At 70.4% G+C, this 54,718-nt stretch carries 56 protein-coding genes (2 of these 56 running past the window's edge); 30 read left to right on the plus strand and 26 right to left on the minus strand.

The genetic code is table 11. The features are described 5' to 3' along the window. The 3 genes in view from treZ to glgA are tightly spaced (at most 2 nt apart) and all read right to left on the minus strand, a layout consistent with a single transcriptional unit that may run on beyond the window. A protein-coding gene (gene treZ, locus PG878_RS03850; RefSeq protein ID WP_209032103.1) for a malto-oligosyltrehalose trehalohydrolase crosses the window boundary here: on the minus strand, positions 1-918 show its 5' portion. 870 nt of this gene lie to the left of the window's left edge; 918 of the gene's 1,788 nt are visible here — the first part of the coding sequence; its start codon is at positions 916-918; the stop codon falls past the left edge of the window. Positions 919-920: 2 nt separating this feature from the next. Then, a complete protein-coding gene (locus PG878_RS03855) occupies positions 921-3,167 on the minus strand; it encodes a 1,4-alpha-glucan branching enzyme (protein ID WP_209032102.1) in 2,247 nt (748 codons plus the stop codon). After that, a complete protein-coding gene (gene glgA, locus PG878_RS03860; protein ID WP_209032101.1) occupies positions 3,164-4,792 on the minus strand; it encodes a glycogen synthase GlgA in 1,629 nt (542 codons plus the stop codon). The genes PG878_RS03855 and glgA overlap by 4 nt, the downstream gene beginning before the upstream one ends. Before the next feature lie 378 nt (positions 4,793-5,170). On the opposite strand from glgA, the gene PG878_RS03865 reads away from it, so the two are divergent. Beyond that, a complete protein-coding gene (locus PG878_RS03865) occupies positions 5,171-5,416 on the plus strand; it encodes a hypothetical protein (RefSeq protein ID WP_244663725.1) in 246 nt (81 codons plus the stop codon). A 61-nt stretch (positions 5,417-5,477) separates the two neighbouring features. Here PG878_RS03865 and PG878_RS03870 read toward each other — a convergent pair whose 3' ends face one another. After that, positions 5,478-5,852, minus strand: a complete 375-nt coding sequence (locus tag PG878_RS03870; RefSeq protein ID WP_209032100.1) for a response regulator — start codon at positions 5,850-5,852, stop codon at positions 5,478-5,480. A 114-nt stretch (positions 5,853-5,966) separates the two neighbouring features. On the opposite strand from PG878_RS03870, the gene PG878_RS03875 reads away from it, so the two are divergent. Then, positions 5,967-7,280 carry a two-component system sensor histidine kinase NtrB gene (locus tag PG878_RS03875; RefSeq protein WP_209032099.1) on the plus strand — a complete coding sequence of 438 codons (1,314 nt, stop codon included), beginning with the start codon at positions 5,967-5,969 and terminating at the stop codon, positions 7,278-7,280. A 5-nt stretch (positions 7,281-7,285) separates the two neighbouring features. Here the strand turns inward: PG878_RS03875 and PG878_RS03880 are convergent, their stop codons facing one another. Next, positions 7,286-7,906, minus strand: a complete 621-nt coding sequence (locus tag PG878_RS03880; RefSeq protein WP_244663724.1) for a cysteine hydrolase family protein — start codon at positions 7,904-7,906, stop codon at positions 7,286-7,288. Positions 7,907-8,214: 308 nt separating this feature from the next. Here PG878_RS03880 and mdoH point away from each other — a divergent pair, with 308 nt between their 5' ends. The 4 genes from mdoH to hemC all read left to right on the plus strand — a co-directional run bounded on the left by mdoH (position 8,215) and on the right by hemC (position 12,686). Beyond that, the gene (gene mdoH, locus PG878_RS03885) at positions 8,215-10,164 is read left to right on the plus strand and encodes a glucans biosynthesis glucosyltransferase MdoH (RefSeq protein WP_209032097.1); all 1,950 of its coding nucleotides are present in this window, start codon (positions 8,215-8,217) and stop codon (positions 10,162-10,164) included. Between the two features lie 39 nt (positions 10,165-10,203). Further along, positions 10,204-10,869: an alpha/beta hydrolase gene (locus PG878_RS03890; protein WP_209032096.1), complete on the plus strand. Its 666-nt coding sequence runs from the start codon at positions 10,204-10,206 to the stop codon at positions 10,867-10,869. Between the two features lie 103 nt (positions 10,870-10,972). Continuing rightward, the gene (locus tag PG878_RS03895) at positions 10,973-11,704 is read left to right on the plus strand and encodes a LytR/AlgR family response regulator transcription factor (protein ID WP_209032095.1); all 732 of its coding nucleotides are present in this window, start codon (positions 10,973-10,975) and stop codon (positions 11,702-11,704) included. Positions 11,705-11,762: 58 nt separating this feature from the next. After that, positions 11,763-12,686: a hydroxymethylbilane synthase gene (hemC, locus tag PG878_RS03900; protein ID WP_209032094.1), complete on the plus strand. Its 924-nt coding sequence runs from the start codon at positions 11,763-11,765 to the stop codon at positions 12,684-12,686. 368 nt (positions 12,687-13,054) lie between these two features. Here hemC and PG878_RS03905 read toward each other — a convergent pair whose 3' ends face one another. Continuing rightward, positions 13,055-13,849, minus strand: a complete 795-nt coding sequence (locus PG878_RS03905; protein ID WP_010341068.1) for a DUF481 domain-containing protein — start codon at positions 13,847-13,849, stop codon at positions 13,055-13,057. Between the two features lie 179 nt (positions 13,850-14,028). Here PG878_RS03905 and PG878_RS03910 point away from each other — a divergent pair, with 179 nt between their 5' ends. Continuing rightward, complete coding sequence (locus tag PG878_RS03910) at positions 14,029-15,000, plus strand: helix-turn-helix transcriptional regulator (RefSeq protein ID WP_010341069.1); 972 nt, start codon at positions 14,029-14,031, stop codon at positions 14,998-15,000. 190 nt (positions 15,001-15,190) lie between these two features. On the opposite strand, the gene PG878_RS03915 is transcribed toward PG878_RS03910, so the two are convergent. Continuing rightward, positions 15,191-15,607, minus strand: a complete 417-nt coding sequence (locus PG878_RS03915; RefSeq protein WP_209032093.1) for a winged helix-turn-helix transcriptional regulator — start codon at positions 15,605-15,607, stop codon at positions 15,191-15,193. A 244-nt stretch (positions 15,608-15,851) separates the two neighbouring features. Then, positions 15,852-16,439 carry a lipocalin family protein gene (locus PG878_RS03920; RefSeq protein ID WP_019801578.1) on the minus strand — a complete coding sequence of 196 codons (588 nt, stop codon included), beginning with the start codon at positions 16,437-16,439 and terminating at the stop codon, positions 15,852-15,854. 125 nt (positions 16,440-16,564) lie between these two features. Between PG878_RS03920 and PG878_RS03925 the strand changes: the two genes are divergently transcribed. The 4 genes from PG878_RS03925 to PG878_RS03940 all read left to right on the plus strand — a co-directional run bounded on the left by PG878_RS03925 (position 16,565) and on the right by PG878_RS03940 (position 20,062). Then, the gene (locus tag PG878_RS03925) at positions 16,565-16,864 is read left to right on the plus strand and encodes a hypothetical protein (protein WP_209032092.1); all 300 of its coding nucleotides are present in this window, start codon (positions 16,565-16,567) and stop codon (positions 16,862-16,864) included. 245 nt (positions 16,865-17,109) lie between these two features. Continuing rightward, a complete protein-coding gene (locus tag PG878_RS03930) occupies positions 17,110-17,457 on the plus strand; it encodes a TfoX/Sxy family protein (protein ID WP_209032091.1) in 348 nt (115 codons plus the stop codon). 10 nt (positions 17,458-17,467) lie between these two features. Then, complete coding sequence (locus PG878_RS03935) at positions 17,468-17,803, plus strand: VOC family protein (RefSeq protein WP_209032090.1); 336 nt, start codon at positions 17,468-17,470, stop codon at positions 17,801-17,803. A gap of 153 nt (positions 17,804-17,956) precedes the next feature. Beyond that, positions 17,957-20,062 carry a prolyl oligopeptidase family serine peptidase gene (locus PG878_RS03940; RefSeq protein ID WP_209032089.1) on the plus strand — a complete coding sequence of 702 codons (2,106 nt, stop codon included), beginning with the start codon at positions 17,957-17,959 and terminating at the stop codon, positions 20,060-20,062. A gap of 154 nt (positions 20,063-20,216) precedes the next feature. On the opposite strand, the gene PG878_RS03945 is transcribed toward PG878_RS03940, so the two are convergent. Together PG878_RS03945 and PG878_RS03950 are read right to left on the minus strand one after the other, a co-directional pair. Beyond that, a complete protein-coding gene (locus PG878_RS03945) occupies positions 20,217-20,699 on the minus strand; it encodes a GNAT family N-acetyltransferase (RefSeq protein ID WP_209032088.1) in 483 nt (160 codons plus the stop codon). A 30-nt stretch (positions 20,700-20,729) separates the two neighbouring features. After that, positions 20,730-21,941, minus strand: a complete 1,212-nt coding sequence (locus PG878_RS03950; RefSeq protein ID WP_209032087.1) for a pyridoxal phosphate-dependent aminotransferase — start codon at positions 21,939-21,941, stop codon at positions 20,730-20,732. Between the two features lie 257 nt (positions 21,942-22,198). On the opposite strand from PG878_RS03950, the gene PG878_RS03955 reads away from it, so the two are divergent. The 10 genes from PG878_RS03955 to PG878_RS04000 all read left to right on the plus strand — a co-directional run bounded on the left by PG878_RS03955 (position 22,199) and on the right by PG878_RS04000 (position 31,950). Continuing rightward, entirely contained in the window at positions 22,199-24,289 is a 2,091-nt protein-coding gene (locus PG878_RS03955; protein ID WP_209032086.1) for a S9 family peptidase, read from the plus strand. Between the two features lie 459 nt (positions 24,290-24,748). Continuing rightward, a complete protein-coding gene (locus tag PG878_RS03960) occupies positions 24,749-25,129 on the plus strand; it encodes a YbaN family protein (RefSeq protein WP_209032085.1) in 381 nt (126 codons plus the stop codon). A 61-nt stretch (positions 25,130-25,190) separates the two neighbouring features. Next, positions 25,191-25,442, plus strand: a complete 252-nt coding sequence (gene lptM, locus PG878_RS03965; protein ID WP_010341226.1) for an LPS translocon maturation chaperone LptM — start codon at positions 25,191-25,193, stop codon at positions 25,440-25,442. Beyond that, complete coding sequence (gene dapF / locus PG878_RS03970; RefSeq protein WP_209032084.1) at positions 25,435-26,292, plus strand: diaminopimelate epimerase; 858 nt, start codon at positions 25,435-25,437, stop codon at positions 26,290-26,292. Before lptM ends, dapF begins: the two co-directional genes overlap by 8 nt. Further along, positions 26,289-26,954 carry a DUF484 family protein gene (locus PG878_RS03975; RefSeq protein ID WP_209032083.1) on the plus strand — a complete coding sequence of 222 codons (666 nt, stop codon included), beginning with the start codon at positions 26,289-26,291 and terminating at the stop codon, positions 26,952-26,954. Before dapF ends, PG878_RS03975 begins: the two co-directional genes overlap by 4 nt. Positions 26,955-27,189: 235 nt before the next feature. Next, positions 27,190-28,062: a tyrosine recombinase XerC gene (gene xerC, locus PG878_RS03980; RefSeq protein WP_209032082.1), complete on the plus strand. Its 873-nt coding sequence runs from the start codon at positions 27,190-27,192 to the stop codon at positions 28,060-28,062. Between the two features lie 106 nt (positions 28,063-28,168). After that, on the plus strand, positions 28,169-28,399 hold the full coding sequence (locus PG878_RS03985) for a DUF3079 domain-containing protein (protein ID WP_209032081.1): 231 nt from the start codon (positions 28,169-28,171) through the stop codon (positions 28,397-28,399). A gap of 48 nt (positions 28,400-28,447) precedes the next feature. After that, complete coding sequence (gene hslV, locus PG878_RS03990) at positions 28,448-28,999, plus strand: ATP-dependent protease subunit HslV (RefSeq protein WP_048491055.1); 552 nt, start codon at positions 28,448-28,450, stop codon at positions 28,997-28,999. Between the two features lie 99 nt (positions 29,000-29,098). Then, positions 29,099-30,466 carry an ATP-dependent protease ATPase subunit HslU gene (gene hslU, locus PG878_RS03995; RefSeq protein WP_209032080.1) on the plus strand — a complete coding sequence of 456 codons (1,368 nt, stop codon included), beginning with the start codon at positions 29,099-29,101 and terminating at the stop codon, positions 30,464-30,466. Between the two features lie 404 nt (positions 30,467-30,870). Continuing rightward, the gene (locus PG878_RS04000; protein WP_209032079.1) at positions 30,871-31,950 is read left to right on the plus strand and encodes an NAD(P) transhydrogenase subunit alpha; all 1,080 of its coding nucleotides are present in this window, start codon (positions 30,871-30,873) and stop codon (positions 31,948-31,950) included. Between the two features lie 228 nt (positions 31,951-32,178). On the opposite strand, the gene PG878_RS04005 is transcribed toward PG878_RS04000, so the two are convergent. Genes PG878_RS04005 through PG878_RS04015 form a run of 3 tightly spaced genes read right to left on the minus strand, consistent with a single transcriptional unit; the run spans position 32,179 to position 33,661 of the window. Continuing rightward, entirely contained in the window at positions 32,179-32,676 is a 498-nt protein-coding gene (locus PG878_RS04005) for a DUF3106 domain-containing protein (protein ID WP_209032078.1), read from the minus strand. Between the two features lie 5 nt (positions 32,677-32,681). After that, positions 32,682-33,089: a hypothetical protein gene (locus PG878_RS04010; protein WP_209032077.1), complete on the minus strand. Its 408-nt coding sequence runs from the start codon at positions 33,087-33,089 to the stop codon at positions 32,682-32,684. After that, the gene (locus PG878_RS04015; protein ID WP_010341237.1) at positions 33,086-33,661 is read right to left on the minus strand and encodes an RNA polymerase sigma factor; all 576 of its coding nucleotides are present in this window, start codon (positions 33,659-33,661) and stop codon (positions 33,086-33,088) included. Before PG878_RS04015 ends, PG878_RS04010 begins: the two co-directional genes overlap by 4 nt. Before the next feature lie 165 nt (positions 33,662-33,826). Here PG878_RS04015 and PG878_RS04020 point away from each other — a divergent pair, with 165 nt between their 5' ends. Continuing rightward, the gene (locus PG878_RS04020; RefSeq protein WP_017909519.1) at positions 33,827-34,138 is read left to right on the plus strand and encodes an NAD(P) transhydrogenase subunit alpha part 2; all 312 of its coding nucleotides are present in this window, start codon (positions 33,827-33,829) and stop codon (positions 34,136-34,138) included. 131 nt (positions 34,139-34,269) lie between these two features. After that, positions 34,270-35,712, plus strand: coding sequence for an NAD(P)(+) transhydrogenase (Re/Si-specific) subunit beta (locus PG878_RS04025; protein WP_425611773.1), 1,443 nt, complete (start codon positions 34,270-34,272; stop codon positions 35,710-35,712). A gap of 232 nt (positions 35,713-35,944) precedes the next feature. Here PG878_RS04025 and PG878_RS04030 read toward each other — a convergent pair whose 3' ends face one another. Then, positions 35,945-36,364, minus strand: a complete 420-nt coding sequence (locus PG878_RS04030; RefSeq protein WP_209032076.1) for a hypothetical protein — start codon at positions 36,362-36,364, stop codon at positions 35,945-35,947. Positions 36,365-36,469: 105 nt separating this feature from the next. Here PG878_RS04030 and sufT point away from each other — a divergent pair, with 105 nt between their 5' ends. The 3 genes from sufT (at position 36,470) to PG878_RS04045 (ending at position 40,576) form a co-directional block, all read left to right on the plus strand. Beyond that, entirely contained in the window at positions 36,470-37,021 is a 552-nt protein-coding gene (gene sufT / locus PG878_RS04035) for a putative Fe-S cluster assembly protein SufT (RefSeq protein ID WP_209032075.1), read from the plus strand. A gap of 109 nt (positions 37,022-37,130) precedes the next feature. Beyond that, positions 37,131-38,231 (plus strand): branched-chain amino acid aminotransferase, encoded by a 1,101-nt coding sequence (locus tag PG878_RS04040; protein WP_209032074.1) that lies wholly within the window; start codon positions 37,131-37,133, stop codon positions 38,229-38,231. A gap of 572 nt (positions 38,232-38,803) precedes the next feature. After that, positions 38,804-40,576, plus strand: coding sequence for a S8 family peptidase (locus PG878_RS04045; protein WP_209032323.1), 1,773 nt, complete (start codon positions 38,804-38,806; stop codon positions 40,574-40,576). 303 nt (positions 40,577-40,879) lie between these two features. Here PG878_RS04045 and ybaK read toward each other — a convergent pair whose 3' ends face one another. The 4 genes from ybaK to wrbA all read right to left on the minus strand — a co-directional run bounded on the left by ybaK (position 40,880) and on the right by wrbA (position 42,878). After that, positions 40,880-41,353 (minus strand): Cys-tRNA(Pro) deacylase, encoded by a 474-nt coding sequence (ybaK, locus tag PG878_RS04050; protein WP_209032073.1) that lies wholly within the window; start codon positions 41,351-41,353, stop codon positions 40,880-40,882. A 10-nt stretch (positions 41,354-41,363) separates the two neighbouring features. Then, positions 41,364-41,849, minus strand: coding sequence for an asparaginase domain-containing protein (locus tag PG878_RS04055; RefSeq protein WP_017909075.1), 486 nt, complete (start codon positions 41,847-41,849; stop codon positions 41,364-41,366). Between the two features lie 79 nt (positions 41,850-41,928). Continuing rightward, positions 41,929-42,285 (minus strand): DUF2069 domain-containing protein, encoded by a 357-nt coding sequence (locus tag PG878_RS04060; RefSeq protein ID WP_209032072.1) that lies wholly within the window; start codon positions 42,283-42,285, stop codon positions 41,929-41,931. Beyond that, positions 42,282-42,878, minus strand: a complete 597-nt coding sequence (wrbA, locus tag PG878_RS04065) for an NAD(P)H:quinone oxidoreductase (protein WP_209032071.1) — start codon at positions 42,876-42,878, stop codon at positions 42,282-42,284. Before wrbA ends, PG878_RS04060 begins: the two co-directional genes overlap by 4 nt. A gap of 76 nt (positions 42,879-42,954) precedes the next feature. On the opposite strand from wrbA, the gene PG878_RS04070 reads away from it, so the two are divergent. Next, positions 42,955-44,229, plus strand: a complete 1,275-nt coding sequence (locus tag PG878_RS04070) for a YihY family inner membrane protein (RefSeq protein WP_209032070.1) — start codon at positions 42,955-42,957, stop codon at positions 44,227-44,229. Beyond that, a complete protein-coding gene (locus tag PG878_RS04075; RefSeq protein WP_425510489.1) occupies positions 44,226-44,867 on the plus strand; it encodes a TlpA family protein disulfide reductase in 642 nt (213 codons plus the stop codon). Before PG878_RS04070 ends, PG878_RS04075 begins: the two co-directional genes overlap by 4 nt. A gap of 465 nt (positions 44,868-45,332) precedes the next feature. Here the strand turns inward: PG878_RS04075 and ppk2 are convergent, their stop codons facing one another. From ppk2 to hemA, 8 genes are all read right to left on the minus strand, one after another. Beyond that, complete coding sequence (gene ppk2 / locus PG878_RS04080) at positions 45,333-46,121, minus strand: polyphosphate kinase 2 (RefSeq protein ID WP_209032069.1); 789 nt, start codon at positions 46,119-46,121, stop codon at positions 45,333-45,335. Further along, positions 46,118-46,462, minus strand: coding sequence for a helix-turn-helix domain-containing protein (locus PG878_RS04085; RefSeq protein ID WP_209032068.1), 345 nt, complete (start codon positions 46,460-46,462; stop codon positions 46,118-46,120). Before PG878_RS04085 ends, ppk2 begins: the two co-directional genes overlap by 4 nt. A 13-nt stretch (positions 46,463-46,475) precedes the next feature. Continuing rightward, the gene (gene moaB / locus PG878_RS04090; protein WP_209032067.1) at positions 46,476-46,994 is read right to left on the minus strand and encodes a molybdenum cofactor biosynthesis protein B; all 519 of its coding nucleotides are present in this window, start codon (positions 46,992-46,994) and stop codon (positions 46,476-46,478) included. A 216-nt stretch (positions 46,995-47,210) separates the two neighbouring features. Continuing rightward, positions 47,211-47,837 (minus strand): hypothetical protein, encoded by a 627-nt coding sequence (locus tag PG878_RS04095; protein ID WP_244672697.1) that lies wholly within the window; start codon positions 47,835-47,837, stop codon positions 47,211-47,213. Positions 47,838-48,150: 313 nt separating this feature from the next. After that, a complete protein-coding gene (locus PG878_RS04100) occupies positions 48,151-49,863 on the minus strand; it encodes an O-linked N-acetylglucosamine transferase, SPINDLY family protein (RefSeq protein WP_209032066.1) in 1,713 nt (570 codons plus the stop codon). Positions 49,864-49,903: 40 nt separating this feature from the next. Continuing rightward, positions 49,904-50,356: a GNAT family N-acetyltransferase gene (locus tag PG878_RS04105; RefSeq protein WP_209032065.1), complete on the minus strand. Its 453-nt coding sequence runs from the start codon at positions 50,354-50,356 to the stop codon at positions 49,904-49,906. Continuing rightward, positions 50,353-51,438, minus strand: coding sequence for a peptide chain release factor 1 (gene prfA / locus PG878_RS04110; RefSeq protein ID WP_010341257.1), 1,086 nt, complete (start codon positions 51,436-51,438; stop codon positions 50,353-50,355). The genes PG878_RS04105 and prfA overlap by 4 nt, the downstream gene beginning before the upstream one ends. Beyond that, positions 51,416-52,699, minus strand: coding sequence for a glutamyl-tRNA reductase (gene hemA, locus PG878_RS04115; RefSeq protein WP_209032064.1), 1,284 nt, complete (start codon positions 52,697-52,699; stop codon positions 51,416-51,418). The genes prfA and hemA overlap by 23 nt, the downstream gene beginning before the upstream one ends. 66 nt (positions 52,700-52,765) lie before the next feature. Here hemA and PG878_RS04120 point away from each other — a divergent pair, with 66 nt between their 5' ends. Then, the gene (locus tag PG878_RS04120) at positions 52,766-54,436 is read left to right on the plus strand and encodes a tetratricopeptide repeat protein (protein WP_209032063.1); all 1,671 of its coding nucleotides are present in this window, start codon (positions 52,766-52,768) and stop codon (positions 54,434-54,436) included. Continuing rightward, on the plus strand, positions 54,433-54,718 hold the start of the coding sequence (gene lolB, locus PG878_RS04125) for a lipoprotein insertase outer membrane protein LolB (RefSeq protein ID WP_209032062.1). It continues 368 nt past the right edge of the window; the window shows 286 of its 654 coding nt (coding positions 1-286); the start codon lies at positions 54,433-54,435; its stop codon lies beyond the right edge, outside the window. Before PG878_RS04120 ends, lolB begins: the two co-directional genes overlap by 4 nt.

Below are 54,718 nucleotides of genomic sequence, written 5' to 3' on the forward strand. Positions count from 1 at the left end.
CTGATTGGCCTCGTTCTCCAGCACCAGATGCACGTGGCGCCCGTCGGCGACGCTGGCCATGATCGCCTCGCGCAGGGTGTCGAGGAAGGCGTTGGGCACGATCGCGTGCACCGCATCCAGGCGCAGGCCGTCGAAGCGGTACTCGTGCAGCCACATCAGCGCGTTGTCGATGAAGTAGCGCTGCACCGGCGGCAGGCGGAAGTCGATCGCCGCGCCCCAGGGCGTGGGCGCGTCCTCGCGGAAGAAGGTCGAGGCGTATTGGCCCAGGTAATTGCCGTCCGGGCCGAAGTGGTTGTAGACCACGTCCAGGAACACGCTCAGGCCAAGCCCGTGGGCCTCGTCGATCAGGGCCTTGAGTTCGTCGGGATGGCCGTAGGCCGAGGCCGGCGCGTACGGCAGCACGCCGTCGTAGCCCCAGTTGTGGCGGCCGGGGAACTCGGCCAGCGGCATCAGTTCGATCGCGGTGACGCCGAGCGCGGCCAGCGTCGGCAACTGCGCGCGCAGCCCGGCGTAGCCACCGCAGGTGCCCACGTGCAGTTCGTAGAACACGGTCTCGGCCCAGGGCCGGCCGCGCCAGTCGCCGTGGCGCCAGGCATGGCCGTCGGTGGCCAGCACCGCGCTGGGGCCATGGACCCCGTCGGGCTGCCAGCGCGAGGCCGGATCCGGCACCGGCGTGCCGCCGTCGATGGCGTAGCGGTAGCGGGTACCGGGTGCGCACGGGAGGGTGGCGGTGAAGTAACCGTCGCCGATCGCCTGCAGCGGCTGCCGCCGATCGTCGCCGAACACCAGCTCCGCGCGCTCGGCGTCCGGCGCCCACAGCGCGAAGGCGACCTCGCCGTTGGCGCCCGGCCAGGCGCCGGGGCGCAGCGCCGCGCGTGGTGCGGCGGAGGAATCGGTCGAGACAGCGGTCGTGGCCATGGTCAAAGGTCCGGTTGCAGCCAAAGGGTGGACAGCGGCGGCAGGGTCAGCGCCAACGCCTGCGCATGCCCGTGCATCGGCTGCGGCAGGGTCGACAGCACGCCGCCGTTGCCCTGGTTGGAGCCGCCGTAGTGGCCGCTGTCGCTGTTGAGAAGCTCCCGCCAGCGTCCGCTACGCGGCACCCCCACGCGGTAGTCGTGGTGGACGTTCGGCGTGAAGTTGCTGACCGCCAGCAACGGCGGCGCGTCGCCGTCGCGGTCGTGGCGGACGAAAGCGAACACGCTGTTGCGGTGGTCGTCAGCGATGCTCCATTCGAAGCCGTCGCTGCTGCGGTCGCTGCGGTACAGCGCGGGCAATGCGCGCAACTGCCGGTTGAGGTCGGCGACCAGCCGCGCCACGCCGCGGTGCTCGGGCTGTTGCGACTGCGCCCAGTCCAGCGGCCGGTCGTGGTCCCAGTCCTGCCATTGCCCGAACTCGCAGCCCATAAACAGCAACTTGCGCCCGGGATGCGCCCACATGAAGGCCAGGTAGGCGCGCAGGTTGGCGAAGCGCTGCCAGGCGTCGCCGGGCATGCGCGCCAGCAGCGAACCCTTGCCGCGCGCCACCTCGTCGTGCGACAGCGGCAGCACGAAATGCTCGGAGAACGCGTACACCAGGCCGAAGGTCATCTCGCTGTGGTGGTGCTGCCGGTGCAGCGGATCGCGCTGCAGGTAGCGCAGGGTGTCGTGCGCCCAGCCCATGTTCCACTTGTGGCTGAAGCCCAGCCCGCCCTGCCGGGTGGGCGCGGTGGCGCCCGGCCAGGCGGTGGATTCCTCGGCGATGGTGCGCACGCCGGGGAAGCGCTGCGCGATCTCGTCGTTGAGCCGGCGCAGGAAGGCGATCGCCTCCAGGTTCTCGCGGCCGCCGTGTGCGTTGGGGATCCATTCGCCGGCGTTGCGGCCGTAGTCGCGGTACAGCATCGCCGCCACCGCATCCACGCGCAGGCCGTCGACGTGGAAGCGCGCGATCCACTCCAGCGCGCTGCCGATCAGGTAGGCCACCACTTCCGGGCGACCGTAGTTGTAGACCAGCGTGTTCCACTCGCGGTGCACGCCTTCGCGCGGGTCGGCATGTTCGTACAGGGCGCTGCCGTCGAAGCGGTGCAGGCCGTGCGCATCGTCGGGGAAGTGCGCGCCGACCCAGTCCAGCAGCACGCCGATGCCGGCCTGGTGGCAGGCATCGACGAAACGCGCGAAGCCCTCGGCGTCGCCATGGCGCGCGGTGGGCGCGTACAGGCTCAGCGGCTGGTAGCCCCAGGAGCCGCCGAACGGATACTCGGCGATCGGCAGCAGTTCGATGTGGGTGAAGCCGAGCCCGCGCACGTAGGGAATCAGTTCCGCGGCCAGCGCGTCCCAGTGCAGCGGCTGGCCGTCGCGGTCGTGGCGCCAGGAGCCGGCGTGCAGTTCGTAGATGCTCAGCGGCTGCGCGCTGCCGGCCTGGGCCTCGCGTTGCGCCAGCCAGGCCGCATCGCCCCAGACGTGGCTGTCGGCGTACGGCACCACCGAGGCGGTGGACGGCGCCAGCGCGCTGCTGCGCGCCACCGGGTCGGCCTTGCGCGGCAGCACGCTGCCGTCGGCGGCCTGCAGTTCGTATTGATAGTGTTCGCCGCCGTGCAGCCCGGGTACGAACAGTTCCCAGACCCCGGCCTGCGGATGCAGGCGCAGCGGATGCCGGCGCGCGTCCCAGCCGTTGAAGTCGCCGACCAGTGCGACCCGTCTGGCCTGCGGCGCCCACACCGCGAAGCGCACGCCCTCGACCTCGCCGACGCGGGCATGATGGGCGCCGAGTGCGGTACGCAGCGCGGCGCCGTCGCCGGCGGCCAGGTCCTGCAGCCAGGCCGGATCGAGCAGCGGCCCGAAGGCATAGGGGTCGTCGCACTCCTGCACCGCGTCCGGCCACACGATGCGCAGCCGGTAGGGCATCGGCTGCTTCAGTTCGCCCTCGAACAGGCCGTCGGCCTGCGGGTGGGCACGCATGCGCGCGATCAGCTTGCCCTGCGCATCGAGCAGGCCCAGCGCCTCGGCGCCGTGCGCCAGCACGCGCACCCGGACCGTGCCGTCGGCCTGTGGATGCGGCCCCAGCCAGGCAAAGGCATCGCCCGCCTCGCCGCGGGCCAGCGCCTGCAGCGCAAGGCCGTCGCCGTCGTCGTCTGTTTCCGACACCGGGTCCCGGCCAGTGGCCGGGTCCACGGCGTGTTCCCGATCGCTCATGCGCTCGCCAATGCGCTCGCGCTGGCCGCGGCGGTGGTCGTCTGCAGCGGCACCCCGCCGGTTGCCGGCCGCGCGCCGGCGGTGCGCTCGTACAAGGCCATGTACTTGCGCCCGGCCAGTTCCCAGCCGCTGGGCCGCAGCATCGCCGCGCGGCGCATCGCCTGCAGCAGGCCCGGCAGGCGGAAGGTGCGGAACACCCGCTGCAGGCAGCGGCGCAGGCCGTCGGCCGAGGCTTCCTCGAACAGGAAGCCGGTGACGCCGTCGTCCACGGTGTCGATCAGGCCGCCGGTGGCGTGGGCGATCGGCAGGCTGCCGAAGCGCTGCGCGTACATCTGGCTGAGCCCGCACGGCTCGAAGCGCGAGGGCATCAGCAGGAAGTCGGAGCCGGCGAACATGCGCCGCGCCAGCCGCTCCTCGAAGCCGATGTGCGCGCCGACGTGGCCGGGGTAGCGCCGTGCCAGCGCCGCCACCGCCTGCTCGATCTGCGGCTCGCCGCCGCCGATGATCACGATCTGGCCGCCGGCGGCGACGATCTGCGGCGCCACCTCGCAGATCAGGTCCAGGCCCTTCTGGTGCACCAGCCGCGAGACCACGGCGAACAGCGGGCCGTCGCTGTCGAGCAAGCCGAACGCCTGGCGCACCTGCGCCGCGTTCTCGCGTTTGCCCTGGATCTGGCCGACACCGAAGTGGGCCGGCAGGTGCGCGTCGGTGCGCGGGTCCCAGCTGGCGTCGATGCCGTTGACGATGCCGCTCAGGCGGCCGCTGGCGGCGCGCCGCGCCAGCAGCGCGTCCAGGCCGCAGCCCTGCGCCGGGCCGGTGATCTGCGCGGCATAGCTGACGCTGACCGTGTTGACGTGGTCGGCGTGGACGATGCCCGCGCGCAGGAACGACATCTGCCCGTAGAACTCCAGGTCCTGCAGGCCCTCGGCGGGGATGCCCAGGGCACCGGCCATGGCGTACGGGAACAGGCCCTGGTAGGCCAGGTTGTGGATGGTCAGCAGGCACGGCGTGCGGCCGCCGGACCAGCGCACGTAGGCGGCGGCCAGCGCGCACGGCCAGTCGTTGAGGTGCAGCAGCTCCGGCGTCCAGTCCAGCCCGGCCTGGCCGCCGGCGATCTGCGCGGCGGCGTGGGACAGGGTGGCGAAGCGCAGCGCGTTGTCTTCCCAGTCGCGGCCTTCGCTGGACACGTAGGGCGAACCCTGGCGCTCGAACAGTTGCGGGCACAGCAGCACGTAGACGCACAGGCCGTCCGGGCGCTCGGCCCGGCCCAGCGCGCAATCCGGCAGTCCCGCGTGCGCGGCGATGCGACCGACGATCTCCAGCGGGCCGGTGGTGCGCAGGACCGCCGGATACCCGGGAATCAGCACGCGGATATCGCAGCTGCCGCGCAGCGCGCGCGGCAGGGCCGCGGCGACGTCGCCCAGGCCGCCGGCCTTCACGAAGTCCGCCATTTCGGAGGTCACGAACAGGCTGGTACGGCGCGGCGCCGGGTTCAGCTTGACGGTCACCTCGGCATGGCGGACGAAGCGGCCGCGCGCATCGCGGTAGCGGCGGCGCGGCGCGTGCAGCACCGGATGGGTATCGCGTTGTCTATCGGTCAGGTCGGCGGGAGTGGGGGGCGACATGGCGGTTCCGTCTGGGAAGGGGGAGGACGGGGCACACGGAAAGCGACTGCCGCCGCGCGTCCTGGCGGGCGCGCGACGTGAAGCAAGCAAAGAGGTACAGCAGCGTCGAAACGGGACAGCGATGTTGCAATGCGATAATGCAGGAGCAAAGTACGAATGACGCGATAAAAGAGGCGTGAAGCGCGCGCTTGTCTACAGCGAAATGCCGCGCGCGGCGCATAGTCGACTGCGCCGAACGCCAGATGCCGCAAGCATTGGATCGCGTCATCGGCGCCTATGAATCGTTTAGCTTCCAGTGATGCCTGCGTGCCGCGCTTCGGTGCGGCCGGGGTGACCTCCGTTGTGCGAGCTTCATGCGATCTATGGTGCAGTGTGCTCATGACAGTCCTGAAACCGCAGATGCGCCGCGAGCTGGACGGCTTCGTCCTCGACGGGTTGCTGCGTCCGCGCGCCGACGGCGTGCTCGAGCCGCAGATCCGGATCACCGGTGACGATGGGGTGGTGCGTGGCCGGCACGCGTTCGACGGGGTGTACTTCCGCGATGCGCACGCCGGCGCCTACTTCGTCTCCGAGCGACTGGCGGCGATCCGTTCGGCACGGTACGGAAAGCTGGTCTTCGCCTGATCCGCGCGCCATCTTCGCGCCGCGTGCGATCGCCGCGGCGACGCACATTGGCGCGCTGCGCTCAGTGTTCGGTCTGCAGCCGGTCCAACGCCGCCAGCAAGTCGGTGCGGCGATACGGCTTGGGCAGGAAGCCGGTCCGCGGCGGCAGCGTCCCGGGATCGGGCGTATGCATGCCGGAGGTCAGCAGGGCGGGGATGGCGATGCCGCGGCGGCGCAACTGGCGCACCATGCTCAGGCCGTCGCAGCGGGGCATCTGCACGTCGCTGAAGATCAGCGCCACGTCGGGATGCCGTGCCAGCACGTCCAGCGCGTCCTGCGCGGTCGCCGCCGACAGGACCCGGTAGCCGTCGGCGGCGAGCATGGCGGCGGCCAACTCCCGGATCGTCTGGTCGTCCTCCACCAGAAGAATGGTGGTGGAGGCGGAGGTGACGCGCATAATCCTGTTATCGCTTTATAAACAATCCACGTCAGCTTCACGATTACCCGGTGAAGCGCTGGTGACGCCCGGGCAATCCCGATATTCTCGTCCTTATTCACTGCGAGACGCGGCTTGACCACTCACGCGCACTATCGGCAGATCGTCGAGCTCTCGCACGACTGCATCAAGGAAGTCGGGCGCGACGGCATCGTGCGCTCGATCAATCCGCATGGCCTGGTGTTGCTGGGCGTCTCCGACCCCGCCGATATCGTCGGCCACCCCTGGGCCGAACTGTGGCCCGAGGACATGCGCTCGCTGACCCAGGGCGCCTTCGCCGCGGCGCTGGGCAACGAACAGCGTGAATTCTGGGCCGAGCGCCCGTCGCTGGATGGACGGCGGCGCTGGTGGCACGTGATGGTCAGTCCGCTGGCCAACGCTTCGGCGCGGGTCGAGAGCGTGCTGGTGATCAGCCGCGACGTGACCCAGCAGTACCAGATCGAACAGGCCCTGCGCGCGCTGGGCGATCTGGCGCCGGTCGATGCCGAGGAGGTGCCGCTGGAACCGGCCGATGCCGCCGCGCTGGGTCGCCACTGGCAGGCCGAGCAGTCGCAGTTGCGCGGGCAACTGGACATCGCCCTGGCCGCGCAGCGCGTGGCCGAGCGCGCCATGACCCAGGCGCAGAAGGGCGAGGCGGTCGGGCAGATGCTGGCCGGCGTGGTGCACGACTTCAACAACATGCTGCATACCGCGATGACCTCGGTGAGCATGGTGGCCGACCACCCGCAGCGCCTGCAGCCGGACCAGCGCCGCCTGCTCGGCATCGCCAGCGAAGCGCTGCAGCATGGCGCGGGCATGACCCGGCGCTTGCTCGGTTTCGCCCGCGCGCACCCGGTCAAGCCGGCCTGGCTGGACCTGTATGCGCTGGTGACGCAGATGCAGCCGCTGCTGGCGCAGGCGCTGGGGGGGGAGATGCGCCTGCAATTGCTCGCATGCACCGAGGTGGCGACGACCTATGCCGACCGCAATGCGGTCGAGCAGGCGGTCATGAACCTGGCCCTGAACGCGCGCGACGCCAGCCGCCCCGGCGACGTGGTGACGATCCGCTGCGGCGCGCTGGAGGTGCCGCCCTCGCGCGCAGCGGCGATGCGCCAGCCCGGCCGCTACGTGACCCTGGCGGTCGGCGACCAGGGCGAAGGCATGTCCGAGGAGGTCAAGTCGCGCCTGTTCGAGGCGTACTTCACCACCAAGCCCGAGGGCAAGGGCACCGGCCTGGGGTTGGCGCAGGTCTACGGCCTGGTGCGCCAGGCGGGCGGTTTCGTCGACGTCGAGTCGGAACTGGGCCGCGGCACCACCATCACCCTGGCGTTTCCGTTCGTGGCGCAGCCGCCCGGCGACGAGGGCGAGGACCAGGGCGCGCCAGAGGCGCCGCCGCCGACCGCCGGCTAACCCCATCACCCTGCGGTGCCCGCCGGAAGGCGGTCGCTGATGCGCACCGCGAAGGCCTCGCGCAGCACCTGCAACGCCCGCTGCTGGCGCCCGGCATCCAGCGCCGCGCAACACGAGGGCGGCACCTGCACCTGGAAATCGCGCATGCGCGCATCGATCGCGGTGGCCAGCACGCAGGCGTCGGTGGCGATGCCGGTGACCAGCAGGCGCGTGGTCTGCAGTCGCGCCAGCAGCAAGGCCAGGGCCGAGCCGAGAAAGGCGGAGTGCTTGGGCTTGAGCACGTAGTAGTCCTGCGGCTGCGGTGCCAGGCAGGCGGCGATGCGGGCGCCGCGTTGCTTCGGATCGGCGCACAGTGTCCACAGGCCCTCGAAATCGGTCCGCCAGTCGGCGAAGTTGTCGTTGGCGAACAGCACCGGCCAGCCGTGGCGATGGAAGCGTTCCCGGACCTGGGCGATGCGCTCGGCCACCGGCAGCGCCGCAGCGGCCAGGCGTGCGCCGTCGGGGAAGTCGAAGCGGCTGATCATGTCCACGATCAGCAGCGCCGGCGCTCCGGGCGGCGCCGCTGCCTGTGCGTGCCGATCCTGTCGTCGCTGGGTGCCTGTGCGTCGCCGGGCGGGCTGGCGCATGCGTCGATCCTCCATTGCCGGGCTGGCTTCATGGTCGGCGCGGCAGGTGAAACGCGGGTGAGCGCGGATGAAGGCGGCATCGCTGAACGGATCGGCCGGCGCCACCGCGGCGGCGCCCATGGTCGCCTTCGCGAAAGCTTACTATTTAAGGTTTACATTGACGGGCGTCTTTGTCCGTCGACAGGAGAGCACGTGGTATCAACTGGCGTACATAACCAGGCGCGCGTGGTCGCGACGGCATCCGCCGTGCCGGCCGTCCGCGGCACTTCCCGATGGCGCTGCGGCGCCGGACGCGATCGGCGGATCGCATGAGCGCGGTCGCCCCCACACCGGCCGTGCACGTCGATGCGCCCCTGGATGCCGGCCAGGCGGTTCTGCCGCCCGAAGCGCCGCTGGACATGCCGCTGCAGTCGCTGCAGGAAGGCAAGCTACGCAACAAGCGCCTGCCCAGCACCCCGACGGGGATCGGCTGGCGGCGTTTCTATGTGTTCGGCACCACCGCGGCGATGACCGCCTACGCCAGTTGGCTGATCGCCAAGGTCCTGCTGATCGGCGGCGTGAGCGTGCTCGAAGCCTGCCTGATGGTGCTGTTCATCCCGTTGTTCGCCTGGATCGCGCTGTCCTTCGTCAGTGCGCTGGCCGGTTTCTTCACCCTGGTGTTCGGCAAGGGCCGCAAGCTCGGCATCGATCCGGACGCGCCGCTGCCGCAGGTGCGCAATCGCACCGCGTTGCTGATGCCTACCTACAACGAGGATCCGCACCGGCTGATGGCCGGCCTGCAGGCGATCTACGAGTCGGTGGAGGCCACCGGCCAGATCGAGCGCTTCGACTTCTTCATCCTCAGCGACACCACGCGCCCGGCGATCGGCGCGGAGGAAGAAAAGGTGTACGCCGAACTGGTGGAGCGCGTCGGCGGCCATGGCCGCTTGTTCTACCGGCGCCGCGCCAGCAATGCCGGGCGCAAGGCCGGCAACATCGCCGACTGGGTGCGCCGCTTCGGCGGCGCCTACCCGCAGATGCTGATCCTGGACGCCGACAGCCTGATGACCGGCGACAGCATCGTGCGCCTGGCCGCCGGCATGGAGGCCAACCCCGATGTCGGCCTGATCCAGACCCTGCCGGAAGTGGTCAACGGCAATACCCTGTTCGCGCGCATGCAGCAGTTCGGCGGCCGCGTCTACGGCCCGGTGATCGCCTTCGGCGTGGCCTGGTGGCACGGGTCGGAAAGCAACTACTGGGGCCACAACGCGATGATCCGCACCGAGGCCTTCGCCGCGCAGGCCGGCCTGCCGTCGCTGCCCGGGCGCAAGCCATTCTGCGGCCACGTGCTCAGCCACGATTTCGTCGAGGCGGCGCTGATGCGCCGCGGCGGCTGGGCCATGCACATGGTGCCGTACCTGCAGGGCAGCTACGAGGAAGGCCCGCCGACCCTGACCGACCTGCTGGTGCGCGACCGCCGCTGGTGCCAGGGCAACCTGCAGCACTCCAAGGTGGTGCGTGCGCGCGGCCTGCACTGGGTCAGCCGCATGCACATGCTGATCGGCATCGGCCATTACTTCACCGCGCCGATGTGGGGCATGCTGATGCTGATCGGCATCGCCATCCCGCTGCAGAACGGCGGTTTCGACCTGGTCGCCTCGGTGATCTCGCCGTTCTCGCCGGCGCGCTACTGGCACCAGCAGGATTCCACGCGGGTGGCCTGGGTGTTCGCGGTGACCATGTTCGTGCTGCTGGCGCCCAAGGTGATGGGCTACTTCGCCATGCTGCTCAAGCCGGGCGAACGCCGTGGCTGCGGTGGCGGGGTGCGCGCCTTCGTCAGCATGCTGCTGGAAACCCTGCTGGCCGCGCTGATGGCGCCGGTGGTGATGTACGTGCAGTCGCGCGGTGTCGCCGAGGTGCTGGCCGGCAAGGATTCCGGCTGGGACGCGCAGCAGCGCGACGACGGCCGCATCGCGTGGTCGGCGCTGTTGCGCAGCTACGGCGGTCTCAGCGCGTTCGGCCTGCTGATGGGAGCCATGGCCTACGCGGTGTCCCCGTCGCTGGCGGCGTGGATGGCGCCGGTGGTGATCGGCATGGCGCTGGCGGTGCCGGTGGTGGCGATCAGTTCCTCGCGCGCCGCCGGCCTGTGGCTGCGCAAGCTGCGCATCCTCGCCATCCCCGAAGAGTCGCAGCCGCCGGCGGTGCTGCTGCGCGCCGCGGAACTGCGCCGCGAAGCCGCCGCACGCCGCGCCGAGGCCGAGGCGCAGGCCCAGGGCTGAGGCCGGCATACTATCCGGCCTCATTCATCGGGAACCGACATGCTGGAGACAGTGGAACACGAGACCGGCGCCGCGCCGGCCTGGACCGTCCTGTGGCTGCACGGCCTGGGCGCCGACGGCAACGACTTCGCGCCGCTGGTGCCGGAGCTGGTGCGGCCGCACTGGCCGGCGCTGCGTTTCGTGTTCCCGCACGCGCCGGTGCGACCGGTGACGGTCAACAACGGCGTGCGCATGCGCGCCTGGTACGACATCGTCAGCATGGACTTCTCCAACCGCGCCGACAGCGTCGGCGTCGCCGAATCGGTGGCCCAGGTCGAGGAGTTGATTGCGCGCGAGGACGCGCGCGGCGTGCCGGCCGAACGCCTGCTGCTCGCCGGCTTTTCCCAGGGCGGCGCGATCACCCTGGCCGCCGGCCTGCGCCGCGAGCGGCCGCTGGCCGGCCTGATCGGCCTGTCCACCTATCTGCCGGAGCTGGAAAGCGTGGCCCGCTGGCACGCCCCGGCGGCCCTGCGGCAGCCGCTGTTCATGGCCCATGGCCAGGGCGATCCGGTGATCCCGCAGACGTACGCCGAGCGCACCGCGCAGACCCTGCAGGCGTTGGGCATGCCGGTGCAGTGGCGGCGCTACCCGATGGCGCACCAGGTCTGCGCCGAGGAAATCGCCGACCTGGGCGACTGGATGGACGCCTGCCTCACCGGCAACTGAGGACGCCAGCCGCGTGGCGGCGCGGTGCGATACCCGTGGCGGGCGCCCTGAACCGGGGCTAGTATCGGCCGCAGCGCACGCCAGTCGAGTGAGGGAGACCTGGGTGAAGGTGCTGATCGCCGACGACGAACCCCTGGCGCGCGAACGCCTGCGCACGCTGCTGGCCGCGCATGCCGGCGTGGAAGTGGTGGCCGAAGCCGACAACGGCATGGACGCGCTGCACGCCTGCGCCGCCGCGCGGCCGGACCTGGTGCTGCTGGACATCGCCATGCCCGGGCTCGACGGCCTGGAGGCCGCACGCCACCTGGCCACCTTCGAGCCACGCCCGGCGGTGGTGTTCTGCACCGCCTACGACGCGCATGCGCTGTCGGCGTTCGAGGCGGCGGCGATCGACTACCTGATGAAGCCGGTGCGCGCCGAGCGCCTGGCCGCGGCCCTGCAGCGCGCCCGCACCTTCATGGCCGGGCGCGGCAGCGACGACACTGCCGCGCCTGCCCCGCAGCGCCGCAGCCACCTGTGTGCGCGCCTGCGCGGCAGCCTGCGGCTGATCCCGGTCGACGACATCCACTACCTGCAGGCCGAGGAAAAGTACGTGGTGGTGCACCACGCCCGCGGCGAGGACCTGATCGAGGAATCGCTGCGCGCGCTGGAGGAGGAGTTCGCCGAGCGCTTCGTGCGCATCCACCGCAACTGCCTGGTCGCGCGCCACGAACTGGTGGAACTGCGCCGGCTCGGCGAGGGCCAGGTGCAGGCGGTGCTGCGCCATGGCAAGCAGCCGCTGGAGGTCAGCCGGCGCTGCGTGGCGCAGCTGCGCAAGGAGATCCACCAGCGCTGATGCCGCCCGCGCCGCGCGCGTGCAGCGGCCGACGGCGGCTTTCCGCGATAATGCGCGCATGAAGATCCTGCGCATCGCTACCCGCAAGAGTCCGCTCGCCCTGTGGCAGAGCGAGCATGTCGCCGCCTGCCTGCGCCGCGCGCACCCGCACCTGGACGTGGTGCTGGTGCCGATGAGCACCCGCGGCGACGAAGTCCTGGACCGCTCGCTGGCGGCGATCGGCGGCAAGGGCCTGTTCCTGAAGGAGCTGGAGCTGGCGATGCTGCGTGGCGAGGCCGATTGCGCGGTGCATTCGCTCAAGGACGTGCCGATGGAGCTGGACCAGCCGTTCGTGCTGCCGGCGATCCTGCCGCGCGCCGATCCGGCCGATGCGCTGATCTCCAACCTCTACGCCTCGCTGGACGCGCTGCCGCTCGGCGCGCGCGTCGGCACCTCCTCGCTGCGGCGCCAGGCGCAACTGCGCGCGCGGCGCCCGGACCTGGAACTGCTGGACCTGCGCGGCAACGTCAACACGCGCCTGGCCAAGCTCGACAACGGCGGCTACGACGGCATCGTGCTGGCCTGCGCCGGCCTGCAGCGGCTGGGCCTGGAGGGGCGCATCACCCAGCGCCTGCAGGCGCCGGACTGGCTGCCGGCCCCGGCGCAGGGCGCGATCGCGGTGGAATGCCGCGAGGACGCCGGCGCCGCGCTGGCGCTGTTCGCCGCGCTCGACGACGCGCCGACCCGCCGCTGCGTGGAGGCGGAGCGGGCGATGAACCGCGCCCTGCATGGCAGCTGTCACGTGCCGGTGGCGGCCTTTGCGCAATGGCGCGGCGAGGATTTGCTGCTGCAGGGCCTGGTCGGCGGTGTCGCCGACGGGCGCTTGGTGCGTGCGGAGCTGCAGCGCAGCGCCCAGGATCCGGAGGCGTTGGGCCAGGCCGTGGCCGAGGCCCTGCTCGGCGCCGGCGCGCGCGAACTGCTGGATGTCGACCTGCCGGTCTGAGGGTGTCCACCGCTCCACGCCATGGCCGTAGGAGTCGACTGTCGTGCAGGCGCGACACGCGAAGCCGAGCGCCGACTGACACCCTCCGTCGTCGGGACTGAAGTCCCTCCCACAGTGCAGTTCCCGGCAGTGCCGGTTGCGCGCGCGTGGGAGCGGCTTCAGCCGCGATGGGCGTTACCGGAAACGCCTGTCGCGGCTGAAGCCGCTTCTACAGGTGAGGTGCATTGGTCTCTGCGCGCCACCGCCATTGCGTGCTGGCGGGGCACGGCTGCAGCGGTTCCTGCGAGAAGCGAATCAACGGATCAGCCCTGCGGCGTCGTGATGCGCCGCCTTTCCTCAATCCCGAATCCCCACTCCCCACTCCCGGCTCACTTGAACTTGTAGACCAGGTTCATCGTGGCCAAGGTATCGGTCTTCTTCTTGTCGTCGCTGACGTCGCTGTTGTAACGCGCCTGCCAGCCGGCCTTCAGCGCCAGGCGCTCGTTCATGCTGACCGAGATGCCCAGGTCGTTCTGCGCGAAGGTGTTGTACGCGCCGGATTCGACCAGCAGGGTGTTGCCCAGTTCGGTATTGCTGGTCAGGCCATACTTGAAGTCGACCAGGCCGCGGCCGATCAGGCCGGTCTCGGTGCGGTTCTCGACCACGTCGTGGGCGCGGCGCACGCCGGGACCGATCTGCACGTCGATGCTGCGGCGGTCGCCGTCCATGATCCGGGTGCCGTAGCCGATGCCGATCGTCGCCAGGCGGTCGTAGGTGGCGAAGTCGTCGCGCTCGTAGCGTAGAGAGGCGGTCAGCTGGCGGTGCTCGCCGAGCTGCAGCGCGCTGCCGGCGCTGCCGGTGTAGCGGTTGGAGGTGGTCTGACGCTTGCGCGTGGTGGTGCCGTCGGGATTGGTGTCGACGTACTCGGCGCTGGCGTGAAGGGCGAGCAGGTCCAGGCTGTGGATCCAGTCGCCGTCCACGTACTGTCCCTTCAGGCGGCCGTTGAGGCTTTCGTTGCTGCTGTTGCCGTGCGAGGAAGCGAAGCCCAGTTCGCCCGATCCGCTCCACGGCGAACTGGCCGGGTCCGTGGCTGTCGGTGAGGTGGCGACGTCGGCGGCCCAGGCCGGGGACGTGCTCAGCAGCAACATGGCGATGGCGGATACGAGGGTGGCGCGGCGGGACATGGCTTCTCCGGGAATGAGGACGCAGCCTTCGGCTAACGAAATGGAAACGATTTCATCATACCGGATCCACATGACGCCCTGGCCGGCCTGGGGCGCCGGCTTCATCGGCGGTTCGGGCGCTGCACCGGCGCCATGCCGGGCAGGCGTTTTCCGCCCGCGACTCAGACATAATCGGAACCATGGACCGCTACGAACGCATCAACGCACTGCACCGCCTGCTCAAGTCCGCGCGCTACCCGGTGACGGTGGCGCGGCTGCAGGACGAACTGGGCTGCTCCCGCGCCACCGTCTACCGCGATCTGGCCTTCCTGCGCGATGCGCTGATGGCGCCGGTGGAGGGCGACGGCGAGGCCGGCTTCCGCTACGAATCCGGCGAGAGCGACCGTTTCGAGCTGCCCGGGCTGTGGCTGAGTTCGGAGGAACTGCACGCGCTGCTGGCCTCGCAGCAACTGCTGGCGCGCACCGGTGGCGGGGTGCTGTCCTCGGTGCTGGCGCCGCTGCAGCAGCGCATCGAGAGCCTGCTCGCCGCCCAGGCCGGGGCAACCCATTGGCCGGTGGAGCGGGTACGGGTGATCCCGCACCGCGGCCGCAAGCTCGACGAAGCCAGTTTCCGCACCGTCGCCTCGGCGGTGCTGGAGCGCAAGCGCCTGTCCTTCGACTACCGCGCCCGCTCCACCGACGAATCGACCAAGCGCACGGTGTCGCCGCAGCGCATCACCCACTACCGCGACAACTGGTACCTGGACGCCTGGGACCATGGCCGCGACGCGGTGCGCAGTTTCGCGGTGGACCGCATCAACCATGCGCGGCTGCTCGACCAGCCGGCGCAGGACGTGGCCGACGCCGAGCTGGATTCGCAGCTGGCGGCCAGCTACGGCATCTTCTCGGGCGCGCCCAAGGGCTGGGCCACCATCGTGTTCAGCCCCAAGGCGGCGCGCTGGGTCGCCGACGAGCATTGGCATTCCAAGCAGCAGGGCCGGTTCCTGGCCGACGGTCGCTACGAACTGAAGGTGCCGTACAGCGTCTCGCGCGAACTGCTGATGGACGTGCTGCACTACGGTTCGGATGCGGAGATCGTGGAGCCGCGGTCGCTGCGCGAGCAGGCCAAGGCGCTGCTGTCGCTGGCGCTGAGCAACTACAGCGACGACTGAGGCGCGGTTGCGCGCGATGCGATAGCCCACGTAGGGGCGGCTTCAGCCGCGCTGGGCATGACCGGTAAAGCGTCGTGGCTGAAGCCGCTCCTACGCGTGAACCGGCGTACCGCCGCGGCTGTCGTAGGAGCGGCTTCAGCCGCGACCGGTGCCTTACGCTACGCCCCGTCGCGGCCTGGAGGTCGTCGTCCTACGCCGCATCCAGCGGCGCGTCGCCACCCAGGATCACGCCGATGTTGCGTTCGATCCAGTCCACCAGCGCGTGCACGTGGGCCGCGGCTTCCTCGCCGAGCGGGGTCAGGTCGTATTCCACGTGCGGCGGTACCACCGGGTAGGCGGTGCGCTGCACCAGGCCGTCCGCTTCCAGCGCCTGCAGGGTCTGCGACAGCATCTTCTCGCTGACGCCCTCCAGGCTGCGGCGCAGGTCGCCGAAGCGATGGGTGCCCTTGCGCAACGCCACCAGCACCAGCACGCCCCAGCGGCTGGTGACGTGGCTCAACACGGCGCGGGAAGGGCAGTTCTGCGCGAACACCTGGCCACGCAGCAGGCGCGCGTCCGCGCAGCTGCGCGGCGCTTCGTCGAGAGGTTCGGAAAGGACGCTGGCCATGCGATGCACCTGTCTGTGGGGGAGGGCGGTCCCGATCATACGGGCCGCGCCGGGTGCTTCGCTGAGCGGAGGATGATCGTGGCGTCGGTGCAGGCCGCGCCAGCTGCGATGGCGTGGCGGCGTGGGCTGATCGCGAGAGCGTTGTTCGAGCGGCTTGAACAGGCTCGGGCGCGCCGCAGTGCGCCGGCTCGGTGCAGCGCGGCCGCGTTGCGCGTGGCGTAAATGCCCGTCTCTGGCGGCGGCCTCAGGGCTTGTTCGGCACTTCGAAGCCGAGCTTGCCGACCTGGTCGCGGCGCTGCGCCACGCGCTTGAGCTTGTCGATGTTGACCCCGTACTGGTGGTCCAGCTTGTCGACCAGTTCGCGGTACTGCTTGTGGCTCATGTCCGGCGAGCGTGCGAACACCCAGGCCAGGTCGCGGCCGGGATAGTCGATCAGCGCCCAGGAATAGTCCGGCGCCACTTCCAGGATGCGGTACTTGGTCGGCACCATTCTGAAGAACCAGGTGGTCCAGCGGCGGTTGCCGGTGCCTTCCTTGACCGTGGCGCGCGAGTTGAGCTCCTTGACCGGCTCGTCGAAGCCGTTGCGGTACTCGTAGCGCACCGCGATCTTGCCGTCTTCCTTGAGGGTGTACTCGTCGCTGCTGGCGACGTGGCCGCGCTCGGCGAAGTACGGAATGTGGGCGATCACGTACCAGCGGCCCATGAAGCGCTGCAGGTCGATCGGCGGCTGTGCCGGCTCCTGTTCCGGATCCGGCGCCTTGGCGCGGGCCGTCGGCAACGGGACGGCCATGCCCAGCAGCAGCACGGAGGCGAACAGGGAAAGCAGGCGCATAGGAGATTCCGGGGCGAAGGGCGAACGCCGGTGAAGTATGCGCGTGAGCCATGTCAATGATGCGTCGCAGCCCCTGAGATGTCGCGGCGGCACCCTGCGCGCCTCGACTTCCAGGAGCTGCCGTCATGCCGATCGTTCCGTCCTCCCCGCGCCGCCACGTCCCGCACCCCGGCCTGCGCCGCCTGCTGCGCCAGGCGATCCTGGCCGGGCTGGCCCTGGTCCTGGTGTGGCCGGCCGCGCGCGGCCACAGCGAATGGCTGGGCTGGCGGCCGCTGTGGCTGCTGGGTATGCCGCTGAGCGCCTGTTGGGCCTTGCATCGCTTCCCGCTGCCGCCGTTGCGGCGCCTGTGGGGACAGTGGCGGGCCCGGCCGCGGGCGCAGGCGCGGCGGCGCCGGCCGGCGCTGCGGACCGCGCGCCCGGCCTGACCTCTGGCAGGGACGTGGGGAAGGTGCGGAAGGTGCGGACGCTGCGGCGCTGCCTGTCGCGGATCCGAACCGTGTCGCCACGCGCCCCTGCTCCCCGTCGGCCTCGCCGCGGCCAAGGAAATCGCCATGTCACACGATCCCTCTGCCTGGCGCGCCACCGTTCTGCGTGCGGCAGGTGCAGCGCAGCGGCGCCATGACACCATGCGCAGGGCATGCTATAGGAACCCGGCACAGGAAGATCCCGCATGAAGCACGATCCCGCGTTGTTGCAGTCGGCCCTGGCCGCCGCGGCGCCGCCCGCGCTGGAGGTGACGTTTCGCCCCATGTTCGGCGGGCTCTTCGCCTATGCGAACGGCAAGCCGTTCGCTTCCCTTTCCGACGTCGGACTGGCCTTGAAGTTCGCCGGCAGCGAGCGTGACGCGCTCCTGGACCTGCCGGGTGCCGCACCGCTTCGCTACGAACCGGATCAGCCGGCCAGCAAGTCCTACGTCGTCGTCCCCGAGACCATGCTGTCCGAACCGGCCGAACTGCGGCCGTGGGTGATGCGCAGTGTGTCCGGCCTCCCGATCAAACGCGTTCGAAAACAACCCTAGGAGAGTGTGCATGGCCCGCATCAATTTCGTCGAACTTCCCGCACGCGATCTCGGCGCGGCACGCAGCTTCTACGCGGCGGTGTTCGGATGGGAACTGACCAGTTTCGGCCCCAGCTACGCATGCACCATGACGGGCGAAGTCGACCTGGGATTGCAGGGCGACATGGGCGAAGCGCCAGCGGGACCTCTGCCAGTGGTGTTGGTGGACGACCTCGACGCCGCGCAAGCGGCTGTCGAGGCGGCCGGTGGGACCATCAGCAAGCCGATCTTCGGCTTTCCGGGCGGGCGACGCTTGCACTTCCGCGATCCCAATGGGCTTGAGCTGGCGATCATGCAGGCGGAGTGATCGCGCGTTCCAGGCGGCCATGGAGGCCGTGCGGAACGGCGGTATCTGGCGCCGGTGGGCGCTGGGCTGAGGCGCGCCCAGCCTGACCTTCGGCAGGGGAGGCCGGCGTGGCCGCGTGCTACGGTGCGGCGCTGTCCTTCCACGGATCCGAATATGTCCTCACTCGCACACGCCTGCCTGATCGCCGGCCTGCTCGCCGCCGGCACCGCCGCGGCCAAGGAAACCGCGATGCCCCAAGACCCCTACGCCTGGCTCGAAGACGTCACCGGCACCAAGGCGCTGGACTGGGTCAAGGCGCAGAACGCCAAGACCGAGGCGCGGCTGGCCGAGACCCCCGCCTTCAAGGCCCGCGAGGCCGGCATTCGCGAGGTGCTGGATTCCGACGCCAAGATCCCGGCCGTGCAGAAGATCGGCCCGTACTACTACAACCTGTGGAAGGACCGCGCGCACGAGCGCGGCCTTTGGCGCCGCACCACGCTCGATGAGTACCGCAAGCCCGAGCCGAAGTGGGAGACGGTGCTGGACTTGGACGCGCTGAACAAGGCCGAGGGCGAGAACTGGGTGTGGCACGGCGCCAACTGCCTGCGCCCGGAGTACCGCCGCTGCCTGATCGCGCTGTCGCGCGGCGGCGCCGACGCCGACGTCACCCGCGAGTTCGACCTGAGCAGCAAGCAGTGGATCAAGGACGGCTTCTTCCGTCCCGAGGCCAAGGGCGGGCTGAGCTGGATCGATGCCGACACCGTCTACCTGTACACCGATTTCGGCCCCGGCTCGCTGACCAGCTCCGGCTACCCGCGCGTCGTCAAGCAGTGGAAGCGCGGCACCCCGATGAGCAGCGCCACGCTGGTCTACGAGGGCAAGCCGGACGACATGTACATCGCCGCGATGCACGACGACACGCCGGGCTACGAGCGCGATTTCGTCAGCCGCACGCTGGCCTTCTACAACGACGAGATGTACCTGCGCGGCGCCGACGGCCGCCTGACCAAGATCGACGTGCCCAACTCGGCCAACAAGGGCGTGCACCGCCAGTGGCTGACCCTGGAACTGCGCGATCCGTGGACGGTGGGCGGCACGACCTACCCGGCCGGTGCGCTGCTGGCGACCAAGTTCGACGACTTCATGGCCGGCAAGCGCGACTTCCAGGTGCTGTTCACGCCGACCGAGACCGCCTCGCTGGCGTCCTTCGCCTGGACCAAGTCGCGGCTGGTGCTGAACGTGCTCGACGACGTCAAGAGCCGGCTGTGGGTGCTGACCCCGGGCGAGGGCGAGTGGGCGCGCGCGCCGTTCCCGGTCGGCGACCTGGCCTTCGGCAGCACCAGCGTCGACGCGGTCGATGCCGACGAGAACGACCAGGTGTGGCTGACCTCCACCGACTTCCTGACCCCGACCACGCTGATGCTGGCCGACGTGCAGCGCGGGCCGAAGAGCATCGAGACGCTGAAGGCGATGCCGAGCTTCTTCGACGCGTCCAAGGACGCCATCGAACAGCACTTCGCCGTGTCCAAGGACGGCACCAAGGTGCCGTACTTCCTGGTCCGGCCCAAGCAGCTCAAGGCCGACGGCAGCGCCCCGACCCTGCTGTACGCCTACGGTGGCTTCGAGATCTCGATGACCCCGTTCTACTCCGGCAGCCTCGGCCGCGCCTGGCTCGACCAGGGTGGCGTGTACGCGCTGGCCAACATCCGCGGCGGCGGCGAGTACGGTCCGCGCTGGCACCAGGCGGCGCTGAAGCAGAACCGGCACAAGGCCTACGAGGACATGGCGGCGGTGGCGCAGGACCTGGTCGCGCGCAAGATCACCTCGGCCAAGCACCTGGGCGTGCAGGGCGGCAGCAACGGCGGGCTGATGGCCGGCAACATGCTGATGCAGTACCCGCAGCTGTTCGGCGCGGTGGTGGTGCAGGTCCCGCTGCTGGACATGAAGCGCTACAGCCACCTGCTGGCCGGCGCCTCGTGGATGGCCGAGTACGGCAACCCGGACACCGACGACTGGAAGTTCATCCAGACCTTCTCGCCGTACCACCTGTTCGACCCGAAGAAGACCTATCCGCCGGTGATCTTCCTGACCTCCACCCGCGACGACCGCGTGCACCCGGGCCATGCGCGGAAGATGGCGGCGAAGATGATCGATGCCGGCAAGGACGTGACCTACTACGAGAACATCGAAGGCGGTCATGGCGGCGCGGCCAACAACGCGCAGGCGGCGCACATGCAGGCGCTGGCGTACAGCTTCCTGTGGGAACAGCTGTCCAAGTGAGGCATGCGGTCCGCGTCCCGGTCGGGGCGCGGACCATCGCCTGACATCGCGTGCCATCCAGTGCACGTCGAGCCAGCGCAACGCGGCCCGTCGCGATCGCGCCGACACTGTCCGCGTGATCCCATGGTCTTCCGGCCGTTGCCGCAGTGGGGGCTCAGGCTCCGCTGGTCAACGGCTTGACCAAGGTCAGTGAACGGACCTCATAGCCCAGTTCTTCGTACACGTGCAGCGCGTGCGTGTTGAAGGCCCAGACATTCAGGCGCATTTCGACGCCGCCGCGTCGCGCCACCCAGTCGTGCGCATGCTGCATCAGCGCTGGGCCGATGCCACGGCCGCGATGGCTTTGGGTGATGCCCACGCTGCCCACCCGGCCGAAGCGCATGGGCTGCAGCAGCGAGTGCGATTCGGCGAAGATACCGACCGTGACGAAGCCGACGAGGACGCCCTGCGCTTCGGCGACGAAGGTGGTGGCATCGTCCTGGCCGATGCTGCGCGTCCAGTGCGCCGCATTGCGGTCCGCAGCGCCTGCGCCGGCGAAGACCTGGGGAAATGCCGCATGGTGGAGCGCATTCACTTCGTCGCCGAGCGCGCAGATCGCGGGGAGATCGGATGCGATGGCTTCGCGATAGGTGAGCATGTGGGTTCCAGCCGCTTTCCAGTGGTCGCCTCAGCGCGCCCAGCGCGACAGCCCGCGCGCGATCCGCGCCACTGCCTGTTCCAGCCGCGGCAGGCTCTGCGTGTAGGCGATGCGTACGTGCTGGCGCGCGCGGTGGCGGCCGAAATCCACGCCCGGGGTGAACGCGACGTGCTCGGTTTCCAGGAAGTGCGCGCAGAAGGCCTGCGCGTCGTCGGTGAACTCGGACACGTCGGCGTACAGGTAGAACGCGCCCTCCGGCTCGACCTCGATGCGGAAGCCGAGCGCACGCAGCGCCGGCAGCAGGTAGTCGCGGCGCTGGGCGAATTCGGCGCGACGCGCTTCCAGGATCTGCAGCGTCTCCGGCAGGAAGCAGGCCAGCGCGGCGTGCTGGGCGATGCTGGGCGCGCTGATGTACAGGTTCTGCGCCAGCTTCTCCAGCGACGGCACTGCCGCGCGTGGTGCCACCAGCCAGCCGAGGCGCCAGCCGGTCATGCCGAAGTACTTGGAAAAACTGTTGAGCACGTAGGCGTCGTCGTCGACCTCCAGCACGCTGGGCGCGTCCATGCCGTAGCTGAGACCGTGGTAGATCTCGTCCACCACCAGGTGCCCGCCGCGGGCATGCAGCGTCTGCGACAGCGCCGCCAGTTCGGCGCGCGACAGCACCGTGCCGGTCGGGTTGGCCGGCGAGGCCACCAGGGCGCCGACGCTGTCGGCGTTCCAGTGCCGCTGCAGCAGCTCCGGGGTCAATTGGTAGCGGCTGTCCGGGCCGACCGGCACCAGCTGCGCGGCGCCTTCGACCAGGCGCAGGAAATGGCGGTTGCACGGGTAGCCGGGGTCGGCCATCAGCCAGTGGCGACCGGGATCGACCAGCAACGCACTGGCCAGCAGCAGCGCGCCGGAGCCGCCGGGGGTGATCAGGATGCGTGCCGGATCCAGGTCGACGTCGTGGCGCTGCCGGTAGAAGTCCGCCAGCGCCTGACGTAGGGCCGGCAGGCCGCGCGCGGCGGTGTAGCGGGTATGGCCGGCAGCCAGCGCGGCCTGGCCGGCGGCGACGATCGGCGCGGCGGTGGTGAAGTCCGGCTCGCCGATTTCCAGGTGGATCACGTCGTGGCCGGCGTGTTCCAGTTCGTTGGCGCGGGCCAGCAAGGCCATCACGTGGAAAGGTTCGATCTCGCGGCTGCGCCGGCTGTAGCCGGGCGCGGCGGGCGAGGCGCTGAGGGGGTCGCCGGGAAGGGAAGCCATGTCGTCGATGATAGAGGAGCGTGCTTTCGCGCGTGTTAGTGATGTCGGGCAGGTTTCGAAACGGCGTTGCCGTGCCGCATCGCGCCCATGCCCCCTGCACGCTTGCCACGGCGCAGCGTTGCAGGGAGACTCGGCCGGCACTGCGCGGCGTCCGCCCGCTGCCGCTGCCCGCGCGGGTAGCGCGTCCCGTTGCGTTACCGCCGCCGGAGCCCCATTAGATGCCCCACCGCCCCTTGCTAGCGAGCCTTGTCCTGCTCATGACCGCCTCCTTCGCTTCCTCCGCCTCGGCCGCCGCGGCCACCCCGCCGCATCCGGCCAAGCAACCGCACGCGGTCAAGGCGCCGTTCGGCGCCGTTCGCCAGGACGCCTACTACTGGCTGCGCGACGACACGCGCAAGAACCCGCAGATGCTGGCCTACCTCAATGCCGAGAACGCCTACGCGGATCAGGTGCTGAAGCCGCTGCAGCCGCTGGAAGACCGGCTCTACGAGGAGATCGTCGGCCGCATCAAGCAGGACGACAGCAGCGTGCCGTACCGCGAACGCGGCTACTGGTACTACACCCGCTACGAGAGCGGCAAGGACTACCCGATCCAGGCGCGCCGCAAGGGCAGCATGGAGGCGCCGGAGGAGATCCTGCTGGACGTCAACACCATGGCTGCCGGCAAGGGCTACTTCAGCGTCGGCGACGCGGCGGTCAGCCAGGACAACCGCATTCTGGCCTGGACCGAGGACGACGTCGGCCGCCGCCAGTACACGGTGCGCTTCAAGAACCTGGACACCGGCGAGGTCTACACCGATCGCATTCCCGGCGTGTCGCCGGACGTGGTCTGGGCCGACGACAACAAGACCCTGTTCTACGTCGAGAACGATCCGGAGACGCTGCTGACGGTGCGGGTCAAGAAGCACGTGCTGGGCACCCCGACGGCGCAGGACGTGCTGGTCTACGAGGAGAAGGACGACAGCTTCTACATGGGCGTGGGCCGCACCCGCGACGACAAGTACATCGTCATCGGCGTCGAAAGCACGGTGTCCTCCGAGCAGCGCTATGCGCCGGCCGCCGATCCGCAGCGCTTCACCGTGCTGGCGCCACGCGAGCGCGACGTCGAGTACCACGCCGACCACTTCGACGGCCGCTGGGTGATCCGCACCAACTGGAAGGCCAAGAACTACGCGCTGATGACCGCGCCCGATGGCGCCACGTCGCGCAACCAGTGGCAGAGCTGGCTGCCCTACGACGAGAAGGTGTTCATCGACGGCTTCGAGCTGTTCGACGGCTTCACCGCCATTGCCGAGCGCTCCGACGGCCTGGAGCGGATCCGCCTGCACTTTGCCGACGGCAAGGAGGAATACGTCAAGGCCGACGAGCCGGCGTACTCGATGGGCCTGTCGATCAATGCCGAGCCGGACACGCCGTGGCTGCGCTACAGCTACACCTCGCTGACCACCCCGGCCACCACCTACGAACTCAACACCCGCACCGGCGAGCGCAAGCTGCTCAAGCAGCAACCGGTGATCGGCTACGACGCCAGCAAGTACCAGACCGAGCGCGTCTGGGTGACCGCGCGCGACGGGGTCAAGGTGCCGGTGTCGCTGGTCTACAGGAAGGGTTTCAAGAAGGACGGCAGCGCCGCGCTGTACCAGTACGCCTACGGCAGCTACGGCATGTCCACCGACCCGGCGTTCAACCTGCCGGTGGTGAGCCTGCTCGACCGCGGCGTGGTCTACGCCATCGCGCACATCCGCGGCGGCCAGGAAATGGGCCGCGACTGGTACGACCAGGGCAAGCTGCTGCACAAGAAGAACACCTTCACCGACTTCATCGACGTGACCCGCGGGCTGGTGCAGCAGGGTTACGCCGCACCGGACCGCGTCGCCGCGGCCGGCGGCAGCGCCGGCGGCCTGCTGATGGGCGCGGTGGCGAACATGGCGCCCAAGGACTACCGCGTGCTGGTGGCGCAGGTGCCGTTCGTGGACGTGGTCACCACCATGCTCGATCCGAGCATCCCACTGACCACCAACGAGTACGACGAGTGGGGCAATCCCGAGCAGAAGGCGTACTACGACTACATGCTCAGCTACTCGCCCTACGACAACGTCACCCGCCAGGCCTATCCGGCGATGTACGTCGGTACCGGCCTGTGGGATTCGCAGGTGCAGTGCTGGGAGCCGGCCAAGTGGGTGGCCAAGCTGCGCGAGAACGACACCGGCAACCAGCCGATCGTGTTCCGCGTCAACATGGAAGCCGGCCATGGCGGCAAGTCCGGGCGTTTCCGTCGTTACCGCGAAATGGCCGAGTCGTATGCCTTCATGCTGGATCAGTTGGGCGTGGAGCAGCCGGCCAAGTGACTGCGGTGCGCATCGGCTGGCCTGCGGGCTGGCCGATGGCGCCGATCCTGTGGGCGTGGCGTCGGCTTGGCCTGCGCTGAGGCCTGAAGGGACGCTGGCATCGTCCGTCGTCATGACGGAACCACCAAATGAGAGGCCAGATGCACTCGGAAGATCGGAGTCGGGTGGCCCCGATCGCTCGCGTCTGTCGTGGTTTGTTGAGACGCACCAGTTCCTCGTAGGAGCGGCTTCAGCCGCGACGGGCATTCCCGGTAACGCGTCGCGGCTGAAGCCGCTTCTACAGTCGGCACATTGCGTGGTTTCCACTGCGCGAGAGAGCCGGCACTAGCGCTGATGGCCTGGCGACGCCCTGTGGCAGGGACTTCAGTCCCGACTGCAGTGGGGTCGGACGCGCCAAGGGCGTCGCGCCAGTCGCCGGGTCGCCACCTGCCCGCGCCAGCGCAGGCTTATCATGCCGCGATGCGCGCGCACTCCCGTTTCCGCTGGGCCTGGTGGCTGCTGGCCTACGCCAGCCTGGCGACCGGCATCGTCGGCATCTTCGTACCGGGCTTGCCGACCACGGTGTTCGTCTTGATCGCCGCCTACGCCGCCGCGCGCGGTTCGCCGCGGCTGCGCCGGCGCCTGCTGCGCGATCCGCGCTTCGGCCGCAGCATCCGCGACTGGGAGCGACATGGCGCGGTCAGCCGCCGCGGCAAGTGGATGGCGACGCTGGCCATGGCTGCGTGCGCGCTGGTGTTGCTGCTGTTCGTGCATCGGTTGTGGGTGCAGGTGCTGGCGATCGGCTGCATGAGCGCGGTGGCGCTGTGGCTGTGGTGGCGGCCGGAACCGCCGCGCGCGTGAGCGCGCCGCGGCCTGCGACCGCGGCACAGCCGGTTCATGGCGGTATGGCTATACTCGGGGCATGAGCACATCGTCCTCTTCTCCGATCCGTCTCGTCCTCTCCGCCGCTGCGCTGCTGGCCCTGGCCGGCTGCGGCAACAAGGGTCCGCTGGTGATGCCGCAGAAGCCGGTACCGGTGGAAGCCGCGCCCGCCACGCCCGCGCCGGACGCGACGCCGCCGGCGACCACCGATCCCGCCGGGCAGGCGCAGCCGGTGGACGGGCAGCGCCCGCCGGCCAACGACACCACCACGCCCACCAATGGGAATGAGTGAGGCCCGCCACGCCGCGCACCTGCGTTTCAGCAAGATGCAGGGCGCGGGCAACGATTTCGTGGTGCTCGACCTGCGCGACGGCACCCCGCCGCCGGACGCCGCACTGGCGGTGCGCCTGGCCGACCGCCACTTCGGCGTCGGCTGCGACCAGATCCTGACCATCGAGGCGCCGCGCGATGCCGCGGCAGTGGCCAGCTACCGCATCTGGAACACCGACGGCAGCGCCGCCGGGCAATGCGGCAATGGCGCGCGCTGCGTCGCCGCCTGGCTGGTGCGCGACGGCAGTGCGCCGGCCGCCGACACGTTCGTGATCGAAAGCCCCGCCGGCAGTCACCACATCACCCGCAGCGCCACCGGCGAGTTCGCCGTGGCCATGGGCGTGCCGCGCTTCGCTCCGGAGGACGTGCCGCTGGTCGGCTTCCCGCGTGCGCGCGACGAGTACGTGCTGCCGCTGCAGGGCGGCAGCGTGCGCTTCGGCGCGGTGTCGATGGGCAACCCGCACGCGGTGCTGGAAGTGGGTCTGGTCGATGCGGCGCCGGTGGAGCGCCTGGGGCCGTTGCTGCAGCAGCACGCTTCGTTCCCGGATTCGGTCAACGTCGGCTTCGTGCAGGTGATCGACCGCGGCCACCTGCGCCTGCGCGTGTACGAGCGCGGGGTCGGCGAGACCCTGGCCTGCGGCAGCGGCGCCTGCGCCGCGGCCGCGGTGATGATGCAGCGCGGCCGGGTGGAGCGCGACGTGCGCGTCAACCTGCCCGGCGGCGAGCTGCGCGTGCAGTGGCCGGACGACAGCGCACCGGTGGTGATGTCCGGACCGGCGACGTTCGTCTTCGATGGAGAATGGATCCGATGAGCGACAGCCACGACAAGCTCGGTGCGCACGAGGTCGCGGCGTGGCTGCGGCGCCATCCCGGCTTCCTGAAACAGTTTCCCGACCTGGCGCTGACCCTGGTGGTACCGCGCGACGACGGCCCCACCGCGTCGCTGGCCAGCTACCAGCTGGAAGTGCTGCGCGACAAGAACCGCGAACTGTCGCGGCGGCTGGCCGACCTGGCCGCCAACGCACAGATCAACGAACGATTGGCGGTGCGCACCCATCAGTTGACCCTGGCGCTGATGCGCCAGCGCAGCGCCGCCGACAGCGTGCGCGCGATGGCCGCGTCGCTGCAGGAGGATTTCCAGGGCGACCTGGTCAGCATCGTGCTGCTGCAGCCCTTGCCCGGCCTGGAGCAGGCGCCGTGGCTGCAGGTGCTGGCGGCCGACGATGCGCGGCTGGCGCCGTTCCGCGATTGCCTGAAGGATGGCGAGCCGATCTGCGGCCGCCTGCAACCGGAAAAGCAGGCGCTGCTGTACGGCGAGCGCGTGGACGAGGTGCAATCCACCGCGCTGCTGCCGCTGCCCGGCCTGGGCCTGATCGCGGTCGGCAGCCGCGACCCGAACCGGTTCTATCCCGGCATGGGCACCTTGTTCCTGCGCATGATGGGCGAGGCGCTGGCGGTGGCGTTGCAGCGATGAGCCGGGCCGGGACGCGGCGCCCCGGACCCGCAACCCGGGACGACCTTGCCGCCGCTGCCGCTGCCGCTGCCGCGGTGCGCCTGCGCTGCGTTGCCGCCGTGCTCGGTCCCGCGCGGCGTTTCTCAGCCGCTGTCGGAACCGTGCAGCGTGCAAGTCAGCGAAACGCCATCGCAAGGCGATCGCACTGCGGTGCGGAGACGGCGACCCGGCATCCGGCGCACATCGGTCGCGTCGCATGATCCCCGCCTTTCTCGCCTACCTGCAGGTCGAGCGGCGCATGTCCGCGCATACCCTGGACGCGTACCGGCGCGACCTGGCGGCGCTGGAGGCGTGGGCCGCAGCCAACCTGCTCGGCGAACCCGCCGCGCTCGATGCCGCGCAACTGCGCAACTTCATCGCCGCCGAACACCGTCGCGGGCTGTCGCCCAAGAGCCTGCAGCGGCGTCTGTCGGCGTGCCGCAGTTTCTATGCGTGGCTGCTCAAGCACGGTCACATCGCCACCAGTCCGGCTGCGGCACTGCGCGCGCCCAAGGCGCCGCGCAAGCTGCCGCAGGTGCTCGACGCCGACGAGGCGGTGCGCCTGGTCGAAGTGCCGACCGATGCGCCGCTGGGCCTGCGCGACCGCGCGCTGCTGGAACTGTTCTATTCCTCCGGCCTGCGCCTGAGCGAACTGTGCGCGCTGCGCTGGCGCGATCTGGATTTCGTCGCCGGCATGGTCAGCGTGCTGGGCAAGGGCAACAAGCAGCGGCTGGTGCCGGTCGGCTCGCATGCGCGTACCGCGCTACTGGCGTGGCGCGAGGAGAGCCGGGGCGAGGCGGCGGCACCCGTGTTCCCGGGGCGCGGCGGTGCGCCGATCGGCGCGCGCGCAGTGCAGATCCGCATCAAGCAACTGGCCGGGCGCCAGGGCCTGTTCAAGCACGTGCATCCGCACATGCTGCGGCACAGCTTCGCCAGCCACATCCTGGAATCCTCGGGCGATCTGCGTGGCGTGCAGGAACTACTCGGCCATGCCGACATCGCCACCACGCAGATCTACACGCATCTGGACTTCCAGCACCTGGCCAAGGTCTACGACGCGGCGCACCCGCGCGCCAAGCGCAAGTCCTGAGCGCCGCGTCGCGGTCGCACGGCCGTTGCGCCCGCGCTTGTTCTGGATCAAGGCGCGTCGGTGCAGAGCGGACGACACTGCCCTCCCACGTTGCGAGGGCTCCCCGATGGCCAACCCCTTTCCGCTGGCGCCGCGCCACCCCGAACGCCTGTGCTGGGGCTGCGACCGCTATTGCGCCGTACACGACCTGGCCTGCGGCAACGGCGCCGGGCGCACGCTGCATCCGATCGAGACCGAGGGCGAAGCGTGGCATCTCGCCTGGGGCGTCGCCGCCGATCCGGCACGGCCAGCGCATGCCCGGCTCGGCGACGACCCGCCCACGACCGGCGACGCTTGAACCGCGCGCCGCCAGCCCCCACACCTGAGTCATCGCTCCGGAGGCCGCATGGATCCCAGTCAGAACCCCAATGTTTTCCACGCCACCACGATCCTGTCGGTGCGCCGCGATGGCCGTGTCGCCGTGGCCGGCGACGGCCAGGTGACCCTGGGCCACACCGTGATGAAGGGCAATGCGCGCAAGGTGCGCCGGCTCGGCCGCGAGGGCCAGGTGCTGGCCGGCTTCGCCGGCGCCGCTGCCGACGCATTCACCCTGTTCGAGCTGTTCGAGGCCAAGCTGGAGAAGCACGGCCAGCTGACCCGCGCCGCGGTGGAACTGGCCAAGGATTGGCGCACCGAGCGCCGCCTCGGCAAGCTCGAGGCGCTGCTGGCGGTGGCCGACAAGGAGACCTCGCTGATCATCAGCGGCACCGGCGACGTGATCGAACCGGAGGACGGCATCATCGCCATCGGCTCCGGCGGCTCCTACGCCCTGTCGGCCGCGCGCGCGCTGCTCGGCCACACCACGCTGGACGCGCGCACCATCGCCACCGAAGCGCTGAACATCGCCGGCGACATCTGCATCTACACCAATCGCAATGTGGTGGTCGAAGAGCTGTGATTCGGGAGTCGGGATTGGGGATTCGCTGAGCGACTCCCTCCCGCTATCCGGCCACGCATCGATCTTTCCTCCTCCGCTCTTACGAATCCCCAATCCCCAATGCCAAATCCCGATACCTCCACCATGACCCCGCGAGAGATCGTGCAGGAGCTGGACCGCCACATCGTCGGCCAGCACGAGGCCAAGCGCGCGGTGGCGATCGCGCTGCGCAACCGCTGGCGGCGCATGCAGTTGCCCGATGCGCTGCGCAACGAAGTGATGCCGAAGAACATCCTGATGATCGGCCCCACCGGCGTCGGCAAGACCGAGATCGCGCGGCGCCTGGCGACGCTGGCCAATGCGCCGTTCGTCAAGGTCGAGGCCACGCGCTTCACCGAGGTCGGCTACGTCGGCAAGGACGTGGAGCAGATCGTGCGCGACCTGGCCGATACCGCGGTCAAGCTGTACCGCGAGCAGGCCAAGACCCGCGTGCGCACGCAGGCCGAGGAGCGCGCCGAGGATCGCATCCTCGATGCGCTGCTGCCGCGCCGCAGCGCCGGCATCGGCTTCGATCCGGAAGCCGCGCGCAACGAGTCCTCGGCGCAGGAGGGCGACACCCGCAGCAAGTTCCGGCGCATGCTGCGCGCCGGCGAACTGGACGAGCGCGAGATCGAACTGGATGTCGCGGTCAACGTCAGCATGGACATCATGACCCCGCCGGGCATGGAGGAAATGGGCCAGCAGCTGCGGCAGATGTTCTCCAACCTGGGCGGCGGCAAGTCGCAGTCGCGCAAGCTGACCATCAAGGCCGCACGGCCGCTGTTGATCGAGGAAGAGGCCGGCAAGCTGGTCAACGAGGACGACGTGCGCGCCGCGGCGATCGAGGCCTGCGAACAGCACGGCATCGTGTTCATCGACGAGATCGACAAGGTGGCCAAGCGCAGCGAGGCCGGCGCCACCGGCGGCGACGTGTCGCGCGAAGGCGTGCAGCGCGATCTGCTGCCGCTGGTGGAAGGCTCCAACGTCAGCACCAAGTACGGCACGGTCAAGACCGACCACATCCTGTTCATCGCCTCCGGCGCGTTCCACCTGGCCAAGCCCAGCGACCTGATCCCGGAGCTGCAGGGCCGTTTCCCGATTCGCGTGGAACTGTCGGCGCTGTCGAAGGACGATTTCATCCGCATCCTCACCGAGCCGAAGGCGGCGCTGACCAAGCAGTACGAGGCGCTGCTGCTGACCGAGGGCGTGAGCCTGCGCTTCACCGACGACGCCATCGCGCGCCTGGCGGAGATCGCGTTCCTGGTCAACGAACGGCAGGAGAACATCGGCGCGCGGCGCCTGCACACCGTGCTCGAGCGCCTGCTCGACACGCTGAGCTACGAAGCCCCCGACCGCGATGGACAGAGCGTCACCGTGGACGCGGCCTATGTCGATGCGCACCTGGGCGAACTGGTGCAGGATCCGGACCTGAGCCGGTACATCCTGTAGGCCCAGGCGCGATCCACGACGGCAGACGCCCTGCTGACGTATGACGCTGTGCCGTCCGGGCTAGGGCGGCATGTCGTTGCCGCGCTCGTCTTCCACCGCGCGAGGCGGCCCCGGCGAACCGGTCGCAGCTGCGCCACGCGTGCGGTGGTTTCGCGTTGGCGAGCGCATGTCGCCGCTGGACATGTTCCTGGCCGTCCAGTCCCATCCCTACGCGGTGAGATGCCCGGGTGCATCCGGAGCACCTAGCCCTCGCACACGCGCATGGAGCGTGGCTGACGCCAGCACGTCCGTGTTCCGACAGGCCGACCCGCCGATCCGCGCCGCCCGGCAGGGGGCAAGCCTCCACCCGGCGTGCGGACGCTGTAGGATCGGCGCGGACGACGGACTCAGGCACGGGGAATCGCATGGCAGTGCAGGTGCTGGTGGTGAAGGAATCGGCGCAGGGCGAACGCCGCGTGGCGGCCACGCCGGAGACGGTCAAGAAGCTGGTCGCCCTGGGCGCGCAGGTGCAGGTCGAGCCGCAGGCCGGCGTGACGGCCGGGTTCGTCGATGACGCGTATCTGGCCGCCGGCGCCAGCCTGGCCGATGCCGCCAGCCCGGCGCAGGCGGATCTGGTGCTGTGCGTGCAGCCGCTGCCGGCGCTGGCGCTGGAGCAGTTGAAGGAGGGCGCCGGTGTGGTCGGCATCCTGCAGCCGCAGGCCGATCCGGCGCGCGCGGCGGCGCTGCAGGCGCGGCAACTGATCGCCTTTCCGCTGGAGCGGCTGCCGCGCACCACGCGCGCGCAGGCCATGGACGTGCTCAGTTCGCAGGCCGGCATGGCCGGCTACAAGGCGACTCTGATCGCCGCGCAGCTGGCGCCGCGCTTCTTCCCGATGCTGACCACTGCGGCCGGCACCATCCGCCCGTCCAAGGTGCTGATCGTCGGCGCCGGCGTGGCCGGCCTGCAGGCCATCGCCACTGCCAAGCGCCTGGGGGCGCAGGTGGAAGGCTTCGACGTGCGCCCGGAAACCCGCGAACAGATCGAATCGCTGGGCGGCAAGTTCCTCGACCTCGGGGTGAGCGCCGCCGGCGAGGGCGGCTACGCGCGGCAACTCACCGACGACGAACGCGCGGAGCAGCAGCGTCGCCTGGCCGAGCACCTGAAGGGCATCGACGTGGTGGTGTGCACCGCCGCGGTACCGGGGCGGCCGGCGCCGAAGATCCTCAGCGCGGCGATGGTCGCCGGCATGAAACCGGGCAGCGTGGTGGTCGACCTGGCCGCCGAGACCGGCGGCAACTGCGAACTGACCCGGCCGGGCGAGACCATCGAGCACGCCGGGGTGACCATCGCCGGTCCGCTGGACCTGGCCAGCATGGGCGCGGTGCATGCCAGCGAGATGTACGCGCGCAACGTCTACAACTTCGTCGCCCTGTTCCTGAAGGACGGCGCGATCGCCTACGACTGGAACGACGAGCTGCTGGCGAAGACGCGCTGGACGGCGTGAGCGCGGCCGCGCTGGTTGGATGCCGGATCGGTCGGTGCTGAGCCGCGGGCACGGGAGCCCTCGTAGGAGCGGCTTCAGCCGCGACCGGGTTTACCGGCAACGCTGTCGCGGCTGAAGCCGCTCCTACGCGAGGTGCTTTCTGCGGCGCTGGAGTCCATGCGCCGCCCACGGCGATGCGACGAGGGTGCGCGCCATGCGCCTCAGGCTTGGACAGGCGCCGCGTTTCGCTTACCTGGAAGCATCCGGCGGCGGGCGGTCGTCCGAGCCGGCATTGGCACGGACCCAGGCGGCGCGTTGCGCCGGCGTCATCGCTTCCCAGCGGTCGCGCAGCGCCTTGCGCTGCTCCGGCGGCAGCGCACGCATACGGTCGAACAGCACCCGCGCCTCCTCGCGCTGTCGCGGGTTCATGTCCTCGTAGCGGCGGGCGCCCTTGCGCGCTTGCTCGCGTTGTTCCGGGGTCATCGACTGCCAGCGCTGCGCATGCTCGAACATGCGCCGGCGTTGCTGCGGGGTGTCGTTCCAGCGCTGGCGCAGGGGCGCGATCAGCAACTCGCGCTGCTGCGGGCTCAGGTGTTCCCAGTCGGGCAGCGGCGGGCCGGTATCGTCGTCGCGATCCGCTGCGAAAGGCGGTGGCGGCGGCCCCGGCGGGGGCGGCGCGGCGAAGGCCGGGATGGCGCTGCCGGCCAGCAGCGCCAGCGCCAGGGAACGTCGGATCAGGCGAGTCATCGGGTTCATTCCATTGCCAGCGAGGTATCGGAACCCAGCCACAGGTACAGGTCGGGATTTTCGTCCAGCATCGCGGTCGCACTCGCGGCCTGGTCGCTGTCGGTGCTTGCGCTGGCGCCCGTCGGCGTGGACGCCGCTGCGGTCGTGCCGGCGGCGACGCTGGCGGTGGCGATCGGTACCGACGGTGCCGGACGCAGCAGCAGGTGCACGCCCAGCGCCGCACCGAGCAGCGCCGGCACCGCCGCCAGCAGCCAGCCCCGGCGCAGGAATGGCGCCGGGCGCGTCTGGCTGGCCTGCCGGCGCGCGGCGCGCAGCCGCGCCAGGGTCGGTGCGGGCAGGGCCTGCAGGCCGGCCTGGTGGACGGCGCGCAGGCGCGCGTCGAAGTCCGCGGAGCGGATGGGATCGGATGTCATCGGACGTCCTCCAGTTGTTTCTGCAGCGCCTCGCGGGCGCGCGACAGATGGGTTTTCACCGAGCCTTCCGAGCAGCCCATCGCGCGCGCGGTGGTGGCCACGTCCAGCTCTTCCAGCACGCGCAGGGTGAAGGCCTCGCGCTGCCGCGCCGGCAGTGCGCGCAGCGCCGTCACCAGGCGCGCATGGGTCTGCCGGCGCTCGTGCTGCTCGGATGGATTGGGTCCGTCGTCGGCCCAGTCCGGCGGGCTGTCCGCGTCGCGTTCGCTGGTCGGCGCCCAGAAGCGCAGGCGGAAGTTGCGGCGGCGCTGCAGGTCGATGATGCGCCGGCGCAGGATGCTCCAGAACAGCGGCGTCCATTCCTGCGCCGGACGCTCGCGGTAGGCCAGCAGCTTGATCATCGCGTCCTGCACCGCATCCAGCGCGTCCTCGCGCTGGCGCAGGCCGGCTTCGGCGAAGCGGAACGCGCGCGGCCCGATCTCGGCCAAGAACGCGTCCAGCGACGCCGGCAGCGGGCGCTGCGCGGTGTCGGCATCGGTCGACGGCGGGGCGAGGGCGGGCGTGCTCACCAGCACAGCTTAGCTTCCTGGCGGGGGGATGCCGTGGTTAACGCGCCGCGGCGGCCGCGGTTGACCGGCCGGACGCCGCGGGCCTGGTGGAACGGCACGGCGGCATCGCACAGCGGTTCAGCAGACGGTTATGATGCGGCGGACGGGCGCGGCGCCCGGGAGAACAGTGCGATGAGCGACGGGTTCGTGGCCTTGTACATCTTCATGCTGGCGGCCATCGCCGGGCATGTGATCATCTCGCGGGTGCCGGTGATCCTGCACACCCCGCTGATGTCCGGTTCCAACTTCATCCACGGCATCGTGCTGATCGGCGCGATGGTGGTGCTGGGCCATGCCGACACCACCCTGGAAAAGGCCATCGGCTTCGTCGCGGTACTGCTCGGCGCCGGCAATGCCGCCGGCGGTTACGTGGTGACCGAGCGCATGCTCGACATGTTCAAGTCCAGCAAGCCGGACGCGTCCAAGACCAAGGCGAAGGATTGAATGCGCGGCAGCGGCGCATCGCCGCGGCGCTGGCCGTGGTCGCCTTGCTCGCGTTGCTCGGCATCGCGCTGGTCGTTCTTTCCTACTTGCTGCCGCTCGGGCAGATGTCCTTTTTCGGAGCACGCCTGCTGATGGAACTGTTGCCGATCCTGATCAAGAGCAGCTATCTGGTCGCCGCCACCCTGTTCCTGCTCGGCCTGCAGCGCATGGCCTCGCCCAGGACCGCGCGCAGCGGCATCCACTGGGCCGGATTCGGCATGCTGCTGGCCACCGCGGCGACGTTCCTGCTGCCGGGCCTGCACAACCTGCCCCTGATCCTGCTGGCGATCGTGATCGGCACCGCTGCGGCATGGATCTCGGCCAAGAAGGTCGCGATCACCGACATGCCGCAGATGGTCGCGCTGTACAACGGCATGGGCGGCGGCTCGGCGGCGGCGATCGGCGCGGTGGAACTGTTGCGCTTCTCGTTCCTGATGCGCCGCGACACCACCCACTGGAGCGAGGCGGCGATCGCCGCGCTGGCTGCGCGCCAGCCCGACGCCACCACGCTGGCGCTGGCGGTGATCGGCTCGGCGATCGGCGCGGTGTCGCTGTCCGGCTCGATCATCGCCTGGGCCAAGCTCGACGGGCGCCTGGACAAGCGCGTCACCTTCCCCGGGCAGCAGGCGTTCAACCTGCTGGTGTGCCTGGCGATGCTGGGCGTCGGCGCGTGGGCGGCGATCAGCCTGAGTCCGCTGGCGATCGTGCTGTTCTTCGTGCTGGCGCTGGCCCTGGGCGTGCTGATGACGCTGCCGATCGGCGGCGCCGACATGCCGGTGGTGATCTCGCTGTACAACGCCTTCACCGGCCTGGCAGTGGCGTTCGAGGGTTACGTGCTCGGCAACGAGGCGCTGATCATCGCAGGCATGATGGTCGGTGCGGCCGGCATCCTGCTGACCCGGCTGATGGCCAAGGCGATGAACCGGCCGATCCGCGGCGTGCTGTTCTCCAACTTCGGCGGTGGCGGCCAGGCGCAGGCGATCGCCGGCAGCCAGAAACCGATCGAGGCCGGCGACGTGGCGGCGATGATGGCCTACGCCGAGCGCGTGGTGATCGTGCCCGGGTACGGCATGGCGGTGGCGCAGGCGCAGCACAAGATCTGGGAGCTGGCGCAGCGGCTGATCGAACGCGGGGTCAAGGTCAAGTTCGCGATCCACCCGGTAGCGGGGCGCATGCCTGGGCACATGAACGTGCTGCTGGCCGAAGCCGGCGTGCCCTACGACCTGATCGCCGACATGGACGACATCAACCCCGAGTTCGCCAGCACCGACGTGTCGCTGGTGATCGGCGCCAACGACGTGGTCAACCCGGTGGCCAAGACCGACCCGGCCAGCCCGATCTACGGCATGCCGATCCTGGACGTGGTCAACTCCAGGAACGTCATCGTCATCAAGCGCGGCAAGGGCACCGGCTTCGCCGGCATCGAGAACGCGCTGTTCTATGCCGACAACACCCGCATGCTCTACGGCGACGGCGCTGAGGCGGCCGGCGCCCTGGTTAGCGAACTGAAGGCGCTGGACGGCGGCGGGCACTGAGCCGTTGCAGGCGGACTGGCGGGGCAGGGTGGCGCAGCGAGAGCGGGACCCGTAGGAGCGGCTTCAGCCGCGACCAGACGTTACCGGTAACGCCTGGTCGCGCTGATCCCACAAAAGGGGACAAGAGCCGCTCCTGCAAAAAGCGATGCGCTGATGGCGAAGGCGGATGCTCGTGATCTCGGGCCGCAACGACCATTGCCACCCCAGCGGCATCCGCCGCGCCCAGGCATGCTCAGCGCGCGCTGAAATACGCCGCGGCCACGCCGATGCCCAGCCACAGCAGATCGCCGGGGCTGTTGGCCAGCAGGGTGAGGGTCCAGGCGTAGTGGGCGCCCATCTTCAGCGAGGAATCCCACACGTTCAGGCCCAGCCCCGCGCCCATCTGCGCGGCGGCGATGCCCCAGTTGGCGGCGACGATCACCAGCACCGTGGCGACCATCGCCACCGCGATGCGCAGTGGCCCGCGCGGCAGGCCGCCCAGGCGCAGCATCCAGGCGATCTCCAGCGCCACCGCCACGGCCATCCAGCCGGCCTGGCGACCCAGCGACAGCGCCACCAGCAACCAGGCGATCAGTGCGGTGAAACAGCCCATGGCGAGCAGCAGGGGCCACAGCCAGTGCGAGGACCTGGCCGGCGTGGAGGAAGGCGGCATTCGATGTTCCCGGAGAAGGCGTACAGGATACTTCCGGCGCGCGCCCCGCGCACTCGGATAAACTGCACGACTTGCACCGGCGGGGCCTGGCCCCATATCGCCCCCATGTACTCACGCAGCAGCGAACCTGTCCAATTCGAACGCGATTGCGCCGCGGTGATGGTGCCGCAGGGCGATGGGGTGACCCTGCCGGCCGGCAGCTATGGCTATATCACCCAGGCCCTGGGCGGCAGCTACACGGTGTTCGTGGAGGGCAACCTGTTCCGCATCGCCGGCAAGGACGGCGACGCCATCGGCAAGGAGCCGCCGCCGGGGCTGGAACTGCCCGAGGGCGCCGGCGACGAGCAGGTCGAGGCCTTGATCTGGCAGCAGTTGCGCACCTGCTTCGACCCCGAGATCCCGTTCAACATCGTCGATCTGGGGCTGATCTACGACGTGACCATGCACGCGCGCGACGATGGCCAGCGCACCGTCGAGGTCAAGATGACCCTGACCGCGCCGGGTTGCGGCATGGGCGAGATCCTGGTCGACGACGTGCGCAGCAAGCTGGAGATGATCCCGACCATCGCCGAGGCCGACGTCGAACTGGTGTTCGATCCGCCGTGGGGCCGGCATATGATGTCCGAGGCCGCGCGCCTGGAAACCGGCATGCTCTGACCCGCGCGCGACGCCTCGCGCGTCGTGACGGAGCCCGATCGGGCGCCGCCGCCGCCGTCAACGCGACGCCGCGGCCCTGGCCATCCCTCGACTACCACAGGAATTCCCGGTGTCCGCTACCGAGCCGTCCACGCAGTTCCGCCTGACCCCGTCCACCGCCGCGCGCAGCGCCGAGGCGCGCGCGCAGATCCTCGCCGCGCCGGGCTTCGGCAACTATTTCACCGACCACATGGTCGCCATCGAATGGAGCCGCGAGCAGGGCTGGCACGACGCCGAAGTGCGCGCCTACGGCCCGCTGGCGCTGGACCCGGCCGCCTCGGTGCTGCACTACGGCCAGGAAATCTTCGAAGGCATCAAGGCCTACCGCCATGCCGACGGCTCGATCTGGACCTTCCGCCCGGAGGCCAACGGCAAGCGCCTGCAGCGCTCGGCGCAGCGCCTGGCGCTGCCGGAGCTGCCGGTGGAGCTGTTCGTGGAATCGCTGCGGCAGTTGATCGCGGTCGATGCCGAATGGGTGCCGTCGGCGCCGGAGACCAGCCTGTATTTCCGCCCGTTCATGATCGCCAACGAGGCCTTCCTGGGCGTGCGCGCCGCGCAGAAGGCCGGCTATTACGTCATCGCCAGTCCCGCCGGCGCCTATTTCGCCAAGGGCGTGGCGCCGGTGGCGATCTGGCTGTCCACCGACTACGCGCGCGCCGCCAAGGGCGGCACCGGTGCGGCCAAGTGCGGTGGCAACTACGCTGCCTCGCTGCTGCCGCAGCAGCAGGCGCAGGCGCAGGGCTGCTCGCAGGTGCTGTTCCTCGACCCGGTCGAGGGCAAGTACATCGAGGAACTGGGCGGCATGAACGTGTTCCTGGTGATGCGCGACGGCAGCCTGGTCACCCCGGCGCTGTCGGGCAGCATCCTGGAAGGCATCACCCGCGACAGCATCCTGCAACTGGCCCGCGACCGCGGCATGCAGGTGGTGGAGCGGCAGGTCAGCATCGACGAGTGGCGCGACGGTGTGGCCTCGGGCGAGATCGCCGAGGTGTTCGCCTGCGGGACCGCCGCGGTGGTCACCCCGATCGGCCAGCTCAAGGGCAAGGATTTCGCGGTCGGCGACCTCACCGCCCCGGCCGGCCCGGTGACGCTGTCGCTGCGCCAGGAACTGACCGACATCCAGTACGGCCGCGTCGCCGACCGCCACGGCTGGCTGGTGCGGCTGGGCTGAGCCTGCCGCGCCCGGCGCCAGGGTGGCCGCCGGCTGCCCTGGCGGATGGTCCTCGTGCCGTCTGGCGTCGGGTCCGGTCATGCCGCCGGCGATAACGGACGGCATCTGCGTTGCGGCGCCGGCGCCTGGTCTTCGCGCCGCCGCTGCCTGAGCTCTCCAAGGGTTTTCCCGGACAGTCCGTGTCTGTCCGGATGCGGCCGGGTGTCCTGTCGGTCAGCCCGGCTGTCTGTATCCGATGTCTCTCTTTCTTGCCGACGCGTCGTGCGGGAGCCAAAAAGTTGCCCCGTATTTGCCAAATATGGCGTCTGGCCATGTTGCAATGCAGCAAAAACGAGGTGCAATTCTCTTTGTGACATCGACGTTCATTGCATTTCCTTGTTTTGTACAACGGATTTCCGTCACGCCCTGCTCCATACGCGCTTGTACTGAGCTAGCGTCGATGAATGGTCGGTAACACGCCATCCGACCGGGCTCGCAATGCACGCCAGGTTCAGGTTTCGACCGGACCGGTGCGGCGCGAAACACCCGCCATCAGGCGGCTACTCAACCGAAAGGAAGTCCGAATGTCCGAAATGTCGCATCGTGGGTCGCGCCAGCGTCCGTGGCTGGTCGTGCTGGGCGCCTCCGCTCTCACCTCGCTGCTGCTGGCCACCCCAGCGTTCGCCGGTGACGTGAACCTCTCCGGCCTGTCTTCCGAACCGACCGTACAGCGCTTCATCGTCAAGACCCGCGATGCCGCGCCGGTCAGCATCTCCAGCGCGTCCGCCGCTGCGGCGGCGCCCTCGGCGGCGCTGCGCGCGACGCTGCAGTCGGCCGCCGCCGCGCTGCCGGCCAAGAACGGCCGTGCGCTCGGCCTGACCAGCCTGCGCCGCCTGGCGCTGGGGCCGGAAGTGGTCAAGGCCAGCCGTCCGCTGGATCGTGCCGAGGCCGAGACGCTGATGCGGCAGATCGCCGCCGACCCGAACGTCGAGTACGTCGAGGTCGACCAGCGCATGACCATCGCGCTGACCCCGAACGATCCACGCCTGGGCGACCAGTGGGCCTTCGGCACCACCAATGCCGGCATCAACGTGCGCTCGGCCTGGGACAAGGCCACCGGCGACGGCGTGGTGGTGGCGGTGATCGACACCGGCATCACCAGCCACCCCGATCTCAACGCCAACGTCCTGCAAGGCTACGACTTCATCAGCGATGCGGATTCCGCACGCGACGGCGACGGCCGCGACAGCAACCCGGCCGACGAAGGCGACTGGGCCGCCGCCGGCGAGTGCTACTCCGGTTCGCCTGCCTCCAATTCGAGCTGGCACGGCACCCACGTGGCCGGCACCATCGCCGCGGTCACCAACAACGGCACCGGCGTGGCCGGCACCGCGTTCAAGGCCAAGATCCTGCCGGTGCGCGTGCTCGGCAAGTGCGGCGGCTACACCTCCGACATCGCCGATGCGATCACCTGGGCCTCCGGCGGCACCGTCAGCGGCGTGCCGGCCAACCAGAACCCGGCCGAAGTCATCAACATGTCGCTGGGCGGCAGCGGCACCTGCTCGAGCACCTACCAGAACGCCATCAACGGCGCGGTCGGCCGCGGCACCACGGTGGTGGTGGCGGCGGGCAACAGTTCGACCAACGTGTCCAGCTCGGTGCCGGCCAACTGCAACAACGTGATCGCGGTGGCGGCCACCACCTCGTCGCGGGCCAAGGCCAGCTACTCGAACTACGGCGCGGGCATCGACATCTCCGCGCCGGGCTCGAGCATCCTGTCCACGCTCAACGACGGCACCACCACCCCGGGCAACCCGAGCTATGCCTCCTACAACGGCACCTCGATGGCGACCCCGCACGTGGCCGGCGTGGTCGCGCTGATGCAGTCGGTGGCGCCGACCGCGCTGACCCCGGCGCAGGTGGAGAGCACCATCAAGAACACCGCGGCCAGCTTCTCCTGCTCGCAGGGCTGTGGCGCCGGCCTGCTCGACGCCAACGCAGCGGTCACCGCGGCGCAGAGCGGCGGCAGCAGCGGTGGTGGCGGTGGTGGCGGCAGCAGCAACGAGCTGCAGGACGGCGTGGCGGTCACCGGCCTCAGCGCCAGCAGCGGCTCCTCGCTGAACTACACCGTCAAGGTGCCGTCCGGCGCCAGCAGCCTGGTGGTCACCACCTCCGGCGGCAGCGGCGATGCCGACCTGTACGTGCGCTTCGGCAGCGCGCCGACCGATTCGGCCTACGACTGCCGTCCGTACAAGAACGGCAACAACGAGAGCTGCACCTTCAACTCGCCGCAGGCCGGTACCTACTACGTGCGGGTCAAGGCGTACAGCACGTTCTCCGGGCTCAGCCTGAAGGCCGACTACTGAGGCACTCCGTCGCGGCGGCCGCGTCATGGCCGCCGCGCACCTCCCGGTGCCGGATCGCAGCGATCGGCCAGGATGATGCCGATGCCGCCACGCTTGGTCGCCCCGCGCTTCGGCGCGGGGCTTTTTCATGGGTGAAGGGCGCGCGCTGTCGCCTGGCGCGGCATGGCGCTACACCCGCTGCCGGCCATCGCTGCGATCGTCGTGCGGTCCGCTCGTCGGCACGGCGGCGTGGATCCCGGTGCCGTCTGTGGGGCGCGGCGATCGGCAAGATCGCGCTCTACGCCACCCGCGCCGACGTCGCCACTACTCGCACAGATCGCAGGCACGCGCCTGCAGCGCGTCGAGCACTTGCGCGGCGTCCATTTCCAGCAGCAGGCCGCGCTGCCCGGCGTTGAACCACACGCTGCCTGCGCCCAGTGCCGTTTGCTCCACCAGCACCGGCGCCGGCCGCTGCTGGCCCAGCGGACTGATGCCGCCGACCTTGTAGCCGGTGCGGCGTTCGGCCTCGGCGGCCTCCATCATCCGCGCCGCCTTGCCGCCCGCGGCGGCGGCAAGCTTCTTCAACTGCACGCGGCGGTCGGACGGGACCACCACGCAGACCGCGCGCGTATCGACCCAGGCCATCAGGCTCTTCAGCACCCGCTCCGGCGGCAGGCCCAGCGCCTGCGCGGCCTGCAGGCCCTTGGCGCCGGCTTCGGCTTCGTAGTCGTAGGGATGCAGCCGATAGGCGATGCCCGCCGCATCCAGCGCCTTGGTCGCGCGCGTGGCCTTGGACATCGCCCTTCGCTCAGGCGGCTTCGAAACGGTTCGCCGCCACGTTCTTGCGCACCTTCTGCGGGTCCCAGATGCGCCCGTTCATGGCGATGTAGACGCCGGCCGGCAGCGACTGCACCGCGCCGACCGCGCAGCCGATGTTGAACTCGGCGTCGGAGCCGCGGAAGCGCGCCGGGTTCAGCGCGCCGGTCATCACGATGGTCTTGCCCTCGATCGCCTGCAGCACCTTGCCGGTCTGCACCATCGAGTCGGTGCCGTGGGTGATCAGCACATGCCGCGCCGACTGCGCGGCGATGGTGGCGCGGATCAGTTCGCGGTCTTCGTCGGTGATGTGCAGCGAATCCTTGCGGATGATCGGGATGACGGTGAAGCGGAAGGTCACGCCCAGTTCCTTGAGGATCTGGCCGATCTGCGGGTCGCCGATCTGGTAGTCGGACTTGTCGTCGAAGTAGATCTTGTCGATCGTGCCGCCGGTGGTGACGATCAGGAGTTCTTCCATTGCCGTTCCTAGAAGCATGTCGGGACGCGGCGGTGGCCGCGCAGGCCGTCCATGATACCGGGCGCGGCGGGGCGGCCGCTCAGTCGCGTCCGGCCGCGGCGCGGCGGCGGGCGAAGCGCGCGCGGATGCCCGGTGCGCTGGACAGGCCCACCACCAGCAGCGCCAGCAGCAGTTCGGCCCAGCCGAAGCCGCGCTGCGGCGGGTGGCTCCAGGCGGTCATCACCCCATGGCTGAACCACAGCAGCGCGCCGACGCCGCTCCAGAACCGCGCCAGCGCCGAGCCGCGCAGCACGCCCACGGCGAGCAGCAGCGGCGGCAGCGCGAACACCAGCAGGGCCGCCAGGCTGTGGCGATCGTCGTGGAACCAGGCCGCGAACAGCGCCGCCAGCGCCAGCAGCGTCGCCCCCAGCGCCACTCGCAGGCGCCCGCCGCTCATGGCGCCGCCAAGCGCTGCGCGATCTCGGCCAGGCGCCGGCCGAGCGCACGCGCCAGTTGCGCTTCTTCCTCGCTGGGCTGCGGATCGTCGTCGGCGCCGGCGACGTGGCTGGCACCGTACGGCGTGCCGCCGCTGCGGGTGCTGCTGAGCAGCGGTTCTGTGTAGGGAATGCCGACGATCAGGCAGCCGTGGTGCAGCAGCGGCAGGTGCATCGACAGCAGGGTGGCTTCCTGGCCGCCGTGCAGCGACGCGGTCGAGGTGAAGACCGCCGCCGGCTTGCCGGCCAGGGTGCCGCTGGCCCAGTCGGCGCCGAGCCCGTCGATGAAGTGCTTGACGGGTGCGGCCATGTTGCCGAAGCGGGTCGGGCTGCCCAGCGCCAGGCCCACGCAGTCGCGCAGGTCGCTGGCATCCACGTACGGCGCGCCGCTGTCGGGCACAGGCGGTGCGCTGGTCTGGGTGACCGCGGCCACCGGCGGCACGGTGCGCAGGCGCGCGGCCATGCCCGGCACCTCGCCGACGCCGCGCGCGATCTGCCGCGCCAGGCGCGCCACCGAGCCGCCGCGGCTGTAGTACAGGACCAGAATCTCGGCCATGCGGCCCTCTCGTGGATCGGAACGGCCGCCAGTATCGACGATGCCGGCGTCCATGCGCATCGGGTACCCTTGCCCGATGCAGCCGCTGGACACCGTCAATCTCTGGGCCGATCGCCTGCGCGACCGCGCGCGCATGCGCAGCTTCGCCGGCTTCCTGTGGCGGCGCTTCATCGACGACCGGCTGTTCCAGGCCGCGGCCTCGCTGGCCTACACCACCATCTTCGCGCTGGTGCCGCTGGCGGTGGTGGTGTTCGGGGTGCTGTCGGCGTTCCCGGTGTTCGACAAGTGGAGCGACCAGCTCAGCGACTACATCTTCTCCAACTTCGTGCCGGCCGCCGCGCGCTCGGTGGAGGCCTACCTGCGGCAGTTCTCGGCCAGCGCCGGGCAGCTGACCACCGCCGGCGTGATCGCGCTGGTGGTCTCGTTGCTGATCACCCTCAACAGCGTCGAACAGACCTTCAACCAGATCTGGCGGGTGGTGTCGGCGCGGCCGCAGCTGACTCGCTTCCTGGTGTACTGGACCGTGCTGACCCTCGGCGCGCTGCTGGCCGCGGCGTCGCTGGCGGTGTCGGCGCGCTTCTTCGCGCTGCCGCTGTTCAAGACCAGCGAGGGCCGGCTGCTGGCGCAGGTGGTGCTGAGCGTGGCGCCGGTGCTGATCGAGTTCGTCTGCATCACCCTGGTGTACCGGGTGGTGCCGCACCACACGGTCAAGCTGCGCCACGCGGTGCCCGGCGCGCTGCTGGCGGTGCTGCTGCTGGAACTGGTGAAGTGGGGCCTGAGCCTGTACCTGGGCAGCTTCCAGTCGTACCAGCGCATCTACGGCACGGTGGCGTTCGTGCCGATCTTCCTGCTGTGGATCTACCTGAGCTGGATCGCGATCCTGCTCGGCGCCTCGGTGTCGTCCTCGATCGCCGCCTTCCGCTACCAGCCGGCCTCGATGCGCCTGCCGGCCGGCTACGAGATCTACGGCCTGCTGCGCCTGCTCGGGCGTTTCGCGCAGGCGCGCAAGCAGGGCAGCGGCCTGCAGGAGGACCAGATCCTGCAGCTGGAGCCGATGCTGACCGACTCGCTGATGCAACAACTGTTGTGCGAACTGGAGCGCATCCGCCTGCTCCGCCGCACCGAGCAGGGCGACTGGCTGCTGGCCCGCGACCTGAGCGACCTGCCGGTGGCCGAGCTGTACGAGAATTGCCAGTTGCGCATCCCTGTCGTCGAGACCTATCTGCCGTGCCGCGACGACGCCCTGGGCCAGGCGGCGTGTCGCGCGCTGGACGAACTGCGCCTGCCGTTGCGCGACGTGCTCAAGCGTCGCGTCGGCGACCTCTACACCGAGATCGGAGACCTTGCATGACCGCCATGCGCCTGTTGTTCCCGCTGTTCGCCGCCGCCGCCCTGCTGGCCGGGTGCGACCGCCAGCCCACGCCGAAGCCGGCCGACGGCGCCGCGACCACCGCGCCGTCCTCCGCGCCGACGGCACCGTCGGCCCCGGCAGCGCCGGAGGCGCCCGCCGCGCCGGCGGCCGGACCGTCGGTGGTGCAGGAGACCCGCCCCGAGCCGACCCTGAAGATGAAGGCGGTGGACGGCCGCGAGTACGACCTGGCCGCGCACCGCGGGCAGTGGGTGGTGGTGAATTTCTGGGCGACCTGGTGCGCGCCGTGCCTGAAGGAAATGCCGGAGCTGTCGGCCCTGCACGTGATGCGCGACAACATCGAGGTGGTGGGCCTGGCCTACGAGGACATCGAGCCGGCGGAAATGCAGGCGTTCCTGAAGCAGCACCCGGTCGCCTATCCGATCGTCATCGTCGACACCTATGCGCCGCCGGCCGACTTCGCCACCCCGCGCGGCCTGCCGATGACCTACCTGATCGCGCCCGACGGCAAGCTCGCCAAGCAGTTCCTGGGGCCGGTCACCGCCCACGACATCGAAACCGCGATCGCCGCCGCCGGTGGCCCGGCCCCCGGGCAGGGCAAGGGCAAGGCGGCGGGGTGAGGGTGTCGGTTGGCTGGGCAGCGTGGCCGCCGCCTGGGATTGGGCATTCGGGATTGGGGATTGGAATGCGCGCTTCCATGCGTGCGGAAACGCCATCGGATCGCCTCAGCATCGCTGTGGGCATCCCTGTAGGAGCGGCTTCAGCCGCGACCTGAAAAGCTGATCGGTGGTGATGTTGCGGGTGAGTCCGCAATTCCATCCGATGCGTCGGAAACCGAGGGTAGTCCTTGTGGGAGGGACTTCAGTCCCGACGCCTTGCGCGACGGAAGGATGGGATGGCTTCGCTCGTCGCGGCTGAAGCCGCTCCTACGCTGGTCTCGGCTCGCACACCACTAAGCAGGCGCCTGCCCCCCTTAAACGCGGCTTCAGCCGCGACGCGCTATCCCTGAAATGGCTGTGGGTGGGCGCGCCAAGCGAGGCGCTGTCGGAAGGCGACGACTGCGCGCCGCAACCAATCCCCAATCCCTAATCCCCACTCCCGACCTCATACGACGGAATCGGCTGCAGCAGCCCGAACTTTTCCTTGTGCAGCTTGTGCTTGAGCGGCGGCAGGTCCAGGTCCGGTTCGTGCAGGCGGGTTTCCGGCAGTTGGTCGAGCAGGTGCCGGATCAGGGTCAGGCGGCCGCGCTTCTGGTCGTTGAAGTCGACCAGGGTCCACGGCGCGTAGTCGCGGTGGGTGGCTTCCAGCATCGCCTCGCGCGCGCGGGTGTAGTCGGCGTACTGGCTGCGCGACTTCAGGTCCACCGGCGACAGCTTCCAGCCCTTCAGCGGGTCGTGCAGGCGCTCGGCGAAGCGCTTTTCCTGCTGCGCCTGGTCCACGCACAGCCAATACTTGAACAGGCGGATGCCGTCGTCCACCAGCAGCCGCTCGAACAGCGGGGTCTGGCGCAGGAAGGCGTGGTACTCGGCGTCGCTGCAGTAGCCCATGACCCGCTCCACGCCGGCACGGTTGTACCAGCTGCGGTCCATCAGCACGATCTCGCCGGCGGCCGGCAGGTGCGCGATGTGGCGCTGGAAATACCACTGCGTGGCTTCGCGGTCGGTCGGCTTGGGCAGGGCGACCACGCGGCACTGGCGTGGATTCAGATGTTCGGCGATGGCCTGGATGGCGCCGCCCTTGCCGGCGGTGTCGCGGCCTTCGAACAGCACCAGCACACGCTCGCCGCTGTGCTGCACCGCCTGCGCCATCGCGGTCAGTTCCAGCTGCAGCGGCTGCATCAGGGCCTTGTACTGCTTGCGCTTCAGATGACTCATTTGCTGCTCCGCTTGCGGCTGCCGGTGCCGGCCATGCTGCGCGCCACTTCCAGCAGCGCGCCCTGCTGGCGCGTGTCGAGGGCGCGGTAGGCCTGCAGCAGATCGTGTTCGCCGCGGGTGCGTGCCGGGTCCAACTGGCTGGCCAGTTCGCCGAGCAGCGCGCCGGCGGGGACGCCGAAGGTGCGCGCCAATGCGGTGAGTTGGGCGCGTCCAGGCAATTTCTCGCCGGCCATCCAGGCCTTGACCGTGGCCGCGCCGGCGCGCGGGATGGCCGCGGCGATGTCCGCGGCGCTCATGCCGCTGGCCTTGGCCAGCAGGCGCAACGTGGTGTCCAGGGGCATGCGGGAGTCCAGGTCATTCCTTCAGCCGCGGGCGCAGCGTGGCCAGATTGCAGGGACGGGTGCGGGCATCCAGTTGCGCGGCGATGATCCGCTCCCAGGCCGTGCGGCAAGCCGAGGTGGAGCCGGGCAGGCAGAACAGGAAGGTGGCGTTGGCCAGGCCGGCGAAGGCGCGCGACTGCAGCGAGGAGGTGCCGATCTCCTCGACGCTGATCGCACGGAACAGCTCGCCGAACCCGGGCATCTCCTTGTCCAGCAGCGGCAGCAGCGCCTCGGGCGTGGAATCGCGGCCGGTGAAGCCGGTGCCGCCGGTGACCAGGATGCCGTCCACCTGCGGATCGGCGATCCAGGCCGAGACCGTGGCGCGCATCCGGTAGCGATCGTCCGGCAGCAGCGCCCGCGCATGCAGGCGATGACCGACGCCCTGGAGGGCGGCGATCAGGTAGTCGCCGGAGCTGTCCTGGTCGAGGGTGCGCGTGTCTGAGACGGTCAGCACGCACAGGTTCAAGGCGATGAAGTCGGCGTTGGCGCTCATGCCGGCAGCCTAGCCGCTCGCCCGGCCGGCGTACAGCCTGGGCGCGCCGGCGCTTCAGCCGCGGCTGCGCTGGGCCAGGTCTGTCGAGCGAGCGGCGGCACGGTCAGGACGGCCGACCGCCGAGGCATGGGGGCCTGTACGCGGCAGCCGTGCGCATGGGCTGCGGTCCGGGCGGGCGGCGGCGCACATGCACACTGCACGCGCGTGTCTGTCGATTCAGGCATGGATGCGGATCGGTGACGCTTGGTTGCCTGGCAGCACTAGGGCACGTGGCCGGAAGCGGCCGACGCGCGCGGCGCGATCGGCGGCCAGCGGCAGGCGCTCGGGTTCGCGCTGCAGGGCGCGACGCTGCGCGTCGGCGCTGTGCCACGCGGTGCATTCGAGCAAAGTGCGGCCGTCGTCGGACAAGTACAGATGCGCGGCGATCAGCCCCCGCAGCGCATGCGGGCCATCCTGCAGCGCGGCGAAGGCGGCATCGGCGCGGTCGTGTGCCTGCGCTGCATCACGTGTCGCGATGCGGGTGACCACGACACAGGACGGCGCACGATGGGGATCGGACACGCCGCTGCGGATGCGCTGGTAGCGGCGCAGCGTCCGCCGCAGCGCCGGCAGGCGTGCACGCAGCAGTCCATGCAGTTCCGGCGCCACGTCGTAGCAGCAGCGCGCGTACAGCAGGTCGGGGGCACCGCCCAGCGATTCCATCCAGGTCAGGGCGTGCAGGCGGTGGTCGCACAGGCCGCGCACGCAGTCGAACAGCGCGGTCCGGTCGGGGATGTTGGCCTCGGCGAGCAGCATGCTGCGTGCGGGAGGAGGGGGCAGGGGAGTGGGAGACGACAGCGACATCGCGGGATCTGCACGGGGAGCGTGTGCGCAGTGTCGGACCTCAAGTCGACTTGAGGTCAAGTATCGAGGCGGATCCGAGTGGAGGTGGACATGCACGTCCAGCGTCCTGCACTCGCTGCCGGCGCGATCTGCCGCGACGGAGCGTCCTCATCAGGTGCGCGTCGTGGCATTGCACGTGCCGAGCGACTCAAGGATGCGATGCCAGCGGGCCAACGGTAGTCCGATGGCGACAGGTAACGGGCGTCAGTGCCTTGCGCTGCCCGATGCCTGCGGTGGTGCGGTGGCGGTGCGGCGCATCCGCAAGCGATCTCGGTCAGGCCGAGACCGCGCCTTGCCAACCGTGGCGGGCGGCGGTGTCGCGCAGCAGCGCGGCGAAGTCGTCGGCGAAGCCGCGCATGTCGAACAGGCCGCTGTCCGCGCGCCGTGCGTGCAGTCGTTCGCGCAGCGCCTGCAGCGCCGCGGGATCGCGCCCCAGGCGCACCGCGGTGGCGACGAACGCCGCGTCGTCGGCGGCATTCATCTCGTCCAGGCCGAGATGATGGTTGAGGCTGCCGGCCACGCGTGCGGCGAAGGTGCTGCCGGGGCAGGTCAGCACCGGGCAGCCGGCCCACAAGGCATCGGAGGCGGTGGTGTGGGCGTTGTACGGATGCGTGTCCAGGAACAGGTCGGCGTGCCGGTAGCGCGCCAGATACTCCGGGTGCGCCAGCTTGGGCATGAAGCGCAGGCGCGTCGGGTCCACCCCGGCCGTTGCGGCTGCCGCGCGCAACCGGTCGTCGGCCTGGCCCGGGCCGGACAGCAGCCACAGCACGCTGTCCGGCACCTGGCGCAGCACCTCCAGCATCCGCGCCATGCTGCGCGGGCCGAGCTTGTAGCTGTTGTTGAAGCAGCAGAACACGGTGCCGTGGTCGGGCAGGCCGCAATCGCGACGAGCGGGCGGCGTGCCGACGACGCGGGTGGCGTCGGACGGCTGGAACGCGCGCGGTAGCCGCAGCACCCGCTCGCTGTAGTGCGCGGCCAGCGCCGGCGGCAACGCATAGGCATCGCCGACCACGTAGTCGATCCACGGCGCGCCGGAGGTGCCGGGGTAGGCCAGCCAGTTCACCTGCACCGGTGCCGGGCGCAGCGCCAGCACTTCCGGCGTGCCGCCGCCACCCCAGCCGCGCAGATCGAACAGCAGGTCGATGCCGGCGTCGCGGATGCGCTGGGCGATCTGCCGATGCGGCTGCCCGGCGACCTTGTGCCACGCGTGTGCGGCCGCCTGCAGGCGTGTGCGGAGCGCGCTGCGGTCGTCGCCGTTGAGCGCGAACAGGTGCATCTCCAGGTCGACGTGCGCGCGCAAGTGTTCGAACAGGGCGACGGTCAGCAGGCCGGTGGGATGCGCGCCGAAGCCGTTGGACAGGAAGCCGATGCGCAGCCCGCCGTCGCGGCGCACCTGTACCGCCGGCAGCGGCGCGACGGTGCGCGCCAGCGCCTGGGCGCGGTTGCGTGCGCAGCGCAGTTGTTCGTCCGCGCCCGCGTCCTCGTTGAGGAAGGCGAACGGTTCGATCGCCGGGTGTCCCTGTCGCACCGCGCTGCGCACCTGCTGCGACAGCGCGTCCAGCTCGCGCCAGTCGCACAGCTTGCGGCGCCAGTTCAGCAGGTAGGCGGCGATCGATGGCTCCTGCGGCAGCAGGGCGTGCGCATGCGCGTAGGCCTGCGCCGCGGCTTCGGCCTCGCCGTTGTCCTCCAGCGCGTGGCCCAGCCACACCGCGATGCCGGGGTGCTGCGGCGCCTGCTGCAGCGCTTCGCGCAGCGCTTGCGCGGCCTCGGCATGGCGGCCCTGGGTCCAGCGCACCCGGCCCAGCCGCGCCAGCGCTTCCGGGTGGCCGGGGCGCAGTTGCAGCGCGCGCACGGCCGCCTGTTCGCCGGCCACCACTGCACCGGCGCCGAGCTCGGCATCGGCGAGCATCACCCAGGCCAGGAAATCCTGCGGATCGCGCCGCACCGCGGCCTGCAGTGGCAGGCGTTCGTCGGCGCCGCCGTTCATGCCGCCGTGACGGCCGCGACCGATCGCGGGCGGCGCACGCTCACGGCACCAGCGCCTTGACGTAGTGCTGCGCGCTCAGCTCCTGCTGCCAGCCGCAGGCGCGGTACAGGGCCTGCGCGGCGACATTGTCCTGCGCCGTCTCCAGCACGATGCGCACCGCGCCATCGTCCGCGGCGTGGCGTTCGGCGGCGTGCAGCAGCGCCTGCGCCACGCCGTGGCGGCGGTGCGCGGGCGCCACGTACAGATCGTTGAGGATCCACAGTCGCGCTGCCCGCACCGAAGAAAAGGACGGATACAACTGCACGAAGCCGGCGGCCTGCGCATCGCGTTCGGCCAGCAGCACGACCGACTCGGCCCCGGCCAGGCGCGCCGCCAGGAAGGCGTGCGCGGTCGCCAGGTTCGGCGCCTGCCCGTAGAACTGCCGGTAGGCATCGAACAGCGCTGCCAGCGTCGGCAGGTCGTGCGCAGCGGCCAGGCGCACGCGCACGCTCATGGGCTGTCGCTCAGTCGTGCCAGTTCGTCGACCTGGTGCTCGTGGCTCAGGCGCCCGATCAGTGCATCCAGATCGCCCTCGATGACGTTCGGCAGGTCGTACAGGGTCAGGCCCTCGACGCGGTGATCGGTGATGCGGCCCTGCGGAAAGTTGTAGGTGCGGATGCGCTGGCTGCGGTCGCCGCTGCCGACCTGCAGCTTGCGGTCCTGCGCCTCGGCCGCGGCCTGCTTGCTGCGCTCGGCCTCCAGCAACTGCGCCTTGAGCCGCTTCAGCGCCTTGTCGCGGTTGGCGTGCTGGCTGCGCTCGGTCTGGCACTCGACCACCACGCCGCTGGGCACGTGGGTGATGCGGATCGCCGACTCGGTCTTGTTGACGTGCTGGCCGCCGGCGCCGGAGGAGCGGAAGGTATCGATCTTCAGGTCGGCCGGATTGATCGCGATCTCCTCCACGTCGTCGGCCTCGGGAATGATCGCCACCGTCGCCGCCGAGGTGTGGATACGGCCCTGCGACTCGGTCGCCGGCACGCGCTGCACGCGGTGCGTGCCGGATTCGAACTTGAGTTTGGAGTAGGCGCCGCGGCCGACGATGCGCGCCACCACCTCCTTGTAGCCGCCGTGCTCGCCGGGGCTGTCCGATTCCACTTCCACTTTCCAGCCCTGGCGTTCGGCATAACGCGCGTACATGCGGAACAGGTCGCCGGCGAAGATCGCCGCCTCGTCGCCGCCGGTGCCGGCGCGCACTTCCAGGAACAGGTTGCCGTCGTCGCGCGGATCGCGCGGCACCAGCAGCAGCGCCAGCTCCGCGTCCAGTTCGGCCAGGCGCGCCTGCGCGGCGGCGATTTCCTCCTCGGCCAGTTCGCGCAGTTCCGGATCGGCGCGCATCGCCTCGGCCGAGGCCAGGTCGGCCTTCGCCGCGGCCTCGGCGGCCAGCGCGGCGGCGACCGGCTCCAGTTGCGCGAATTCGCGCGAGTAGTCGCGGAAGCGGGTGTTGTCGCTCACCACCTCGGGGTCGGACAGCAGGCGTTCGAGTTCTTCGCGACGCTCGGCCAGCGCCTCCAGCTTACGGCGCAGGGTCGGTGTCATCGGTCTTCAGGATCGGGTGGAAATAGCCCGGCTTCTCCGGGAACAGGCGTTCGGCGGCGCGCGCCAACTCGGCGTCGCCGCGCAGCGCCGCCTCGCGCAGCGCCGCGGTGGGCGGATGCAGCAGGCGGTTGGTCAGAGTGTTGGCGAGGAACTCCAGCACCTCGTCGGCCGGCTTGCCGTGCGCCAGTTGCTGCCGCGCCTTGGCCAGCACGTCGTCGCGGGTGCTGTCGCCATGCGCACGCAGGCGCTTGAGCGGCGCCTGGCGGGTGCTGGCCTGCAGCGCCTCCATGTAGCGCACGACCTGCAGGTCGATGATCGCCTCGGCCGCCTCGGCGGCCTCGCGGCGACCGCGACGGTTGTCCTCGACCGCGCGCTCCAGGTCGTCGACGGTGTACAGGTAGGCATCGGCCAGGTCGGCCACGGCGGCCTCGATGTCGCGCGGCACCGCCAGATCGAACAGCAGCATCGGCTTGTGCTTGCGCGCGCGCAGCGCCTGTTCGACCTGCGCCCGCGTCACCACCGGCTCGCGCGCGGCGGTGGCCGAGAACACCACGTCGGCCTCGTGCAGGTGGCGCTCCAGCTCGCTCAGCGGCAGCGCCACGCCGCCGTGGCGGCTGGCCAGCTCCTGCGCATGGGCGAGGGTGCGGTTGGCGATCAGCAGGCGCCGCACGCGGCCCTCGCTGAGATGCTTGGCGGCCAGTTCGATGGTCTCGCCGGCGCCGACCAGCAGCACGGTGGATTCGCTGAGCCGGGCGAAGGAACTTTGCGCCAGGCGCACCGCGGTGGAGGCGACCGAGACCGGATTGGCGCCGACCCGGGTGTCGGTGCGCGCGCGCTTGGCCACCGAGAAGGTCTGCTGGAACAGCCGGTCCAGGCGGCTGCCCATCGCCCCGTGCTCGCGCGCCAGCGACCAGGCGTCCTTCACCTGGCCGAGGATCTGCGGCTCGCCCAGCACCATCGAGTCCAGCCCGGTGGCGACCCGGAACAGGTGCCGCACCGCATCCGCGTCCTGGTGCTGGTACAGGTAACCGTGCAGGCCGGCAGCGTGCGAATCCAGCCAGTCGGCCAGGTGCTGCGCATCGCCGGCGATGGCGTACAGCTCGGTGCGGTTGCAGGTGGACAGCAGCGCCGCCTCGGCGACCTCGGGCAGCGCACGCAGCGATTGCAGCGCGCGCGGCAATGCGTCGCCGGCGAATGCCACCCGTTCGCGCAGGTCGACCGGCGCGGTCTGGTGGTTCAATCCGAGCACCCACAACGTCATCTGTTCAGTTGCTTGCGATAAGCTGCTGGCCATTCAGGGCCCCATTTTACGGCCCGGCCGCTTCCGATGCCCGCATTGATTCGCATCCGTACCATTCTGCTGCTGTCCGCAATCGCCGCCGTGGCCGCACCGGCCGCGGCCAAGGCGCCGAGCCCCGCCCAGGACGTGATGACCCCGGTGCTGGCCGGCGAGTTCGCCCTGCAGGCCGGGCAACTGGCCGACGCCTCGCGCTGGTACCTGCAGGCCGCCAACGACAGCCCCGGCGACGCCGGCCTGGCCGAACGCGCCACCCGCATCGCCATGCTGGCCAACGACAGCACCGCCGCCACCCAGGCCCTGGCGCTGTGGCGGCAGCGCGCGCCCGAGTCGCTGGCCATGCGCAGTGCCGAGGCCTCGCTGGCCCTGCGCAGCGGCAACCTGCGCCAGGCGCGCAGCCTGCTGGTGGCCCTGTTGCGCGACAAGGATCCGCGCGGCTGGCGCTTCGCGCTGATCGCCCTGGTCAGCGGCAACCGTGATCCGGAGGTGGCGGCCAAAGCCCTGGATCAGCTGCTCGACGCCAATGCCATTCCCGACCAGCTCGAGGCCTGGCAGGAGTTCGGGCGCCTGGCGCTGCGCCTGGACCAGCCCAAGCTGGCCGAGCGCATCGTCGACCAGTTGGTCAAGCGCTTCCCGCAGGAGCCGCGGGTGGCGCTGCTGCATGCCACGCAGTTGCAGCAGGCGGGCAAGACCGAGCAGGCGCGTGCACTGCTGCAGGGCGTGGAGCCCAAGGTGGAAGGCGACCCGGAACTGCGCACGGCGCTGGCCTATGCCTACGACGCGATCGGCGACACCGCCGCCGCAGCGCGGGTGCTGGCGCTGGGGCCGCAGACCACCCAGAACTACGGCCTGCGCGCTTCGATGCTGGCCAAGCTGCAGGACAACGCGGCCCTGACCGCGCTGTACGACGAGCTGCGCAAGGGCGCCGACCGTCCCGATCCGGAGCGACGCCTGCTGCTCGGCAAGATCGCCGAGTTCCTCAAGCGCAACCAGGAGGCGGTGGACTGGTACCGCGGCGTGCCGGGCGGCCCGCTGCGCAGTGAGGCGCGGCTGCGCGCCGCCGGTGCGCTGTACGCGCTCGGCCAGAAGGACGCCGCCTTCGCCGAGGCGCGCGCGCTGCAGGACGATGCCGAGGCCGACGATGCCGCGCGCCGCGACGCCTACGTGCTGGAGGCGGAGCTGCGCCAGCGCAGCGGCGACGACGCCGGCGAACTGCAGGTGTTCGAGCGCGGCCTGGCCGCGTACCCGGACGACAACGCGCTGCTGTACGCGCGCGGCCTGTCCTGGGAGCGCCGCGACCGCATCGACCGCGCCGAGGCCGATCTGCGCAAGATTCTGGTCACCGAGCCGGAGAACGTGGCGGCGCTGAACGCGCTCGGCTACACCCTGGCCGACCGTACCAAGCGCTACCGCGAGGCGCTGCAACTGATCGACCGCGCGCGCACCGCCGATCCCGACAATGCCGCGATCATCGACAGCTATGGCTGGGTGCTGTACCGGCTCGGCAAGACCCAGGAGGCGCTGGTGCAGCTGCGCCGCGCCTGGAGCCTGGTGAAGGATCCGGAGATCGCCGCGCACATCGGCCAGGTGCTGTGGGAGCAGGGCAAGCACGAAGAGGCTAACAAGTACTTCGACGAGGCGCGCAAGCTCGATCCGGACAATCGCGCGCTGCGCCGCGCCCTGGAACAGGTGGCGCCGTGAAGGTTGGTCTGAGCACCGCCTGGGCGCTGGCCGCCGGGCTGTCGCTGGCCGGTTGCAGCGCGCTGCCGACACGCCCTCCCGCGCCGGTCGCCATCGCTGCGCCCGATGCCGATGCGCAGCAGGCCGAGGCCGCGCGTGCGCAGTGGCTGCAGGCGCATCCGGACTGGGCGTTCCAGGGCCGGGTGGCGATCACCAAGGGGCGAAACGGCGGCAGCGGCCGCATCGACTGGACGCAACGGCAGCGCCAGTACGAAGTGCAGCTCAGTGCGCCGGTGACCCGGC

Source organism: Xanthomonas hawaiiensis, assembly GCF_031834635.1.
In the GTDB taxonomy this organism is placed as follows: domain Bacteria; phylum Pseudomonadota; class Gammaproteobacteria; order Xanthomonadales; family Xanthomonadaceae; genus Xanthomonas_A; species Xanthomonas_A sacchari.

Bases quoted from the DNA above. Each gene is read 5' to 3' on its own strand.
- PG878_RS03855 (WP_209032102.1), bottom strand. From the start codon at position 3,167: ATGAGCGATCGGGAACACGCCGTGGACCCGGCCACTGGCCGGGACCCG.
- glgA (WP_209032101.1), bottom strand. From the start codon at position 4,792: ATGTCGCCCCCCACTCCCGCCGACCTGACCGATAGACAACGCGATACC.
- PG878_RS03865 (WP_244663725.1), top strand. From the start codon at position 5,171: ATGACAGTCCTGAAACCGCAGATGCGCCGCGAGCTGGACGGCTTCGTC.
- PG878_RS03870 (WP_209032100.1), bottom strand. From the start codon at position 5,852: ATGCGCGTCACCTCCGCCTCCACCACCATTCTTCTGGTGGAGGACGAC.
- PG878_RS03880 (WP_244663724.1), bottom strand. From the start codon at position 7,906: ATGCGCCAGCCCGCCCGGCGACGCACAGGCACCCAGCGACGACAGGAT.
- mdoH (WP_209032097.1), top strand. From the start codon at position 8,215: ATGAGCGCGGTCGCCCCCACACCGGCCGTGCACGTCGATGCGCCCCTG.
- PG878_RS03890 (WP_209032096.1), top strand. From the start codon at position 10,204: ATGCTGGAGACAGTGGAACACGAGACCGGCGCCGCGCCGGCCTGGACC.
- hemC (WP_209032094.1), top strand. From the start codon at position 11,763: ATGAAGATCCTGCGCATCGCTACCCGCAAGAGTCCGCTCGCCCTGTGG.
- PG878_RS03905 (WP_010341068.1), bottom strand. From the start codon at position 13,849: ATGTCCCGCCGCGCCACCCTCGTATCCGCCATCGCCATGTTGCTGCTG.
- PG878_RS03910 (WP_010341069.1), top strand. From the start codon at position 14,029: ATGGACCGCTACGAACGCATCAACGCACTGCACCGCCTGCTCAAGTCC.
- PG878_RS03915 (WP_209032093.1), bottom strand. From the start codon at position 15,607: ATGGCCAGCGTCCTTTCCGAACCTCTCGACGAAGCGCCGCGCAGCTGC.
- PG878_RS03920 (WP_019801578.1), bottom strand. From the start codon at position 16,439: ATGCGCCTGCTTTCCCTGTTCGCCTCCGTGCTGCTGCTGGGCATGGCC.
- PG878_RS03925 (WP_209032092.1), top strand. From the start codon at position 16,565: ATGCCGATCGTTCCGTCCTCCCCGCGCCGCCACGTCCCGCACCCCGGC.
- PG878_RS03930 (WP_209032091.1), top strand. From the start codon at position 17,110: ATGAAGCACGATCCCGCGTTGTTGCAGTCGGCCCTGGCCGCCGCGGCG.
- PG878_RS03935 (WP_209032090.1), top strand. From the start codon at position 17,468: ATGGCCCGCATCAATTTCGTCGAACTTCCCGCACGCGATCTCGGCGCG.
- PG878_RS03940 (WP_209032089.1), top strand. From the start codon at position 17,957: ATGTCCTCACTCGCACACGCCTGCCTGATCGCCGGCCTGCTCGCCGCC.
- PG878_RS03945 (WP_209032088.1), bottom strand. From the start codon at position 20,699: ATGCTCACCTATCGCGAAGCCATCGCATCCGATCTCCCCGCGATCTGC.
- PG878_RS03950 (WP_209032087.1), bottom strand. From the start codon at position 21,941: ATGGCTTCCCTTCCCGGCGACCCCCTCAGCGCCTCGCCCGCCGCGCCC.
- PG878_RS03955 (WP_209032086.1), top strand. From the start codon at position 22,199: ATGACCGCCTCCTTCGCTTCCTCCGCCTCGGCCGCCGCGGCCACCCCG.
- PG878_RS03960 (WP_209032085.1), top strand. From the start codon at position 24,749: ATGCGCGCGCACTCCCGTTTCCGCTGGGCCTGGTGGCTGCTGGCCTAC.
- lptM (WP_010341226.1), top strand. From the start codon at position 25,191: ATGAGCACATCGTCCTCTTCTCCGATCCGTCTCGTCCTCTCCGCCGCT.
- dapF (WP_209032084.1), top strand. From the start codon at position 25,435: ATGAGTGAGGCCCGCCACGCCGCGCACCTGCGTTTCAGCAAGATGCAG.
- PG878_RS03975 (WP_209032083.1), top strand. From the start codon at position 26,289: ATGAGCGACAGCCACGACAAGCTCGGTGCGCACGAGGTCGCGGCGTGG.
- xerC (WP_209032082.1), top strand. From the start codon at position 27,190: ATGATCCCCGCCTTTCTCGCCTACCTGCAGGTCGAGCGGCGCATGTCC.
- PG878_RS03985 (WP_209032081.1), top strand. From the start codon at position 28,169: ATGGCCAACCCCTTTCCGCTGGCGCCGCGCCACCCCGAACGCCTGTGC.
- hslV (WP_048491055.1), top strand. From the start codon at position 28,448: ATGGATCCCAGTCAGAACCCCAATGTTTTCCACGCCACCACGATCCTG.
- hslU (WP_209032080.1), top strand. From the start codon at position 29,099: ATGCCAAATCCCGATACCTCCACCATGACCCCGCGAGAGATCGTGCAG.
- PG878_RS04000 (WP_209032079.1), top strand. From the start codon at position 30,871: ATGGCAGTGCAGGTGCTGGTGGTGAAGGAATCGGCGCAGGGCGAACGC.
- PG878_RS04005 (WP_209032078.1), bottom strand. From the start codon at position 32,676: ATGACTCGCCTGATCCGACGTTCCCTGGCGCTGGCGCTGCTGGCCGGC.
- PG878_RS04010 (WP_209032077.1), bottom strand. From the start codon at position 33,089: ATGACATCCGATCCCATCCGCTCCGCGGACTTCGACGCGCGCCTGCGC.
- PG878_RS04020 (WP_017909519.1), top strand. From the start codon at position 33,827: ATGAGCGACGGGTTCGTGGCCTTGTACATCTTCATGCTGGCGGCCATC.
- PG878_RS04025 (WP_425611773.1), top strand. From the start codon at position 34,270: ATGGAACTGTTGCCGATCCTGATCAAGAGCAGCTATCTGGTCGCCGCC.
- PG878_RS04030 (WP_209032076.1), bottom strand. From the start codon at position 36,364: ATGCCGCCTTCCTCCACGCCGGCCAGGTCCTCGCACTGGCTGTGGCCC.
- sufT (WP_209032075.1), top strand. From the start codon at position 36,470: ATGTACTCACGCAGCAGCGAACCTGTCCAATTCGAACGCGATTGCGCC.
- PG878_RS04045 (WP_209032323.1), top strand. From the start codon at position 38,804: ATGTCGCATCGTGGGTCGCGCCAGCGTCCGTGGCTGGTCGTGCTGGGC.
- ybaK (WP_209032073.1), bottom strand. From the start codon at position 41,353: ATGTCCAAGGCCACGCGCGCGACCAAGGCGCTGGATGCGGCGGGCATC.
- PG878_RS04055 (WP_017909075.1), bottom strand. From the start codon at position 41,849: ATGGAAGAACTCCTGATCGTCACCACCGGCGGCACGATCGACAAGATC.
- PG878_RS04060 (WP_209032072.1), bottom strand. From the start codon at position 42,285: ATGAGCGGCGGGCGCCTGCGAGTGGCGCTGGGGGCGACGCTGCTGGCG.
- wrbA (WP_209032071.1), bottom strand. From the start codon at position 42,878: ATGGCCGAGATTCTGGTCCTGTACTACAGCCGCGGCGGCTCGGTGGCG.
- PG878_RS04070 (WP_209032070.1), top strand. From the start codon at position 42,955: ATGCAGCCGCTGGACACCGTCAATCTCTGGGCCGATCGCCTGCGCGAC.
- PG878_RS04075 (WP_425510489.1), top strand. From the start codon at position 44,226: ATGACCGCCATGCGCCTGTTGTTCCCGCTGTTCGCCGCCGCCGCCCTG.
- ppk2 (WP_209032069.1), bottom strand. From the start codon at position 46,121: ATGAGTCATCTGAAGCGCAAGCAGTACAAGGCCCTGATGCAGCCGCTG.
- PG878_RS04085 (WP_209032068.1), bottom strand. From the start codon at position 46,462: ATGCCCCTGGACACCACGTTGCGCCTGCTGGCCAAGGCCAGCGGCATG.
- moaB (WP_209032067.1), bottom strand. From the start codon at position 46,994: ATGAGCGCCAACGCCGACTTCATCGCCTTGAACCTGTGCGTGCTGACC.
- PG878_RS04095 (WP_244672697.1), bottom strand. From the start codon at position 47,837: ATGTCGCTGTCGTCTCCCACTCCCCTGCCCCCTCCTCCCGCACGCAGC.
- PG878_RS04100 (WP_209032066.1), bottom strand. From the start codon at position 49,863: ATGAACGGCGGCGCCGACGAACGCCTGCCACTGCAGGCCGCGGTGCGG.
- PG878_RS04105 (WP_209032065.1), bottom strand. From the start codon at position 50,356: ATGAGCGTGCGCGTGCGCCTGGCCGCTGCGCACGACCTGCCGACGCTG.
- prfA (WP_010341257.1), bottom strand. From the start codon at position 51,438: ATGACACCGACCCTGCGCCGTAAGCTGGAGGCGCTGGCCGAGCGTCGC.
- hemA (WP_209032064.1), bottom strand. From the start codon at position 52,699: ATGACGTTGTGGGTGCTCGGATTGAACCACCAGACCGCGCCGGTCGAC.
- PG878_RS04120 (WP_209032063.1), top strand. From the start codon at position 52,766: ATGCCCGCATTGATTCGCATCCGTACCATTCTGCTGCTGTCCGCAATC.